General features: G+C 42.3%; 47 protein-coding genes, 1 tRNA gene, 1 other RNA gene and 1 pseudogene (2 of these 50 cut by a window edge). 25 read left to right on the top strand and 25 right to left on the bottom strand.

What is annotated here, in order from left to right; genetic code table 11:
- A pseudogene (locus tag H3T75_RS06330) lies at positions 1 to 1410 on the top strand (hypothetical protein) (it extends 2817 nt beyond the left edge of the window).
- Between the two features lie 26 nt (positions 1411 to 1436).
- On the opposite strand, the gene H3T75_RS06335 reads toward H3T75_RS06330, so the two are convergent.
- The 12 genes from H3T75_RS06335 to H3T75_RS06390 all read right to left on the bottom strand — a co-directional run bounded on the left by H3T75_RS06335 (position 1437) and on the right by H3T75_RS06390 (position 15197).
- The gene (locus tag H3T75_RS06335; protein ID WP_198211322.1) at positions 1437 to 2303 is read right to left on the bottom strand and encodes a permease; all 867 of its coding nucleotides are present in this window, start codon (positions 2301 to 2303) and stop codon (positions 1437 to 1439) included.
- A 303-nt stretch (positions 2304 to 2606) separates the two neighbouring features.
- Positions 2607 to 3107, bottom strand: coding sequence for a hypothetical protein (locus H3T75_RS06340; RefSeq protein WP_198211323.1), 501 nt, complete (start codon positions 3105 to 3107; stop codon positions 2607 to 2609).
- 736 nt (positions 3108 to 3843) lie between these two features.
- Positions 3844 to 4722 (bottom strand): hypothetical protein, encoded by an 879-nt coding sequence (locus H3T75_RS06345; protein ID WP_198211324.1) that lies wholly within the window; start codon positions 4720 to 4722, stop codon positions 3844 to 3846.
- A 532-nt stretch (positions 4723 to 5254) separates the two neighbouring features.
- A complete protein-coding gene (locus H3T75_RS06350; protein WP_198211325.1) occupies positions 5255 to 6493 on the bottom strand; it encodes a sugar transferase in 1239 nt (412 codons plus the stop codon).
- A 9-nt stretch (positions 6494 to 6502) separates the two neighbouring features.
- Positions 6503 to 7324, bottom strand: a complete 822-nt coding sequence (locus tag H3T75_RS06355) for a glycosyltransferase (RefSeq protein ID WP_198211326.1) — start codon at positions 7322 to 7324, stop codon at positions 6503 to 6505.
- Positions 7325 to 7473: 149 nt separating this feature from the next.
- Positions 7474 to 8559, bottom strand: a complete 1086-nt coding sequence (locus H3T75_RS06360; RefSeq protein WP_198211327.1) for a stealth family protein — start codon at positions 8557 to 8559, stop codon at positions 7474 to 7476.
- On the bottom strand, positions 8556 to 9311 hold the full coding sequence (locus H3T75_RS06365) for a glycosyltransferase family 32 protein (protein WP_198211328.1): 756 nt from the start codon (positions 9309 to 9311) through the stop codon (positions 8556 to 8558). The genes H3T75_RS06360 and H3T75_RS06365 overlap by 4 nt, the downstream gene beginning before the upstream one ends.
- Positions 9308 to 10783, bottom strand: coding sequence for a lipopolysaccharide biosynthesis protein (locus H3T75_RS06370; protein ID WP_198211329.1), 1476 nt, complete (start codon positions 10781 to 10783; stop codon positions 9308 to 9310). The genes H3T75_RS06365 and H3T75_RS06370 overlap by 4 nt, the downstream gene beginning before the upstream one ends.
- 26 nt (positions 10784 to 10809) lie before the next feature.
- Entirely contained in the window at positions 10810 to 11619 is an 810-nt protein-coding gene (locus H3T75_RS06375) for a hypothetical protein (RefSeq protein ID WP_198211330.1), read from the bottom strand.
- Positions 11616 to 13343, bottom strand: a complete 1728-nt coding sequence (locus H3T75_RS06380) for a biotin--[acetyl-CoA-carboxylase] ligase (protein ID WP_198211331.1) — start codon at positions 13341 to 13343, stop codon at positions 11616 to 11618. The genes H3T75_RS06375 and H3T75_RS06380 overlap by 4 nt, the downstream gene beginning before the upstream one ends.
- A 162-nt stretch (positions 13344 to 13505) precedes the next feature.
- On the bottom strand, positions 13506 to 14585 hold the full coding sequence (gene apbC, locus H3T75_RS06385) for an iron-sulfur cluster carrier protein ApbC (protein WP_198211332.1): 1080 nt from the start codon (positions 14583 to 14585) through the stop codon (positions 13506 to 13508).
- Between the two features lie 87 nt (positions 14586 to 14672).
- On the bottom strand, positions 14673 to 15197 hold the full coding sequence (locus H3T75_RS06390; RefSeq protein WP_198211333.1) for a hypothetical protein: 525 nt from the start codon (positions 15195 to 15197) through the stop codon (positions 14673 to 14675).
- Positions 15198 to 15867: 670 nt separating this feature from the next.
- On the opposite strand from H3T75_RS06390, the gene H3T75_RS06395 reads away from it, so the two are divergent.
- From H3T75_RS06395 to bfr (H3T75_RS06410), 4 genes are all read left to right on the top strand, one after another.
- On the top strand, positions 15868 to 17268 hold the full coding sequence (locus tag H3T75_RS06395; protein WP_198211334.1) for an OmpP1/FadL family transporter: 1401 nt from the start codon (positions 15868 to 15870) through the stop codon (positions 17266 to 17268).
- Positions 17269 to 17455: 187 nt separating this feature from the next.
- Complete coding sequence (locus H3T75_RS06400) at positions 17456 to 18349, top strand: SDR family oxidoreductase (protein WP_041880285.1); 894 nt, start codon at positions 17456 to 17458, stop codon at positions 18347 to 18349.
- Positions 18350 to 19363: 1014 nt separating this feature from the next.
- Positions 19364 to 19828, top strand: a complete 465-nt coding sequence (gene bfr / locus H3T75_RS06405) for a bacterioferritin (RefSeq protein WP_025331758.1) — start codon at positions 19364 to 19366, stop codon at positions 19826 to 19828.
- A 10-nt stretch (positions 19829 to 19838) separates the two neighbouring features.
- Positions 19839 to 20312, top strand: coding sequence for a bacterioferritin (bfr, locus tag H3T75_RS06410; RefSeq protein WP_041880283.1), 474 nt, complete (start codon positions 19839 to 19841; stop codon positions 20310 to 20312).
- Between the two features lie 70 nt (positions 20313 to 20382).
- Here bfr (H3T75_RS06410) and cysG read toward each other — a convergent pair whose 3' ends face one another.
- Complete coding sequence (gene cysG, locus H3T75_RS06415) at positions 20383 to 21795, bottom strand: siroheme synthase CysG (RefSeq protein ID WP_198211393.1); 1413 nt, start codon at positions 21793 to 21795, stop codon at positions 20383 to 20385.
- A 253-nt stretch (positions 21796 to 22048) separates the two neighbouring features.
- Between cysG and H3T75_RS06420 the strand changes: the two genes are divergently transcribed.
- The 5 genes from H3T75_RS06420 to H3T75_RS06440 all read left to right on the top strand — a co-directional run bounded on the left by H3T75_RS06420 (position 22049) and on the right by H3T75_RS06440 (position 26820).
- The gene (locus tag H3T75_RS06420; RefSeq protein WP_198211394.1) at positions 22049 to 22777 is read left to right on the top strand and encodes a phosphoadenylyl-sulfate reductase; all 729 of its coding nucleotides are present in this window, start codon (positions 22049 to 22051) and stop codon (positions 22775 to 22777) included.
- A 56-nt stretch (positions 22778 to 22833) separates the two neighbouring features.
- Positions 22834 to 23748 carry a sulfate adenylyltransferase subunit CysD gene (gene cysD / locus H3T75_RS06425; protein ID WP_078475255.1) on the top strand — a complete coding sequence of 305 codons (915 nt, stop codon included), beginning with the start codon at positions 22834 to 22836 and terminating at the stop codon, positions 23746 to 23748.
- On the top strand, positions 23748 to 24350 hold the full coding sequence (locus H3T75_RS06430; protein ID WP_198211335.1) for an alpha/beta hydrolase: 603 nt from the start codon (positions 23748 to 23750) through the stop codon (positions 24348 to 24350). The genes cysD and H3T75_RS06430 overlap by 1 nt, the downstream gene beginning before the upstream one ends.
- Before the next feature lie 7 nt (positions 24351 to 24357).
- Positions 24358 to 25653: a sulfate adenylyltransferase subunit 1 gene (locus H3T75_RS06435; RefSeq protein WP_025331752.1), complete on the top strand. Its 1296-nt coding sequence runs from the start codon at positions 24358 to 24360 to the stop codon at positions 25651 to 25653.
- Between the two features lie 504 nt (positions 25654 to 26157).
- Positions 26158 to 26820 (top strand): S24 family peptidase, encoded by a 663-nt coding sequence (locus H3T75_RS06440; RefSeq protein WP_198211336.1) that lies wholly within the window; start codon positions 26158 to 26160, stop codon positions 26818 to 26820.
- A 231-nt stretch (positions 26821 to 27051) separates the two neighbouring features.
- On the opposite strand, the gene tehB is transcribed toward H3T75_RS06440, so the two are convergent.
- Entirely contained in the window at positions 27052 to 27912 is an 861-nt protein-coding gene (gene tehB / locus H3T75_RS06445; RefSeq protein WP_232339936.1) for an SAM-dependent methyltransferase TehB, read from the bottom strand.
- Between the two features lie 682 nt (positions 27913 to 28594).
- On the opposite strand from tehB, the gene H3T75_RS06450 reads away from it, so the two are divergent.
- From H3T75_RS06450 to H3T75_RS06465, 4 genes are all read left to right on the top strand, one after another.
- Entirely contained in the window at positions 28595 to 29572 is a 978-nt protein-coding gene (locus H3T75_RS06450; protein WP_025331749.1) for an L-lactate dehydrogenase, read from the top strand.
- 192 nt (positions 29573 to 29764) lie between these two features.
- Entirely contained in the window at positions 29765 to 31549 is a 1785-nt protein-coding gene (locus H3T75_RS06455) for an assimilatory sulfite reductase (NADPH) flavoprotein subunit (RefSeq protein ID WP_198211337.1), read from the top strand.
- 90 nt (positions 31550 to 31639) lie between these two features.
- A complete protein-coding gene (locus H3T75_RS06460; protein WP_084554585.1) occupies positions 31640 to 32767 on the top strand; it encodes an acyltransferase in 1128 nt (375 codons plus the stop codon).
- 168 nt (positions 32768 to 32935) lie between these two features.
- Complete coding sequence (locus H3T75_RS06465; protein ID WP_198211338.1) at positions 32936 to 34078, top strand: acyltransferase; 1143 nt, start codon at positions 32936 to 32938, stop codon at positions 34076 to 34078.
- 155 nt (positions 34079 to 34233) lie between these two features.
- Here the strand turns inward: H3T75_RS06465 and H3T75_RS06470 are convergent, their stop codons facing one another.
- The 3 genes from H3T75_RS06470 to H3T75_RS06480 form a co-directional block, all read right to left on the bottom strand.
- On the bottom strand, positions 34234 to 35544 hold the full coding sequence (locus H3T75_RS06470) for an MFS transporter (RefSeq protein WP_198211339.1): 1311 nt from the start codon (positions 35542 to 35544) through the stop codon (positions 34234 to 34236).
- Between the two features lie 497 nt (positions 35545 to 36041).
- A complete protein-coding gene (locus H3T75_RS06475; RefSeq protein WP_174830756.1) occupies positions 36042 to 36302 on the bottom strand; it encodes a hypothetical protein in 261 nt (86 codons plus the stop codon).
- A gap of 709 nt (positions 36303 to 37011) precedes the next feature.
- On the bottom strand, positions 37012 to 37749 hold the full coding sequence (locus H3T75_RS06480; protein ID WP_198211340.1) for a LysR family transcriptional regulator: 738 nt from the start codon (positions 37747 to 37749) through the stop codon (positions 37012 to 37014).
- Positions 37750 to 37859: 110 nt separating this feature from the next.
- Between H3T75_RS06480 and H3T75_RS06485 the strand changes: the two genes are divergently transcribed.
- Positions 37860 to 38402 carry a DUF4865 family protein gene (locus H3T75_RS06485; protein WP_198211341.1) on the top strand — a complete coding sequence of 181 codons (543 nt, stop codon included), beginning with the start codon at positions 37860 to 37862 and terminating at the stop codon, positions 38400 to 38402.
- A gap of 162 nt (positions 38403 to 38564) precedes the next feature.
- On the opposite strand, the gene rnpB is transcribed toward H3T75_RS06485, so the two are convergent.
- Positions 38565 to 38925, bottom strand: an RNA gene (gene rnpB, locus H3T75_RS06490) — RNase P RNA component class A.
- A gap of 143 nt (positions 38926 to 39068) precedes the next feature.
- Here rnpB and H3T75_RS06495 point away from each other — a divergent pair.
- The 3 genes from H3T75_RS06495 (at position 39069) to H3T75_RS06505 (ending at position 43949) form a co-directional block, all read left to right on the top strand.
- Positions 39069 to 40910 carry an ABC transporter ATP-binding protein gene (locus tag H3T75_RS06495; protein ID WP_198211396.1) on the top strand — a complete coding sequence of 614 codons (1842 nt, stop codon included), beginning with the start codon at positions 39069 to 39071 and terminating at the stop codon, positions 40908 to 40910.
- A gap of 103 nt (positions 40911 to 41013) precedes the next feature.
- Positions 41014 to 42714, top strand: a complete 1701-nt coding sequence (gene dld, locus H3T75_RS06500) for a D-lactate dehydrogenase (protein WP_198211342.1) — start codon at positions 41014 to 41016, stop codon at positions 42712 to 42714.
- Between the two features lie 245 nt (positions 42715 to 42959).
- Positions 42960 to 43949, top strand: a complete 990-nt coding sequence (locus H3T75_RS06505; RefSeq protein WP_198211343.1) for an aldo/keto reductase — start codon at positions 42960 to 42962, stop codon at positions 43947 to 43949.
- Between the two features lie 35 nt (positions 43950 to 43984).
- Here the strand turns inward: H3T75_RS06505 and H3T75_RS06510 are convergent, their stop codons facing one another.
- The gene (locus H3T75_RS06510) at positions 43985 to 44878 is read right to left on the bottom strand and encodes a LysR family transcriptional regulator (RefSeq protein WP_198211344.1); all 894 of its coding nucleotides are present in this window, start codon (positions 44876 to 44878) and stop codon (positions 43985 to 43987) included.
- A 345-nt stretch (positions 44879 to 45223) separates the two neighbouring features.
- Here H3T75_RS06510 and mgtE point away from each other — a divergent pair, with 345 nt between their 5' ends.
- Positions 45224 to 46657, top strand: a complete 1434-nt coding sequence (mgtE, locus tag H3T75_RS06515; protein ID WP_025331738.1) for a magnesium transporter — start codon at positions 45224 to 45226, stop codon at positions 46655 to 46657.
- Positions 46658 to 46696: 39 nt separating this feature from the next.
- Positions 46697 to 47509, top strand: a complete 813-nt coding sequence (gene prmC, locus H3T75_RS06520; RefSeq protein ID WP_370570083.1) for a peptide chain release factor N(5)-glutamine methyltransferase — start codon at positions 46697 to 46699, stop codon at positions 47507 to 47509.
- A gap of 149 nt (positions 47510 to 47658) precedes the next feature.
- Here prmC and H3T75_RS06525 read toward each other — a convergent pair whose 3' ends face one another.
- The 3 genes from H3T75_RS06525 to H3T75_RS06535 all read right to left on the bottom strand — a co-directional run bounded on the left by H3T75_RS06525 (position 47659) and on the right by H3T75_RS06535 (position 49312).
- Positions 47659 to 48309, bottom strand: a complete 651-nt coding sequence (locus H3T75_RS06525; protein WP_198211346.1) for a site-2 protease family protein — start codon at positions 48307 to 48309, stop codon at positions 47659 to 47661.
- A gap of 65 nt (positions 48310 to 48374) precedes the next feature.
- Positions 48375 to 48995, bottom strand: a complete 621-nt coding sequence (locus H3T75_RS06530) for an L-threonylcarbamoyladenylate synthase (RefSeq protein ID WP_084551647.1) — start codon at positions 48993 to 48995, stop codon at positions 48375 to 48377.
- A 173-nt stretch (positions 48996 to 49168) separates the two neighbouring features.
- Positions 49169 to 49312 (bottom strand): hypothetical protein, encoded by a 144-nt coding sequence (locus H3T75_RS06535; protein ID WP_198211347.1) that lies wholly within the window; start codon positions 49310 to 49312, stop codon positions 49169 to 49171.
- Positions 49313 to 49807: 495 nt separating this feature from the next.
- On the opposite strand from H3T75_RS06535, the gene H3T75_RS06540 reads away from it, so the two are divergent.
- The 5 genes from H3T75_RS06540 to H3T75_RS06560 all read left to right on the top strand — a co-directional run bounded on the left by H3T75_RS06540 (position 49808) and on the right by H3T75_RS06560 (position 54221).
- Entirely contained in the window at positions 49808 to 50944 is a 1137-nt protein-coding gene (locus H3T75_RS06540; protein ID WP_110414725.1) for an RNA ligase RtcB family protein, read from the top strand.
- Positions 50944 to 51552, top strand: a complete 609-nt coding sequence (gene prfH, locus H3T75_RS06545) for a peptide chain release factor H (protein WP_025331732.1) — start codon at positions 50944 to 50946, stop codon at positions 51550 to 51552. Before H3T75_RS06540 ends, prfH begins: the two co-directional genes overlap by 1 nt.
- Before the next feature lie 173 nt (positions 51553 to 51725).
- Positions 51726 to 52361: a hypothetical protein gene (locus H3T75_RS06550; RefSeq protein WP_078475192.1), complete on the top strand. Its 636-nt coding sequence runs from the start codon at positions 51726 to 51728 to the stop codon at positions 52359 to 52361.
- A gap of 506 nt (positions 52362 to 52867) precedes the next feature.
- Positions 52868 to 53518 carry a DUF421 domain-containing protein gene (locus H3T75_RS06555; RefSeq protein ID WP_025331730.1) on the top strand — a complete coding sequence of 217 codons (651 nt, stop codon included), beginning with the start codon at positions 52868 to 52870 and terminating at the stop codon, positions 53516 to 53518.
- Positions 53519 to 53720: 202 nt separating this feature from the next.
- A complete protein-coding gene (locus H3T75_RS06560; protein ID WP_198211348.1) occupies positions 53721 to 54221 on the top strand; it encodes a GNAT family N-acetyltransferase in 501 nt (166 codons plus the stop codon).
- 360 nt (positions 54222 to 54581) lie between these two features.
- Here the strand turns inward: H3T75_RS06560 and H3T75_RS06565 are convergent, their stop codons facing one another.
- The 3 genes from H3T75_RS06565 to mutS form a co-directional block, all read right to left on the bottom strand.
- Positions 54582 to 55274: a DUF2461 domain-containing protein gene (locus H3T75_RS06565; RefSeq protein WP_198211349.1), complete on the bottom strand. Its 693-nt coding sequence runs from the start codon at positions 55272 to 55274 to the stop codon at positions 54582 to 54584.
- 699 nt (positions 55275 to 55973) lie between these two features.
- Positions 55974 to 56050, bottom strand: a tRNA-Met gene (locus tag H3T75_RS06570).
- 70 nt (positions 56051 to 56120) lie between these two features.
- Positions 56121 to 57671, bottom strand: partial view of a DNA mismatch repair protein MutS gene (gene mutS, locus H3T75_RS06575; protein ID WP_198211350.1) — the 3' portion only. 1062 nt of this gene lie beyond the right edge of the window; 1551 of the gene's 2613 nt are visible here — the last part of the coding sequence; its start codon lies beyond the right edge, outside the window; its stop codon occupies positions 56121 to 56123.

Genomic DNA, 57671 nt, shown 5'->3' on the forward strand with positions numbered 1-57671 from the left:
GGTAAACTTGCTTATAACGAAGAAAATATTCTTTGTTATTTCCAGCATATAAAAGAAACGGATGAATCGGTAGATGAATATCTGATTGAATTTATTAATAATAATGAAAAAAAATTAGATTTTAAAGGAGTTTCTAATGACGAATACAAAAATGTAAAAAGTGAATTTTTTGATGTAATAATCATTAATCAAAAAATAACTAATTATAAATACAAAGAAATATTATCGACTTTAGGTGTTGATTATGGGAGATTTGATATTGAAAATATAGATATAAATAAGTTTAAAATTTTAGTCGATAATAAAATAATTTGTTTAAACTTTGATAAATATAAAAAAGTAAGTAGATCTACTCTGGATTTTATTAAATTGAATTATGATAATGAAGCGATTTTATATTTTATCCAAAAAAATCTCATAGATTATCTTGATTTAATAGAAGAAGATAATGAATTATTTGACTATGAAGAAGCATTAAGCCTGATTAATAAACCAGTTGATGACGATAGTGCTATCAGGTTACTGAAATGTACTGATAACCCGGTATCTATTTGTGAGCAAAATTTTTCACCGGCAGTAATGGTATATGTTCTGGAGTATAATTTTGATACTAATGATTTAACTGGGCTGATTAATAATTATCAGAGTTATGAAGCTGATATTCAGAATCTTATTGTCAAACAGGTAAATAATAATATTGATTTTGTTTCAATTGAGAGAAGCCCGCAGGCATTGAAATTTATAAGAGCTCATTGCGATGGAGAAATCGCTTTAAAATATCTACAGACACATATTGCAGACTATCTTAATTTAATATCTGAAGAAACCGAATTGTTTAATTTTGGGGAAGCACTGCAGCTTCTTGAATTAGAACTTAGTGATGATGATGCAATTAACTTGTTGAACTATACTAACAAACCAGTTTCGGTTATTAAATATTCTTTTTCATCTAAGATAATGGCATATGTACTGGAGCATAACTTTAATAAAGATGATTTAGTGAATCTAATCAAAGACTATGATAAACATGATGAAGATATTCAGAGTTTTATCGTAGAACAGTCAATTAAAAATTGTGAATTGATTGTAATAAAACAAAAAACAGATATTGCAGATAATTTTTTGAATAAATTGCTTATTTCTGAAAAGCTAGGAGAGAATAAAAAAATTGATTTATTTATTCAGGCTTTACCCTATAAATATATGCATGTATCAGAGCGAAGGCAGGCATTAAAGAGTATGCAATTAGGCGAATTTAATAAAATATGGAATCGTGGTGCGCCAAAGATTAAATGTTGTGAAGATTATAGTCGTCTGTTGTTAGCACTAAAAGAACAAGGTTTAATACAGGATTTCTGTGTAGATAATAAACAAGAGAAATATTATCGAATTACTAAAAGAAATGGCTGAAAGTATGTTGGTTGAACAATTTCAAACTAGTTAGTTAATTTTATTGCCATAATACCTGTAGCATAGATGCCGATAGCTATAATGCTGATACAAGTACCACAGGAAATGGGTTTAACGGAGTAACCGGTACCCAGATAGTGGGTTTCAAGAACAATGATATTGGCTGCCGGAGGAAGCAGGCAAAATAAGTAAAGTGCGGCAATATTTTCCAGAATAAGGTTCTGCCGGCACAGACAGGCAAGGCCAAGCAGGGCGGAGAGGATGCAGAAATAAGCCGCAGCTTTTTTCAGGAAGGTCTGAATGGTGTTTCTGATGTCGGTCAGTGTAATTCTGCTTTTAGCCAGCCACATACCAAGAATAGCCATGCCAAGAAAGCTCATCAGAAATTTGGCGAGGGAATAAATTATATCCAGCTCGCGGATTTGTTTACCCAGTGGTAACAGTAAGCAGCCAATAATAAGGGCAATGACGGGAGGCATCTGAATCAGTTTTCTGATATTGAACCGGATGCCGGTAAGCAGCCATGCCCCAAGAGAGTTACCGACAATAGAACTGCCGATATAGGCAGATATAAATATTGCTGCAGCCTGATTACCAAAGAGCGAGGCTGCTACGGGAAGACCGAGCCAGCCAATATTCAGATAGCTGAAACACAGGGTGCTTACCGGATTGATCCGGAGAAATTTACCGGTAAGCAGCATTATGCTCATAACGACAATAGTGGTAATTAATACCGCGCCCATATTGCTGAAATTGGTCGCTATATTATAGATAATTACGACAGGGATAATAAATTTTGTCAGTAGCAGAGACAAAACAGGTTTTGTATCCCGGGTTAATTTGCCGGCGATCAGACCACAGAGCAGGTAAATTAAGGGTAAAAACAGGGTCATGCCGGCTCCCTGAGTATTGTATCGGTTTGTGATAGTTCATTGTAGCTTATCTTTTTTCAGATCATTAGTCATCTGCATTTATTCAATAAGATATTTATAAACTTGCAACACGTTTAATTATTTTTTATCGGTGTACTCAGATAAGTATTAGTATTTGAGTTTTATAAAAGAATTAAACATAAGTAGTTTAAATAAATTATTGGTTAAATTAATTTATATCTATCTTATTTAGATTCACAAATGCTAATTCAAGATTATTAAGTATAAGTACTATTGTATTAGTGTTCGCCTATACTTTTTCGATCACTTTAAATAGTGGTCACTATATGTTTGTATGTCTTGAATAACCTTTTTCTGTATTCGCTTATCCCAAGTTTTTAATATAGTGATAAAAGCTTTGCTCTGTTCTAATTCTTCTTGATGAGACTTATTTAAAAGATATATAGCAGCATTTTTTTTCAAGTGTTTTCCATAAATGTCTAAAAAACTATTGATATTATCTGTTAATTCTTCTAATTCCTCTTTCGTCGGAGTACTTTTCCACTGTTTCAATATATCATCCGTTTTTCTTCCATCTAATTGATATTCATCTTTTTTTTCATACTCTTCTAAAGAGATTCCTTGGTAGCCTATAAATTTACTTGGTCCAAATATCCATTGACCAGATTCACTTTTAAAGGCAAACCATTTTGAAAATTGTCCTAAAGTAGCAACTAATTTATTTTTTTTATTTTTTTTATTTAATTCTGACTGAAATTTTTCAATATTTTCAATAGCCTGAAGTTTATTTTTTACTAACAGCATTGATAACTCCTTGTAAAATTTTATCACACTTGCATAAATAAAATAATGTATGTATTAAAAAAATATATCTGTTTACTTAAATTTGAATATATTAAAAATAAATAATTTATTTTTAATATATTCAAAAATTTTTTAGAATATCTACAAATTTTTTTAATGTTTTCTGTGTTCTTCTTTCATTTAATTGATATTAATCTTTCTTCTTTACACGTGTAAGAGGATATCTTGGTGGCCTATGAGTTTACTTGATCCTAATTTAGACTGTCCACGCTCACTTTCATACACGTATCCATGTACAAGATACTCTAAACTTTTAATTAGTCTATTTTGTTTTTTATTTTTACTTTAGGAAATAAATAATTTTTTTAACATGAGTGCCTCCTATAAAAATTAATTTCTAAAAATTTATTCAATTACTTCATGAAATACATGTATTACATGAAGTATATTTTTAAAATGATAAGTTGTCAACAAATTCTAGGATTTTTAAATTAATAATTTCATAGCGAAGTAATACTGTAAATGAATTTCATGGTTAAATAATTATTTACTCGAATAAAATTCATTACCTTGATCTATATTAATATTGTTAAATCAGTAATTTAAGTTGGAATATATTCTCTGTGTCTGAAATAATATCGGGATTAGGCATAGCTGAATTCAGTTTTTGCTTTTTTTGTGCCTCTAATATGCTCTTCTCCCTAAGATAACTAATAGGTTGTACCACTATCAAAAACTAGGTCTTACCAATCTGTTTGCCTAGCAGTTTGCCTTCCCGACTTACCCGCCAGCTATTCAGTATATTGATAATATCGCTCTCCATTTCCTGCCATTGCGGCAGGTAAACACGGTTATAAACAATAAGGATTTTTATATGCCAATAATCATTATAAAACATTTGATTACAAATATTTATATGCTGAGTGAATTGACAGTCAATATAGGTTTTAATATTGCCAGCCTGATCTTTTTTAATCATTCTATCTTTGGTAAGGGTATCCGATTTCCATGGTTCGCCGGTTTCCGGATCAATACCATTATTTGCTCGATATACGGTTAGGTCATATAGCGGTTGTTCCTGCTGGATATAATCAATATTTGAAATTTCTTTTGATACTCTGAAGTCATCCTGAACCGTGAAATTAAAATTCAACGGTTCTGCATCATCATATTCGCCATAGATAATGACATCGGCCCAAGGGAAAGGCTTGCCATACGGGATTAAGGTTTCATTATCGTGGCGATAATCCTCTTCTGTTTTCCGGAAAGAGGTATAGACATCGCCATCGGTAATGCGATACAGAAAGCCAAATGATTCAATTGGTAAATCATAGGTTTTAGGTGGCCGCTGGTATCTGGCTTTGATTTTCGGATCAGCAAAATCGCCCGGATCGCCCATATAGCGTGCCCAGCCATCAATCACTCCTGCAGGAATGCTGATAGAGTAAGTACCGAGTTTGCCAATAGTATCGGCGCGGCCACGGCTATCACGGTTATAGAACAGAGGTGCTTGCTGTGCTGGTTGTTCGCTCACATAATAGTCACAGCCGGCAAACAGCAGCACCTGCCACAGCAGCACCCCGATAAGCACAATCTTTTTATATCCAGACTTCATAAGCAGCCCTTTTTCTTTATTTTATAAAGATAAATTAACATGTTATTTACATTCAGGGAATGGCTGAATGTTGTTTGGTGTTTAAATTTTCTGTTATTTGATAATTGTTAATGACTAAATAAGGTTTGTGAAATAATTATATTGTCAGGGTATGTTATATATGGGGGAATAAATATTTATATATGAATAATATTGCGTTTTGATAATTGGTTTTGCATAGATTTGGTTGCGGCATGTTATGCGCTAATTGCTATAGATTGATGTTGGATTCGGCAATGGATGTGATTATTATTTTTGGATACGTGTATATGGATGCGCAGTGCAGGCAGATTTTGATTGGTATGTAATTAAAGGAATTGAATAGATTATAGAAAATGGCGGAAAACAGAAGTTTAAGCGATGTTATGAGTATTACTGCTTGGCTGTTTTGATGTTCATGGTTTGCTTTTTGTTGGATTTATGGGTTTCTGTTTGTGTATTGCAACGCTACCGGTAAGATTTTACTGGTAGCGTTTTGTATGAGATGGCTGGGTTAGCGTGCGCCGAAGCCGGTGAGCATGGTTTTGAGGGTTTTGAAGAATATGAGTATATCAAGTGAGAAGGAAAAATGTTTGATGTAGTAAAAATCATGTTCGATTTTTATCTGGGTTTGTTCGGTGTCGGCAGCGTAGCCCTGAGTAACCTGCGCCCAGCCGGAAATTCCGGGTTTGACAATGTGGCGGTAGTCATAAAAGGGAATTTCCTGAATAAACTGGTCGACAAATACTTTTTGCTCGGGGCGGGGACCAATCAGGCTCATGTCACCTTTCAGGATGTTCCAGAACTGCGGCAGCTCGTCGATGCGGGTTTTGCGGATGATGTGTCCGATACGGGTGACGCGGGCATCCCCAAGTTGCGCCATGCGGGCACCGTTTTTCTCTGAATCGCTGCACATGCTGCGAAATTTATAAATACAGAATTCTTTGCCGCTGCGTCCTACACGGTTTTGCCGGAACAGGATGTTACCCGGGCTTTCAAGTTTGATGGCAATGGCAGTAATAAGCATTACCGGCAGGGTAACAGGGGCAGATAGCAGGATAAGAACGATGTCGAATACGCGTTTAATTAATACATAGGTTGGTGAAGGCAGTAAAGAACCAAGATCATTTTCATATAGGTGATGAATTTTAACCCGTCCGGTAAGAAATTCTTCTACCTGACGAATATTGTAGACAGGCATGCCATTGAGGGTTTGCCGAGCAAGAAATTTCTGCCAGTGGTTGTCGAGCTCAGGTTCGTGCAGGTCGGCAACAATGCCGTTAATAACAGAGGTCTCAGGCAGGCAGGGGCAGGTTAATTTTATCCAGTTGACATTGGGAAGCTGGTCGGCGTTGCTGGCACGTCCGTAGGGCAGGTATGCGTAGGTTGTTATGAATTTGTTGCGGTAATAGATATAAGAAATACACAGAAACAGGGACAGACAGCCTGCCATGAATAAAAACCATACGGTATAGGGCAGGTTAAAGAATTTGGCCGTCATCCACATGCCGAAAAACCAGAAGAAAGCATGCGGCAGAGCAATCACTGCGGATTTTCTGCCAGGAAAGTTGCTGAATACGGATAAAGATTTGGTTGTCAGAATATGGGCAATACCGGCAAGAATTATGCTGGTGATGAAAGCAGCACGTCCCTGAGCAAAGCCTTTAATAGGCTCCATGATGGCCAGTGGCAGTAGCATTACCAGCAGGGTTCCGAAGAAAAGACGGCTTTTATAGGACAGTAAACTTCGCATAATTGTTTTTTATTTGTTCAGGCGCAAATGTTGGTAGAGGTTGCCCAGCAGGCTGGTGGGCAGCAGACGGCTGCTGCCGCGCAGGGCAAAACAGCTTAGTGCCGGCAGCAATGGCTGGCTTTTGAGGCGGTGTTTAAGACGCAGCAGCTGCCATTCGCTGCGAAGGTAGCGCAGCCCGCGCCGGCGGGCATGCATGTTGTGACCGGCACGGGCATACACGAGGGTTTCCGGCAGGTTTGCTGCCTGATAGCCGGCCGCCAGCAGGCGCAGCCACAGGTTGTAATCTTCCATCCATTGGTGATGCTGATAGCCGCCTACTGCCTGTACCGCACTTTTGCGGTAGGCCACAGCCATGTGATTAATCGGGTTGCGCCATTGAGCATAATGGCGGATGGCAGTGTCTGTAAGAGGTACCTGCCTGACTGTGCCGCTTAGTTCCGGGGTTGTGCTGAATTCGGCTATCTGCCCGCTGAACAGGGCGATATCGGGGTTTTCCAGGATATATGCCCACTGGTATTCAAACCGTCCGGGTGCGCAGATGTCGTCAGTATCCATGCGCATGATCCATTCATGCCGGCAGTGTTCCAGTCCGGCATTAAGGGCATGTCCGAGACCGACGTGTTGCGGCAGGGGGACGATTTTCAGAGGCAGCCGGGTCTGATAGCTGTTCAGTACGCTATGCAGTTCAGTACCTACGGCACCATCCAGTACCATGATGATTTCGTCGGCCTGTATGCTCTGCGTACACAGGCTTTCCAGACAGGCGCTGAGCCAGTCGGGATGTTCCTGTGCATATAAGGAAAGCAGAACGGAAAAAGGGCGCGTTTTCATGGTTGTGGCAGTGATGGATGCCTATGCTAATAGTTTGTCAAGATTTGTTTATTATATCGCAACAATGCAGGCAGGTGCCTCTCAGATGACGACGGGTGCAGGTTTATGCTGTTACATCAAAGATAGTTGCTGTTTTTTTACATTTATATCTATTTATACTGTGATGATGGCTGCTGGCTGTTTTGTTCAAATGAGGCCGGATCGGGCAGGTAGTGCTCGTAAAATGCACTTTGAGCAGCGTGCAGTTGTGCCAGTTCGGTACTGTTGTTGCTGGTGCAGGTATCGTTGAGACAGACAAAACGGATTTCCGGGTGGTGATGCAGATAATGGATAGCGTTATTCAGTTCGGTGATGTTGCTGATGTTGCGCACGAAGCCGTCGTTGTGTTTTTGGGGTACGAATGCACCGCTGGCCAGTTGCCAGTAGCGATTAAGGTAGATGGTGAGGTCGTTACCGGCGCGGAAGCGGTTTGCGGTGCTGGCAAGTATTTCCGGTTCGAAGTGCCGATAAACCTGTTGCAGGGTACTGCGGGTGTAAGGCTGGGGCAGATGCCAGTGAGCAAACCAGAAATAATGGCGGTAAAGGTATTTGAGCAGGAAATTGCTGAATTTTTCACGCAAACTGTAGCTATGAGCAAATAATTGCTGATTTTTCAGTGAGGCCGGCTGATACAGGCGGTTAATCAGGGCAATATTGTTATTCAGTGCATCTACCCAGCTGTTGCGGCCGCGCAGACGGCGAAACAGGCTGCCACGCTTTAGCCAGCCATGACAGAGAAAGTCTACCGGCAGCCCGTGCTGAAACAGCCGCTCACGCGGGACAGGACGCAAAATGACGGTGTCGTCGTTAAGATAAACAAATTGTTCACTCAGGCCTTTAAGGTTAACTAGATTCATTTCGATAGCTGAGGAATTGAATACTGGCAGATTCTGCGGGCGGATAAACAGTTGCCGGTGGCTGACAATTTCTATTTTCGGATGACTGGTTTTCAGCCATGGCGGCTGCTGATCGGCGGTTATCAGGTAAATTTTGTGATACCACGGGCAGTTTTTTTCAATGGAGCGCAGTACATAACGCAGGGTGCCGAAATCCTGATAACGGTTATTACTGGTCGCGTCACTGTGTCCCTGATGCTGTGGCTGATAGTGGTTTTTTGCAGCCAGCCAGTCCGGATCGCTGTTGTCTACCCATGGCAGAACAAAATCAACCGGGGTATTGTCAGTACTGGTGTTCATCGGTTTTTCCGTTTGAGCAGCGCTATCAGTTTCTGACTGTTACGGGCGCCAAGTGTAGTACGCAGAGTATTCAGGATTCTGCGTTTGAGTCGGTTGACGCCTTTACTGTCATTAAGCCATGTACCGTCGTAGTGATGAATGCAGACAGTATTAGCAGTACGGTTCAGTTCATGGGTATAGGCATTTTTGGCCATGAAGTAATCACTTGGATAAACGCAGACATAGCCGGGAATTTCCTGCTGCTGATCGTTAAGGATAATTCCATGCTTTTGGTATATTTGTTTAAATAACTGGTTGATGGTAATAAGCTGCTGCGGGTTGAATTCAAGATTCTGATACTGTTGCCAGATATCCTGCATAAGAATGCTGCCGGCTTCACAGCCCATTACGCCGGCCTGAGGGTTACAGGTAAGCTCGCGGGTATAGGGATTCATGCCCTGTTCGAAACCGGTGAAGCAGTGATGGTGCAGAAACGGGTCGAATGAGGCAATCATCTGTACATCGGTATCCAGATAGATGCCGCCATGCTGATAAAGTGCCTGAATACGGCAGACATCGGCTACAAAGGCATATTTTCCAGCAGCATAGGCTGAACGGGTGTAAGCGTTAGCCTGATAGTCAAAATTGTGTTCGTTCCACAGCTGAATCTGGTAATCGGGCAGAAACTGGCGCCAGCTGGCAATATATTGTTGGGTGACGGCAGGCAGTGGCTGAGGTCCGAACCAGCAATAGTGAATCAGTTTGGGTATCATTGGGCAGGCCGGCGATAAATCAGAATTAACAGGATGCCAAAGGGTATGGTGGTGCTCAGACCGGTAATAAAGCCAAGTTTAATCCAATCGATAAAGGTATGTACACTGATGCTGTTTACCGGATGCCAGCCAATAGTGAGGATGATGGCGATGGTAGCAAAAACTGTCAGCCACAGCAGATAGGCACGGGTGCAGGGCAGGGACAGAATGTGTTTGCTGGTGTAATGCACCATTTCACTGCTGCGGTAAAGAAATGATATCAGTGCTGCAAGCAAAATGCCGGCACTGCCCCATATCTGTATAAAGCATACTGAGCAGGTAATGTTCAGAGCAGCTTCGATCAGTGCCTGTGGTTTGGTGTCTTTGTAGCGACCGGCTGCCATGATCATGGTCATACTCGGAATACGGCTGTTTTCAATAATGCCCACCAGTAAAAACAGGGCAGCCAGCACGGGCTGATGGTAGTTGGCATCGGTCATATTACGGGTATAAAGCTGAATAAAGGGCGTCAGCAACAGGCCGGTGCATGTATAAACCCAGCCCAGAAAGCACATAAAGAGACGATTATAGCGGCAGAAATTCTGACGGGTACGCTGGATATCTGTGGTAAGGCTATGACCGAAAATAGCCTGCATGCCTTGTGACAGTGATTGCAAGGCCATTTTGATGGCGCCGAAAATCAACGCATAAACGGCGTAGATGCTGGCGTCTTTCAGGGACAGGAAAAAAGTAATCAGTACCAGCGGTGAGCTGAATATCAGCAGACCGGTTAGCTGATGGGTTAGGGCATCCCATGTTTGTTGCAGCTTATACGCGTTATGTTTGTCGTAATGCTGGTTCAGATTGTGATAGTGGTGTTTTACATAGTGACGGTACAACAGAAATTTACTCGCCTGTATCAGGGTAGAGATAAACTGAACAGTCAGAATACTATAGCCGTTACGAATCAGCCAGTAGCATACGACGATGTTAACGAAGATGCTGCCTGCCTGAATGGCGGAGATGATATAGGTTTTCTGGTCGGCAGTAAGTAAGGCACGGTAGCTGCCGAAAAAGAAAAAATCCAGAATATTCACGGCACCCATTATCAGTACCATGTAAAAGGTAAGGCTGGCACTGATTTCGGTGTGGGTAAGCCAGGCAAACAGGATAGCCAGTATCAGTAATGCGACGGCAAACAGCCAGCCGGAGATGCGGTAAAAGTGATGGGCGGCTGCGAGAATGCGGTTACGCAGCTGGTTATCCTGTGCAGTCAGCGCCTGATAAAGGGCTACGACGGCAGCTGCACCGATGCCAGCCTCCAGTAAAGTCAGGCAGGCAATAAACTGTTTGATAGAGGCCAGCATACCGTTGGTTGCTGAACCATAGGTTACAACAATTAACGGCGGCAGGATGAATCCGCCCAGTGCAGTTATCAGTTGCAGCAGCAGATTAGCGGATATGTTTTTCAGGATAACTGCACGGGTACTCATGAATATTTAAGCGGATAGGTGCCGGCTTAATGACATTTACCACTACGCTGCATCCGGCCGTAACGACCGGTAATGGCGTTGATGTCCTGCATAGCTGAGTTGTCTACACCACTGAATACAACGCGCATTTTGGCAATGCTGGTAGCGGAACCGCCGGATGACTGGCTGTCACTGTCGCTGCTACCGCCCAATGTGGTGATAAAGGCGTCACTGAATCCCTGCATTTTGGCTCGCGCCATCAGGCCTTCTGCATCTTCACGGCGGTTAAATACGCCAAGGCTGACTTTACCCTGATTAACACCGTAGTCAAATCCCTGTTCCTGCAGACGGGCACGTATACTGCTGTCATTACCGGAAGAGAGGGCAACCATGTAGCGGGTAGGAGCAGCTGTCTGACGGGTTTTGGCCGGAGCGCTGACCTGTTCTATAAAGCGGCTGGTGGTAAACGGCCAGTGAGTAAGCAGGCCTTTGATACGATGAAAATCGTCTTCCGGCAGGGTAACAGTGGCAGTACAGGTATTGGCCGGAGCAGCAGGCTGTTTGTCAGTGTTGTCGGAAGCATTAGTAGTAGCGGCAGTAGTTGTTTTGGGCGCAGCAGTGGTTTCTGTTTTGCTGGCAGCTTTAGCCGCTGTTGTATTGCTGCTGGCAACAGTTTCAGTTTCTGTTGCCTGCCGTACACTGATATCCGGACTGGCTGGTGCAATAGCTTCTGTTTCAGGGCTGGCGGCACTGGCTGCAGCAGGTGCACCAGAATTACTATGTACCAGTTTCCCTGCTATCATGCTGCCAAAAACAATGATATTGAGTGCTACCAAAATTGCAAACAGCCATTTCATGCGTATTCAACCCAGTTTAGTAAACCGTAAATCACTAAATTATCCACAATTTCAATGCGGTTGTCTAAGACAAATGTATTAGGGAGTGCCTGAGCCACTTTATTGGCACCACCGCCGGTAATAATAATGTCGACAGGTTTGCCGGCACCGATTTTCTGTTGCAGGCGCGCATGCATCAGCACAATAGCCCCGCAGACTGCGTCCATAATGCCGCTGGCCATGGCATTCGGAGTGGTGGTGGCAAAAGCGTATGGTTTGCCCAGCGGCCGGTTAAGGTTAGCAGTGCGCCGCGATAATGCCTCTTTCATTAAATAAAAACCCGGCAGGATACTGCCACCAAGATAATGGTTGGTGTCGGTAAGGGCATCTACTGTGACAGCTGTACCACAGCTGACTACAACACAGGCCTGACGGCTGTAGCGCCGGCTGCCGATGAGATTAAACCAGCGGTCGGCACCATGTTCGGCCGGATTGCGGTAATGATTACAGATACCGAGTGCTTCCGGCATGGAAGGCAGCCACTGTACTGGCAGTGGCAGAATACCAGCGATTTGCTGCTGGCGGGCTTCTCCACAGACAGCACAGCCGATAATGCGCTGTACGCCGGCCCCTTGTCTGGTCCAGTCCTGTATCAGGGGCTTCAGGTCGTAGTAGGCTGCTTTGCCATAACCCAGTATGCAGCCGTTTTCTACCCATGCCCATTTGAGTTTGCTGTTGCCGGCATCTAGCAACAGATAGCGTTTTCTGTTATTGGCTTGTACCTGATTCTGTGCAGTCCCCGGGCGCAGGCTGATTTCACCGGTGACGAAACTGCGTTCTCCGTCGGCAGTTTGCAGCAATAAAGCCCCCGATGCTGCAATCCCGTTAACGGTACCTTCGGCAATGGTCTTGCCGTTGGCCAAGAGATGGACTATTTGTCCCTGATCCCGATGCAGCTGGTTGTAATCATTAAGAAACGGATCTAGCCCGGTCTGGTCAAACAGAGGCAGATATTGTGCCAGTTTGGCCAGAACACCCTGAAAAATCTGTGTTACCTGTGCATGTGGCAGAAGAGACAGAATAGCTGCGGCTGTGCCTACCTGATCGGGCAGACTGAAATTGATGCCGATACCGATAACAGCAGTGGTCTGATTCTGTTGCGCTATGGTTTCAATCAGGATGCCGCCAAGTTTGTTTTTATCCAGCATCAGATCATTCGGCCATTTAATTTGTGCCGCTACACCGAGCTCGCGTAAAGTTTGTGCGACAGCCAGCGCTACTACCAGCGCCAGACCGCCAAGTTCTGCCTGAGGCCGCTTAAATGACCAGCTCAGGCTGAACATAAGGCAGTCACCGATGCGGTTTTGCCATGATTTGCCCTGACGTCCGCGCCCGGCAGTCTGCTCATAAGCCAGACAGATTTGCGGCGCTGTATTTACCGGTGCATAGCGCAATTGCTCCAGCAGGACGCTGTTGGTCGATGTGGTCTGCTCCAGCAGCTGCGGATTAAACCCGTACTGACGGGCACTGGTATTGAAGATGTGTTCCGGTATTAATGCCAGAGTTTTAGTTAGCTGCCAGACACCATTACGCTGACGCAGCAGATTCTGGATATGGGCAGGCATATCCTGCCATGCTGCATTGAGCTGCGGTATTTTTTTATTCAGAATGCCTGCTAGTGTCTGGACTTCATGTGCCAGACCATCGGCAAGCAAGGCCAGTAACGGCCAAAACGGTGTGTTCATAAAATGGCATCACCAAGGGTGTCATTGGTTACAACAGGTTAAATTCAATTTGCTGTGTCTGACGGCTGCGCCGGATGCAGACAGGCTGTTAAAACGGCCGTGCAGTCACAACCGTTGTGAATATTATCGCATGGTTCGGTAAATGTATTTGGCTGTGCAGGTTTATTCGACCACAATTTTGGGGAAACGCCGGCTATAGTCTTTACCCTGATCTGCCAGTGCCTGCACCAGCTGCCATGCAGCCTGTTCATACAAGCCGGCTATTTGCGGCTGCTGCTCTGCCAGTATGCCGGCGGTACCGTTATCCATGGCCTCACGTACAGCCATTGTTAACGGTAGCTGACCCAGCAGGGGAACACCGAGTTTATCAGCAAGCTGTTTACCGCCATTCTGTCCGAAAATAGATTCGGTATGGCCGCAGTTAGAGCAGATATGCATCGACATGTTTTCAAGTACGCCAAAAATGGGAATATTGACTTTCTGGAACATATTGACTGCTTTACGCGCATCAATCAGTGCAATATCCTGCGGTGTGGTCACTACAACCGCACCGGTAACCGGAATTTTCTGTGCCAGTGTCAGCTGGATATCGCCTGTACCGGGGGGTAAGTCGATAATCAGATAATCGACATCATCCCACTGGCTCTGAAACAGAAGCTGCTGTAAAGCCTGACTAACCATCGGGCCGCGCCAGATAACTGCCTGATCAGTATCAACCAGAAAACCAACGGACATCACCTGAATTTCACCGGCAGCTATGACCGGAATCAGTTTATCTTGATGCTGACGCGGTTCAAGGCCGGCGACACCGAGCATGGTAGGCTGGCTGGGGCCGTAAATATCAGCATCAAGGACGCCGACACGGGCACCCATGCGGCTCAGGGCAATTGCCAGATTAGCACTGGTAGTCGATTTGCCCACACCGCCTTTACCTGAGGCAACCGCAATAATATTTTTGACGCCGGCAATGGTTTGCACACCGGGCTGTACTTTATGTTTACCTATCGCCAGTTGTACCTGAACAAATAATGGTGTGTCACCGAATTCAGTGGTAATGGCCTGATCAATACGCTGTTGCAGTTCGTCAATCAGATGGGCAACCGGATAGGGAAAAGTAAGATCCAGATGAATGCCGTCACTGGCGACGGTAACATTACTCAGGGCTTTTTCACTGCCCAGTGTACGGTTACTGTTCGGAATGGATATTGTGTTAAGTAAGGCGGTAATGGATTGTGTGTTCATGCAAATTAAGTCCGCAACTGTATTTCCGGCGCATATTTTACCCTATTTGGTCTGCAGCCAGTATTTGCTTAAGACGGTAGTGAATAATCAGGTTGGTGGCTGGGTGTTTTCAGATTCAGCAGAGCTGCCGGAGTCAGCTTTGCTGTGCTGCTGCCGGCTGCGGATCCAGAGTAAACGCAGACACAGAGGGGCAGGATAAAGTAACAGTATGGAAACGATGAGGTAATACAGATTATGCCAGTCTATAACCAGCTGTCCGTGTGCAAGTGACCATAATGCCCATGACCATTGCCACCATGCAGGTAAACTAAACGCCAGTACAATCAGCAGCGCAGCTGTTCTGAGCAATGTCAGCGGCCATATCTGCTGTTGCTGTACTGCGCGGTTTAACTGTAGCAGTGTACGAAAAGCCAGGCTGAGAATGAATACCATACCGCCGTTGGCGATTACCTGTAACCAGCTAAAGGCAATGTCTGGTGATACCGGTAAACTGTTGCGTGGTACTGGCGTCTGTTCCATTGAAATACTGGCAACAATATTCAGTATGAAACTGTAAATCAGATCCAGCCATAACAGTAATAGTGGCCAGGTACGTTTCAAACGTTGAAACATTGTTATGCAGCCGTGGAAATCAATAATACGACAGTGTAACCACTGGCACTGGTCACTGTAAATGGCTGGTAGCCGGATATTTTTGCTAATAAATGCTGAAACTGCTATATAAAAAATAATTAATAATTGCAAAATCGGGCAAATATTGATGGCGGAATAATGATGCGCTAGTGTGAGGCACTGCGAAATGCCCGGTATTCATTTTCAGGTAATCATTAGTTATCTGTTTATCTGTGGTTTGCTTACCAGCCAGAAATAATGGTCAGTCATGTATAAGCAAACTGAACATGATATCGGGCAAATATGTTTCAAATTCATTCTGAATAATACAATTTTGTTGTTATTTAATTTATTATGCATTTAGTTCTCTTGTTTGTCTGACCGGTTTTAATCTGTGCATATCTCTGATATCGGTAATATTATATCTTTGAAAAATAATAATTTTTATTTGCATTTTTTATGCAATTTGAATGAAAATTACTTGTATTCAATTATAAAAAATTTAATCTATTTGAATAATTGTAAAGATTATCTATCAGCATTATTTATCTTTTTAAGTTAGAATAAACACTCAAATTTTGCTAATTTGAAATTTTACTGAATATTTTTATTTATTTTCTGACCTTTAATTAAGGTCTTTTTTTATTTTATGCGTTTGAGAAAAAACACAATGACAAGACATTTGCCAGTTGTGATGAAAATAAGTGCGGTGTTAATCAGTACTGCGGTAGTTGTTTCTCCTGTATATGCTTCAGGATATCATTTGGGATTACAGTCGGTAACAGCTGTTGGAACCGGTAATGCAGCTGCTGCTGAAGCGGCCGATGCGGCAACAATTGTCAATAATCCTGCCGGATTGACGTATCTGGATGGCACCCAGCTTGATACTAATCTGTTTGTGATTAAGCCCGATATTAAATACAGTAATGCCAGTGGGACATTTTCAGACGGTGCGGCTGTACAGGGACCTGAGCATGGCAATATTGCCAATACTGCGCAATTGGTGCCGCAGCTGTATTTTTCCCATCGCCTGAACGACAGATGGGGTATGGGACTTGGGGTATATATTCCGTATGCGGCCAGAACCAATGACAGTTCTGATTCGGTATTGCGCTATAACGTAAATAAAACCAACGTAAAGGCATTGAATATTAATCCGGCTGTTGCCTATAAAATTAATGACAGACATTCACTGGGTGTGGGGCTGATTGCGCAATACCTGCATGCAGAAGTACAGAAATATGCGGATTTTACGCCGGTAGGCAGTGCACAGTCGGGAATACCGCAATCTGTATTACATCAGAAAGCTCCGGGCGCATTTGATGCACGCGCAACAGTCAAGGGTAATGACTGGGGCTATGGTTTTAATGCCGGCTGGTTATGGGACATTAATGATGATGTCCGGGTAGGTGTGAGCTATCGTTCGAAGATTAATCAGCATTTGCACGGTACTGCGCGCTGGAAACCTATGGGCAAATTTGCAGAAAACTATGCTCCGCTGTTTGAGCAGTTTGGCTTTAAGGCTCTGGAAGGTGCACAGGTACAGATTACTACGCCGGAAGTAGTATCTGTACACGGTATGTGGAAGGTCAATCCGCAGTGGAATGTTTTCAGTAATGTGAGCTGGACGCGTTCTTCACGTCTGCATGCTCTGGATATTAAATTTGAGAATGATAAGGCAATTGATCCGGTACATGGTGCTACTTCGAATACCACTCATATTGCCACAAACTGGCGTGATACTTATGCGGTTGGCGTGGGTGCTTCCTATCAGCAGAATTCGCATTTGCAGTGGCGTTTCGGCGTGAATTATGACCAGTCGCCAGTACGCAGTGCTTCTTCGCGTCTGTCTACTATTCCTGATGGTAACCGCTGGCTGTTTGGTGCCGGATTTAAGTATGATGTGGATAAAAAGAATACGGTAGCGGTATCGTATGCTTATCTGCATATTCAGCATACACATATGAATCAGCAGGATGAAGGAACACATGTATCAAGCAATGTGCGCGGTGAAGCCGATTATCGCTCGAATGCGCATATTGCCGGTGTTTCGTATACTTACCGATTCTGAAATCTGTCCGGATGGCTGCTTGATGTCATTGTTTGATTATTGTTTTTTTAAGCCATTGAGATTAATAAACTTTAACTAGAATATTGACATAAATTACAGATACTTTTCTTTGTTGTGTACTAATCTGTCGTATGATGGTTCAGCTGTTCCATTTTGGATAAAGCATTGTTAAACAAGGAGATGTATTATGAAGCATCAAGAAGGTTTACAAGATCCAAGAACCAAGTACTACCATCAGGATTTTTCTAAACAGCATCAGCCTGCACCGGGCTTGCAGAGCAGAATGGATCCGGTGCCGGATTGCGGTGAAAGAAGCTATGAAGGTCATGGTCGTTTGCACGGCCGTAAAATTCTGGTAACTGGTGCCGATTCAGGTATTGGTCGTGCTGCTGCTATCGCTTATGCACGCGAAGGTGCTGATCTGGCCATTAATTATTTGCCTGCTGAAGAAGAGGATGCCAAACAGGTTGCTGCTCTGGCACAGGAAGCCGGCCGTAAGGTGGTGTGCATACCCGGTGATTTGAGTGACGAGCATTTTTGCAAACAGCTGGTTGAAAAAGCACGTACCGAGCTGGGCGGCCTGGATGGCCTGACTTTAGTGGCTGGTAAACAGACTGCGGTAGAGCGTTTCTGTGATATCAGCACCGAACAGTTGAAAAAGACTTTTGAAGTGAATATTTTTTCCCTGTTCTGGGTGATTCAGACTGCTATGCCGCACTTGCCTGCCGGTGCCACTATTGTGACTACCAGCTCTGTACAGGCATATCAGCCTAGCCCGAATCTGGTCGACTATGCCACTACTAAAGCCGGAATTGTGGCTTTTACTCAGGCGTTGGCCAAACAGGTTGCCGCCAAAGGTATCCGGGTTAATTCTGTGGCTCCGGGTCCAATCTGGACTGCACTGGAAATTACCGGTGGTCAGCCTCCTGAAGCTATTCCGAAATTCGGTCAGAGTGAATCAGTACTTGGTCGTGCCGGACAGCCTGCCGAACTAGCATCTACCTATGTTTTCTTAATGTCTGAAGAATCCAGCTATGTGACAGCACAGGTATACGGAGTAACTGGTGGTATTGTGCTGTAAGCCAGTACTTTAAACCGTAATCTGTATTAATCCGTACTGAAATTTTTTTCCGCTCTGATTGTTTATCAGCCGGAGAACTTAAATTCCGGTACGGATTTTTTGTTACTTACAAACGGATTTTCTGCTTTCTTCTGAGCAGCCAGTATTTATTTGACAGGCTGTAGTCATCATTCTCAAAAGCCATCCGGTATGATTCTTGTATTTTGGTCAGAGGTATTACCCTGTATCTGTAAATAACTACTAATTGACTGTATTTGCATTGTATTAAATAATTGTTTCAATATTGAAGTTCTGGACATTGCCTCTCTTTCAGGCAAACTATTTTATTCTCATAATTTTTGATACTAAGCAGTATTTATTTTATTGGTATATTCTGCTCCGATAATAAATGCGAATAATTATGTTTTACACGGATAACTAACTGATAAAATTATGGGTATGTTGCTGTAAAAATAAAAATAAATAGTGAAAATAAGTTAAATTATATAAATATTTTATAAATTAAATGGCTATTACAGGTAGTTTTCAACAGCTTAATAGATGGTGAGAACTATTATTGTTGTAAAGCTATGTTTTTATTTAATATTTTGTTAAATTGAGAATATTTTATCAAATTATTATGAAAATTAGTCTTATTTAGATTAAAAATAGTTATTTAATTTAATGTTATGATAACCCTAAATGGTTGTATTAATGATTAGGCAGAATTTATTGCTTTATTAATACAATTATTTAGAGGGGAGTCGGGTTGCGGGCTAGTAATAGTCTGCAACCCAAGACAGAAAAGATATTATTTTAGAATATTTTTCCCCATATAAATGACTGCGCGATGTCAGTGCATCGCCTAATCTGCTGATGATACCGGCAACGATAAATTAATAAACAAAATTCTATGAATGGCGTTCAGGCTATGACGGCAAATGAGTCAGGGCGGTTTGTTGACGACTGTTTAGTGATTGAGCATGCCTGTCTGGACGGATTAGCAGAAGAGTTTTGAGCAAAAAGGAAACAGACATGGAAGGCAAAAAAGTTGTACTGGATTGTTTAAACCGGTTACTGGCAGGAGAGCTGGCCGCACGTGACCAGTATTTTGCGCATTCACGCATGTATGAAGATATGGGCTATATGAAGCTTTTTCAGCGTATAGACCATGAGATGCAGGAAGAAACCGATCATGCTCACCAGTTTATTCACCGTATTCTGATGCTCAATGGCAAACCGGAAATGGTACCGGATGCGATTAATGTCGGTACTGATGTGATTAGTATGCTTGAAAATGATCTGGCAACAGAGCTTTGTGTACGCCAGAATCTGAAAGATGCAATTAAGCTGTGTGAGCAGGAACAGGACTATGTCACCCGGCAGTTTCTGGTGACACAGCTGAAAGATACTGAAGAAGACCATGCCCACTGGTTGGAGCAACAGTTACGCCAGATTGAAATAATGGGTTTGCCGAATTATCTGCAAAGCCAGCTGTAAGGAGAAAGATATGCAGGGTGATCGTCTGGCCTTACAGGCATTGAATAAAAATCTGGGTCTGTTGCTGGTATCTATCAATCAGTATTTTTTACATGCACGGATATTACGTAACTGGGGTTTTGCCGAACTGGGTGAGGCATTATACAAACATTCGATTCGCGATATGAAAAGTGCGGATGCACTGATTGAACGTATTCTGCTGCTGGAAGGACTGCCAAATTTACAGGAATACGGCAAAATTCTGGTTGGCGAAAATATCATCGAAATTCTGCAATGTGACCAGCAGGCAGAACAGGCAAAACATGTGGCACTGGCTGATGCCATTGCAGTATGTGAAAACCAGCTGGATTTTGTCTCCCGTGATTTGCTTGAACAGCAAAAAGCGGTAAATGAAGAGTATCTGGACTGGCTGGGAACACAGCTAGACCTGATTGAAGAAGTTGGTCTGGCTAATTATGCCCAGACCGCAGCGCAGGCAGACTGATACTTGCCTGAATGAAAAAACAACACGTTTGCAAACGTGTTGTTTTTTCAGCCGGAGAAATGATTAATTTCTATGCAGCAGCTTCACTGGCAACAGATTGGTTATCCGTCTGGTTAAACCATGCCAGTTGCTCCCGTAACTGTACTACTTCACCGATAACCATCAGAGCTGGTGTATCAGCCTGTTGAGCCAGATCGGCCAGCTGATGCAGTCTGCCGGTTAAGACACTCTGGCTGGACATTGTACCATGAGAGATAATCGCAACCGGTGTATCGGCAGCACGTCCGTGGTTAATGAGTTGTCTGCTGATTTCAGCCGCTTTCAGCGTACCCATGTAAATAACCAGTGTCTGCCGGTTACGGGCGAGTGTCTGCCAGCCATAAGGCTGGTCGGCCAGCTGCTGATGGCCGGTAATAAATAATACACTCTGAGCATAATCACGATGGGTTAGCGGAATACCGGCATAGGCAGTTGCCCCCAGACCGGCACTGATACCCGGAATAATCCGAAACGGAATCTCAGCAGCCTGCAATATGGCACATTCCTCTCCGCCACGACCGAATATAAACGGATCACCGCCTTTCAGACGCACAACGCGTTTTCCCTGCTGCGCCCACTGTACCAGTAATTCATTGGTTTGCTGTTGCTGTACCTGATGGTGTCCGCAACGTTTGCCTACACTGATTTTTAATGCATCACGCCTGACCAGATCCAGTACTTCTGCTGAAACCAGTGCATCATATAACACCACATCTGCTGTCTGTATCGCCTGTAAAGCATGCAGGGTCAGCAGGCCGGCATCGCCCGGACCAGCTCCGACCAGAGTAACTTCGCCCTGTGGCAAAGGCTGATGCTGCGTCAGTTGTTGTTGCAGCAGTGTTTCTGCTGCAGATTCATTACCACGGGCAATATACTGGTTAAAACGGCTGTGTTCAAACAGATATTCCCAGAAACGCCTGCGTTCGCTCATGTTGTGCAGCGTGGCTTTGACTCGTTTGCGCCAGCGTCCGGCTATCGCCGCTGCCCGTCCGATAGAAAAGGGCAGTAATAATTCAATTTGCTGACGAATCAGCCGTGCCAGCACAGGTGCATGACCTCCGCTGCTTACCGCTACCTGTATCGGATTGCGGTCAATCAGTGCCGGTACAATAAATGAGCAGCAATCAGGCTGGTCTACGCTGTTGCAGAAAGTAGCTGCTGCTTCGGCTGCCTGAAAAATACGCCGGTTAAGCGCATGATCGCTGGTTGCGGCAATCACCAGAAAAATACCGTTTAATAAATCAGGGCTGAATTCGGTACTTATATGTTCAGCCTGTTGCCGGTCAAACCATTCTTTAAATCTGGCTGTAGTCTGCTGTGCGACGACCAGCAGATGCGCACCAGCCTCTAATAAAGCACCGGCTTTGCGTTCGGCTACGTGGCCGCCACCCACCAGTAATACCTTACGCTGGTGTAGTTGGGTAAAAATCGGGTAGTGATTCATGCTGACTTGTCGTTGTTGTTTATACGCTATCTTATAAGCGCCGGTGCCCGGATGAAAAAGAAGCATTTTTTCTAACCAAAGCGTTGGCAGTTATATCTGTAACAGCAGCATCAGTGACCGGAAGTTTGGTTATAAAGAAAGAAATTTTTATTCTTTCCTCCATGCCGGCTGCACTTGTTACTATTTGTGCTATTCAGACAGTAATCCGGTTAAACAATTACTGTCATTAATAATTTGTGCATTCAGGATAGTGATAACCATGTTGCGTCCCCGTTTGTGGACTCCTCCGCATGATGCGGCTGCCACCGGCCGCCTGCCGGCTCTGACGACCGAGCTGACAACACGCTTGCAGCAGATTGCACAGAAGCATCACCATGTTAAATTTGCTTCCAGTCTGGCGGTTGAAGACATGGTCATTACTGATGTGATTGCCCGCGAACAGCTGCCTATTGAAGTATTTACGCTTAATACTGGTGCATTGAACAGTGAAACACTGAGCTTGCTCGGGGCAGTGCGTCAGCACTGGGGTATTCATATTGCGGAATACCGGCCAGATGAACACGCTGTTAATGCATATATCGCCACTCACGGCAAACTGGCTTTTTATGACAGTGTTGCACTGAGGCGTGAATGCTGTCATATCCGCAAAATCGAACCGCTTGGTCGTGCTCTGAGTCAGGCTGATGCCTGGATAACCGGACAAAGGCGTGAGCAGTCGGCAACACGTACGGCTCTGGCTCTGGCAGAGCAGGATCAGGTGCACGGCATGGCTAAATATAATCCTCTGGCTGAATGGCTGGAAACTGAAATATGGGCATATGCCCGGCAGCAGCAGTTACCGGTTAATGCCCTTTATCAGCAGGGTTATCCCAGTATCGGCTGTGAGCCCTGTACCCGCCCAGTAAAAGCAGGTGAAGACATTCGTGCCGGACGCTGGTGGTGGGAAAGTCAGGACAGTAAAGAATGTGGTTTACATAAATAAGCTGAAATCAACTCAGGGTTGCAGACAGAATGGTCTGTGCCCGTAACGGGAATATCATGAGTATTCAAGACAAACATCTGGACTGGCTGGAAGCTGAATCTATTTATATTATCCGCGAAGTAGTGGCCGAAGCACGCAATCCGGCATTACTGTTTTCCGGCGGCAAGGATTCAGTGGTGCTGCTGTCTCTGGCTGTAAAGGCTTTTCAGATTCCGGGGCACAGCCTGCAACTGCCATTGACACTGGTGCATATAGATACCGGACACAACTATCCGGAAGTTATTGCTTTCCGTGATGAAGTCGTACGCCGCCTTGGTGCACGTCTGGTCGTCGGCAGTGTAGAAGAGTCGATTCGCCGCGGCAGTGTGACTCTGCGCCGGGCTACTGATTCACGGAATGCCGCACAGGCCGTCACTCTGCTGGAAACAATTGAAGCCAATGGTTTTGATGCATTAATGGGCGGCGCCAGACGGGATGAGGAAAAAGCCCGGGCTAAAGAACGGATTTTTTCTTTTCGGGATGAATTTGGTCAGTGGGATCCGAAAAACCAGCGGCCCGAATTATGGGATTTGTACAATACACGTCTGCATCCGGGTGAAAATATGCGGGTTTTTCCGATTTCCAACTGGACAGAGCTGGATATCTGGCAATATATCGCGCGTGAACAGCTTGCTTTGCCGGAGATTTACTATGCACATCAGCGAGAAGTTGTTGAGCGCAACGATATGCTGGTACCGGTAACAGAGCTGACACCGAAAAAAGAAGGTGAAGTCAGTATTGTGCGCAGTGTGCGTTTCCGGACTGTTGGTGATATTTCCTGTACCTGTCCGGTAGCCAGCACAGCCAGTACAGCAGCAGAAATTATTGCTGAAACCGCACAAACTACGATTTCCGAACGTAATGCTACCCGTATGGATGATCAGGTATCGGAAGCGGCGATGGAAGAGCGCAAGAAAGCAGGTTATTTCTGATGACAGAAAAACAAACGGTATTACCGGCCAGAATATTTATTGTGCATGGTTTTCAGAGCAGTCCGCAGGATAACTGGTTCGACTGGCTGGCTGCGCAGATCCGGACAACCGGTGCAGAAGTAACCGTACCGCTTATGCCTCAGCCGGATTATCCGCAGGCAGCGCAATGGCAGCAGGCACTGGATAAGCTTATCGGGCAGCCGGATGAACAGACTTTTCTGATTGGTCATAGTCTTGGCGTTATTACATTGCTGCAATTTCTCAGCCGGCATAAACCTGCACGGCTGGGCGGTCTGATTCTGGTTGCCGGATTTGCCGCACACCTGCCCAGGCTACAAATACTGGATGGTTATATCGATGTCAGTCAGCCGGATTTTGCAGTATTGCAGCAAATCAGTATGCCGGTTCACAGCATTATTTCAACTAATGACCCATATGTTCCCGAAGCAGCCAGTAACGATATTGCCCATGCCTTGCATAGCAGTATTCAGTATATCCCTGATGGCGGCCATCTGATGGCAGAAGACGGCTTCAGAAAACTGGAACCTGCCCGGGACAGCCTGCAACAGATGCTGGCACAGGCGGCAACCTTAAAAAAGTGAGACACCGATGAGTACTGATTCTGTATTGCGTTTTATTACTGCCGGCAGCGTAGATGATGGTAAATCCACGCTGATAGGACGACTGCTGTTTGACAGTCAGTCCTTACTGGCTGATCAGGTTGCTTCGCTGTATCACGGCAAGCACAAACGTACCGCCGACGGCATTCCTGATTTTGCTCAGCTAACTGACGGACTTGCCGCTGAGCGTGAACAGGGTATTACTATAGATGTAGCCTATCGTTATTTTGCCACGCCGGCGCGTAAATTTATTATTGCTGATACGCCGGGACATGAGCAGTACACACGCAATATGGTTACAGGTGCATCTACTGCTGATGCAGCTATTATTCTTATAGATGCCACCCGGCTGGATTACACTGAACATACACCAGCCTTACTGCCGCAAACCCGCCGCCATAGCGCGATTCTGAAACTGCTGGGTACGCCGCATATCATTGTGGCAGTAAACAAACTGGATTTACTCGATTACAGTGAAGAAAAATTTAATGCCATTAAGCGTGCCTATGCTGAACTGGCTATTGCTCTGGATTTACACAATATCAGCTACGTACCCATATCAGCTTTGAATGGTGATAATATAGTGACTGCCAGTGCGCATATGCCATGGTATCAGGGACAGCCTCTGTTGCCTTTGCTGGAAAGCCTGCCCGCTGCCAATCGCAGCAGCCAGTTACTGTCTGCTCCTGCATTATTCCCTGTTCAGCGGGTTGCCCGGCTGGATGGCAGCAGCGCAGATGATTTTCGCGGTTATCAGGGACGTCTGGAACAAGGTACCCTGAAAGTGGGCGACCGTATACGTATTGAACCGGCAGGGCAGACCAGTGCCATAGCGGCCATTTATACGCCTGATGGTCAGGTGGAGCAGGCACAGTCAGGAGCTGTGCTGACTGTGGTACTGGCAGATGATGTTGATGTTTCTCGGGGCGACAGTTTGGTGGCAGCAGATAGTGCATTACAGCCAGTGAAAACCATCAGTGCTTCCGTGTGCTGGTTCGACAGCAAACCCTTAAACTCAGCCCGACGCTACTGGTTCAAGCATACTACTCAGACGGTATACGCCAAAATCAGACAGGTTGATTATCTGCTGGATGTTCAAAGCCTGAACCATCGCGAAGACAGCGACAGCCTGCAGCTAAACGATATTGGCCGTGTACAGCTTAGTATTCAGAAACCCGTGGTAGCAACGACTTATGAGGATAATCCCGCTGCCGGAGCCTTTATTCTGATTGATGAAGCCACCAACCATACTGTTGCAGCCGGTATGATTGTTTCTGTTGCTTAAAACCGCATTCAATAATAGTTTAATCTATTGAAAATAAGCAGACAGAATTAATATTCTGTCTGGTACCAGCCTGATATTCAGGCTTTTATTGTTTTGTCATATATTAACTCGTAGATAATATTTATTAAATTTATTCGTCGTTTCAGATTATTTATCCGGCAAAATTCGGATATATTTAATATCTAATAGGTAAATATCTGATGCTTTGAATGCAAACATACAATGTCGCAATAAGATTTATATCAAACTTTTGTGTAAAAAATATGTAAAAATGACGTTAAACTGAAAATTTTAAAAGTCAAATTGTTAATGTAATATGATATTAATTAAAGTTTATGATGAATTATCATATTAATATTATTGGAAAATTTATATAGGGTAAATAATATTAACTTTTTTTGGATAAATTTCCATATTTTATATATTAAAAATGATTATTCGTATAAACAAAACATAACACGATTTACGTTAACATCATTCTGTATTTGAGTCAGGAGATAACTGATGTTAAGCGATCGGATTAAACAGGCGCGCAAGCATGTGGCTCTGTCACAGCAACAGGTGGCTGATAGAATGGGGGTTTCTAAAACTGCCGTATTTAAATGGGAGAATGGTCATTACGAACCGAAAAATCTGGATATACTGGCCAATATACTGGGTGTCAGTTTATCCTGGTTACGTGAAGGCCGTGGTAGCCCTTTTCCGGCAACAACCACAACATTGGCTGCAGAAGTAAATATTATTGCAGAAAATCAGGATCAAACGCTTGTTCCATTTTATTCTTCAATAGAACAGGCCGGCAGTGTGCAGTCAAACCAACTGCATATTCAGCACGGTAAAGGAATCAGTTTAAGAACTGAGCTTCTGGAGCGTAAAAAAATCAATCCGCAAATGGTGGTGTGCTTTTCGGTAAATGATAATAGTATGGAACCTATTATTCCTTACGGTACTATTTTTGCAGTAGATTTAAACCGCACCAATATTATTGATGGTAATTTATATCTGATTAAACAAAATCACCAGTATCGCATCAGGAAACTATATTCAATGCCCTACGAAGAAATACGTTTGCATGCCTTTAATACAAAGGAATATAGTGATGTCTGTATACCAGCTAATCACATTATTATCATTGGCCGGATATTTTATTACGCTGTAGAGTTGTAATTGGTGTCATTATCATGTTATTTTTTAATTAAGCCGGATACTTTTACTTTTAATTCAGTAAATTGTTTACTAATGCTCTGCTGGTTCCAGGGAAGCAGATCTGACTGTTTCCAAATAAGTGTTACTTAGTCTGAAACTGGCATTATCGCTTTTTAATCTTATATAGTTATTATTGAATTTTCTATTTAATCATTGCATGTTTTCAATTGTACTAAACTACATCCTGAGATATTACTTTTTTTGTGCCAGTAAAGTGGCAAATCGCAGTTTTATTCGATTACCATCACTATCGGTTTTATGCAGTTCACCAACATCTTCATTGTATTTCAGAATATTCCAGTCCTGATAATAATTACGCAATTCATTCTCTTTAAAAGTAAACGAAAACCCGACTGTACAAGGGAAATCGTCAGTGGACATCGCACTGACAATTAAATTATATCCCCCCGGTTTTGTTATCATTTGCATATTGCGAATGATATCGGGAATTCTGTCTGCCTGTAGAAACATCATTACCACTGTTGAAATAATTAAATCGTAATTACCTGTTAAATCAGCCTGATTTATATCATAAACAGATGCATTGATATGGGATAAATGTTCTTTAGCAATAATGCTTTGTAAATTATTGATACTCACCTCTGATTTATCAACCGAATCAACATCAAAACCCAGTAACTGTAAATAGAGTGAGTTACGACCGGAACCACAACCTAAATCCAAAACTTTCCCTGCTGAAATGAGCTGACTAACTGCCAGTACTTCAGAGTGCGTTCTGGTCATTTGATATTTTTTCTGAGTGTAATCTTCCGGCAGACAATAAAAAGCCAGCTGGCATTGCAAATCATCCGATACCTGAGCTATCCGGTGCCATTGCTGCGGTAGAATCAAAGGTGGTTGCTGCTGAGTATTGAAAACATGCTCAGAAATGATGTCTCCCTGTTCGGTTAATATATCGAAATTCACATAACCTTTAATAATATTTAATTTTGCCCAGGTACCTGTTTGCGTATTATGCTGTTCACGAAACTGTTTCGGTAAGGTTTGTGCATTCCAGACTGGCAACGTTTTATAGCAAATTAAATTTTTCATCACATCACTATTAATAAAATAACTTATTGATACCATAGTATATGGCTTTTTTTATTAGTTAAAGAGATGACTCAAAATTAATTTAATTTGCTATTGTTACCTTACAGATAACATAGCATCTTTATCTTTAAAATAACCCGTATTTATATTCCGAATATCAAGAATAAATCTTCCTTTGATCATAAAAATAGATATTTATTCAATTTACCTTTAATGCAAAATTTTATGATGCCTCTAGCCTGGTATTCGCAAGGCCATAATTTATTCTATTTTAGAATGGCGATAACATTAAGAGAAAAAGGCAGATTATAAATACAATAAATGAATATTTGACATAGTTCTTACGAGTAGTAATTCGAAACCACTTTTTATAACTAACTATATCAATAATCAATAAAGTCTATAAATAAAGATCAATATTTTGGTTTTTAGTCAAGTATAAAATAGAATTTGCCAGCGTAAAGATATTATTCAAAATTAAATATAATTATGTTAAATTCACGAAAATATCAATATAACTGGCAAAAAATATACATAAAATTATATTTATAGACCTAATATACCAAAATTTGTAATGAATAATGAATATAAATAAATAAAAAAAATGGTATATGATAATCTGTTACAATTTATGCATAAATTCATATAGTTTTGTATTTATCCATAGAAACGAGGTTGATTTATGTTACAGCCTACTAATGCCAAAAATCACCAGAAAATTGTTCTGGTCGGCGCCGGTGCAGTTGGTTCCACTTTTGCCTATGCTGCTACCCTGCAAGGTATCGGTCAGGAACTGGTTATCGTCGATGTTGCCCGTGATAAAGCACATGGTGATGCTAAAGATATTGCTGATGCATTACTGTTTACTTATCCGAAAAACATTTACGCCGGTGATTACAGTGATGCTGCTGATGCTGATATCGTAGTCATTACTGCCGGTGCTGCTCAAAAACCCGGTGAATCACGTCTGGATTTGGTTAATCGTAATCTGCATATCATTAAAAGCATTGTCACTCATATAGTAGAGTCTGGCTTTAACGGTATCTTTCTGGTGGCTTCGAATCCGGTTGACATTCTGACTTATGCTACATGGAAAATTTCCGGTTTTCCGGCAGAACGGGTAATCGGTTCCGGTACATCTTTGGATTCCGCCCGTTTGTGTAAATATGTAGGGTATTTACTGAATGTCGATCCGCGCACAGTAAGCGGATATATTCTGGGTGAACACGGAGACACCGAGTTTCCGGCCTGGTCTCACCTGAGTGTAGGCGGGCTGACCATAGAAGAATGGATTAAAGGTGACCCGCGCTTTACCGAAGCAGATCTGGATATTATTGCTGATCGTGTGGTCAATGCCGCTTACGATATTATTCGCCTTAAAGGTGCTACTTACTATGGTGTCGGTGCTGCTCTGGCACGTATCTGCCGCGCATTATTGGATGATGAAAATACCATTTTACCTGTTTCTGCTTATTTGAACGGTCAGTATGGTGTTAATGATATGTATATTGGTACACCGGCAGTGTTAGACCGGCATGGTATACGTCAGGTAATTGAAATTCCGCTGAATGAAAAAGAGCAGGGTTTAATGCGTGCTTCAGCCAGCCATCTGGATGAAGTGATGCGTAAATCTTTTCCGGAAATCGGTATTAAACGCTAATCCGGACAGTCTGGAGGCAAGCCAGACCATCCGATTCAAGGCAATCCGAAGGGTTGCCTTTTTATATATTCTTACTGCTTCTATCTAAATAAGCGTCATTTCTTTCTCAAAAAACTTTGTGCTTGCTAGTATGGCTGACTATCTATTGCAGTCTGAAAATTACATTAATCATAACTTTATCGAGCACAAGCTATGAGCATACCTATTTCCCCTGAATTGCTGCAATCGCTTGCCAGCCTTTCACCAACACAACTTGCCTGGCTGTCCGGCTATGCATGGGCAAACAGTCAGCAGCAAAATACGGTTTTTCCGGCAGCGTTGCCGGTATCCGGTGTTGCAGAACCGGTTGCAGCACGCAAAGTACTGGTTTTATCCGCTTCACAAACTGGTAACGCACGTCGTGTGGCAGAAAGCCTGCAACTGAAACTTGAAGCTGCCGGTATTAATGCAGCTTTAATCGCCAGCGGCGACTATAAAATCAAGCAGCTCTCCAATGAAGATATTCTTTTGCTGGTAACGTCAACACAGGGCGAAGGCGAACCCCCGGAAGAAGCTTTACCACTATATAAATATCTGTTTGGTAAAAAAGCACCGGCTCTTAATCAGCTTCACTTTGCGGTACTCGGACTGGGAGACAGCAGTTATCCGCAATTTTGTCAGTGTGCTAAGGATTTTGATAATCAACTAGCTCATCTGGGTGCGCAGCGCCTGGCTGAACGGACAGACTGTGATGTCGACTATCAGGGCAGTGCCGCAGCATGGCAGGATAAAATTATTGCTCTTATCAGTGAGCTGAATAACACTAATAGCGCAAGCATAAGTAATGAGGTTCAGCAAAGTGTAGTCGCTGCACAAACTGCGGTATTTACCAAAGCAGCACCATTCAGTGCCACCTTAAGTTTGCGCCAGCGGATCACCACACCTGAAGCCAACAAAGATGTCGAACACATCGAAATCGATTTAACCGGTTCTGGTATCCGTTATCAGCCCGGGGATGCTCTGGGCGTGTTTTATCAGAATGCAGCCACACTGGTAGAAGAAATTCTGCAGCATACACAGGTAGACAGCGATGCACTGGTTCGACTGGCTGATGGACGTGAAATAAGTATCGGAGAAGCTTTACAGAATGAGCTGGATATCACTCAGAATACACCTGCTCTGGTGCAAAACTATGCCCGGCAGATACAAAATGCCGAACTGGATGAAATCGTAGCTGACAGTACAGTCTTGAAACAGTTTATTGCCACTACTCCGCCAGTCAGTGTGCTGGCAGCCTATCCGCATTTAATTGATGCACAGGCATTACATGATTTATTTCGTCCGCTTACACCGCGCCTGTATTCAATTGCTTCAAGTCAGGATGAAGTTGGCGAGGAAGTTCATCTGACTGTGGGTGTGGTGCGTTTTATTCAGCGTGAGCGACAATATACGGGAGGTGCGTCCGGTTTTCTCGGTGAACGTTTGCCAGAAGGGGAGGCAGTACGCGTATTTATTGAAGAAAATCACCGTTTCCGCTTACCTGAAGATGGTAATACCCCCATTATCATGATTGGTGCCGGTACAGGTATTGCACCGTTTCGCGCATTCATGCAACAGCGTGATGCCAATGGTGACGCAGGTGAAAACTGGCTGTTTTTCGGTAATCAGAAATTTACTGATGATTTTCTTTATCAGGCCGAGTGGCTGCAATACCGTAAAAGCGGTTTACTGACACGTTACGATTTTGCCTGGAGCCGTCAGGAAAACGAAAAGGTTTATGTACAGCATAAATTGCGGGAGCGTGCACAGGATATCTGGGAATGGTTACAGCGCGGAGCGCGTATTTATGTTTGCGGCGATGCCGGCAAAATGGCTCGTGACGTTGAGCAGGCACTGCTGGATATTGTTACTGAGCAGGGTAAACTCAGCTCTGAAGATGCTGATGAATATCTGAGTGAGCTGCGTCAGCAGCAACGCTATCAGCGTGACGTATACTAACAGCAGGCCTGATTCTTAAAACCGGATTCACAGATACTGTAAAAAAACATTAATATCAGGTTATGTTTACTACTGATTGTTAATATTTTTATGCTTTTTTCATACCAAATGTTTGGCTGGATGCTGGGATTATTAATACTGTGCTGGGCAGTATTTCGAACCAAGCTGTTTGCATTTATGGATAATCCCGGTAGCCGGCGGATAGAGCGACTGGATGGTCTGCGCTTTATATTAGCTTTCAGTGTAGCCATGCATCATTATGTTTACAGCTATTATTATTTGCACGGCCAGCCATGGACACCGGCCGTATTTGTCCATAATCTGCTCAATCTGCGTCTTGGTGCATTCGCTGTTACTTTGTTTTTCATGCTTTCAGGTTATCTGTTTGCGCATTCTGGACCCGTTTCGTGGATACAGTTTTATCAGAAGCGTCTGCTGCGCATTGCACCGGTATTTTGTTTGTCTTCTGCCTGCTGTATATTACTTGCACTGTATTTACAAAGGCATACACTGGTTACACGTGATATGCTGCTTAATCTGTATTACTGGTTTGATGCCGGTATTACAGGCATTAAACCAGGATTATTCGGTATGCAGGACGCCCGATTGATTAATGCAGGTGTATATTGGACGTTATACTGGGAATGGGCATTTTATTTTTCCTTGCCACTGATATGTATTCTGCGCCCGAAAACCGGTTTACTGCCTCTGGCAATAATCGTAATATTTATTGCCGTTTATCTGATTGCCCCATTTAATCAGCAAAAAGCTTATTTTATTGCCTGTTTTGCCATAGGCGCACTGGCCAGAATATTGTCAGAAACTGTACAGATATCTAAAAAATTCTGTGATATCGGTATCGTGCTGTTACTGGTACTGATTTTTTGTATTACTAATGGTAACTATGACATTAATTTTTTACCACTGTTTGCAATGCTGTTTGGTCTGATTGCGCTCGGTGGCGATATATTCGGGCTGTTACGGCTAAAAGCTTTTATACGGCTCGGTGATGCCAGCTACAGTATTTATTTATTACATGGTATTGGCTGGTTCTGTATGAATAAAATTATTCAAATAAATGAAATTCATCTGGAGAAAACAGGCTATACCTTGCTTGCTACCGTGGTATTTATTACCTTAATGCTGATATGTACATTAAGCTATCTTTTTATTGAGCAACCCTTTATGAAATTAAGTCAGCAAAAGCGGTATACCTAAAATAAAGTAGTATTTTGTTTTGAATTTATTTAGTCAAAAAGCATTTATTATTCATATATATAAAGAACATTAGAAATAAAAAGTTTAATTTTGAACAAATTTTATATGTTAAAATTGGTTTATTATAAAAAATATTTAAAAAACAAATCTTAATTTGAAGAATTATAAATGCTAATTCAATATAAATTCATTTTATGGATGTTTGGGCTGATATTGCTTATAGGACTATTATTTGGTTCAAGACTTTTTAGTTTTATGGATGAGAACAGTCAAGTTAACAGAGTAAAGCATTTAGACGGATTAAGATTCTTTTTAGCATTTATAGTTGCACTATTTCACTATCTTCTTTGTTATTTCTATTTTCATGGACAGGCGTGGTCAGATGAAATAAATCGTCCTAACTATCCAATTGTTATGAATATGGGTGGTCTTGGGGTGGCCATATTTTTTATGATTTCCGGTTTTCTGTTTGCCTGTACACAGCCTACTTCATGGATAATGTTTTATCAGAAGCGTTTTTTTCGCATTGCACCTGTTTTTTATCTTTCATCTATATGCTGCATTATTTTTGCTTTTTTTATCCAGAAAGATAATATTAATACTGATCAATTGTTCAATACTTTTTATTATTGGTTTGATGCAGGTATTACCGGTAATAAACCGCCTTTATTTGGTTTGGAAAATTCTAATTTGATCAATGCCGGGGTCACATGGACATTATTCTGGGAGTGGGGATTTTATTTTTCGTTACCCGTTATTTGTATATTACGCAATAAAATAGGTTTATTAAAATTAAGTTTAACAATATTAGTTATCTGTACATATTTTATTTCTCAATATAATCAAAATTATGCAGTATATATTGCATATTTTGCTATTGGAGCTTTGGCAAGAAAATTACCTGAAAAAATTCAAATACCCAAATACATTTGTGATATTGGAATAATATTAACAGTCGTATTTATGCTTGCAGTTGCAGATAGAATTTACAATATTGTTTATTTGCCGGTAATGGCTTTGCTATTTATCTTCATCACTATGGGTGGTGATCTTTTTGGCTTATTAAAACTGAGAGGATTCGTACGTCTGGGAGATGCCAGCTATAGTATTTATCTACTTCATGGTTTAGCCTGGTATGGCATGAATAAATATATTGCCGTACAAAATCTTGTTTTGAATCGCACACAATACACATTAGTCTCTACAGCAGTATTGTTGATTTTACTGACTATCTGTACCCTGACATTTCAGTATATTGAAAAACCATTTATTGCTTTAGGCCGGCGTAAATTTTCGTGGCTGAAAGAATAAACGTTCAAACAAATTTTTCTAGGGTGCGACAACTGGTTGTATCACTTTCAGATACAGATAATTCAGGATTTAAATACAACAATAATTTCTGCCCGGAACAATTCAGTGATCCGGGCAGTATGGTTTATGCGATATATTGCTTGCTTTGCAAATAGTTATTTATCCGGCTGATCCTGCGTATCAGTATTCTGCAAAGTTTCATGAATATGCTGTTCTGCACTTTGGGCATCGTACGGTGTGTCAGTAGCATCATTGTTGCGCGGGTCAAGCTCGGCGGTCATCGGACCAACATTGCCGGATACCGGCACATAAACACTGCGTTCTGAAACAGGGACAGCCGGCTGCATATACGCATATACTGCCAGAATGGTTGCGATAATCGCATATACACTATAGAAGCCGAAATGATTGAACAGCTGCATAACTGAACCCAGAATCAGTGGTGCCACCAGTGAGCCCAAACCATAAACAAACAGCAGACAGCGATTTACTTCCACTGTATTCATATTGGCAGGTAAAACATCATTGGCGCGTGCCAGCCCCAGTGCATACATCGGAAAGCCGCTACAACCGATAGCCAGTGCAATCACGCACTGAGCCCAGATATTACCCGGCAACACCAATAACAACAGCATGCCACTGATTGCTGCTACCGCAGCCACACAGGCACAGCCGAAAATAGTACGCGGGCGCCCGAATTTATTTGACAGCCAGGCAATAAATAATTGGATGGTAAACCCTCCAATCATTGCAGAACCCAGAAACAGAGATACTTCAGGCAGACTGTAGCCCAGTTTCAGCATAAATACCGAGCCCATGGTGAAAAAGCCATTAATAAAAATCCCTGCCATAAAACAGGCTATCCATGCCAGTGGGACGATAGAAAAGACATGCGGCAGGCTGATACGTTCACGTTTAGGAATTTCCGGTTGCTGCATACGGGTCAGCCCTACCGGTAACGTGGCGGCAATCACCAGAATAGCAGCCAGTGTAAAAATGTTATTACTGGTCATATTCAGACTTAGCAGCAGAACGCTGGTTGCTGACGACATGTAATATACTACTTCGTACAGAGCCAGAATCTTGGCGCGGTTCTGAGGAACGCTGCGTGCTGTAAACCAGCTTTCCACTACCATTAATAAGCTATAGTGACAAAAACCCAGTACTGCACGCAAAATCCCCCACATCCACAACTGTTCTACCATCAGATGGGCGAGAGCGGCAATAGCAAACAATGCACCAAATACGCTGAAGCTGCGGATATGTCCTACGCGTGAAATAATCCGGTGAGAAACAATAGCAGAAATCGTACCACCAATAAAAAAGGCAGCATTCAGCACACCGATGGTAATATTGCTGACTCCCATTTGGGTCAGCTTTACCCCGGCAGAATTCAGAAAAAGCCCGTAACCGGAAAACAGAAAAAAAATAGAACCATATAAAGACAAAAACTGGCGCGTGTGCATGCTGATACCGATAATTAAACAATAGCCAAGCCTGACATAAAACTACTGTTAATGTAAAGTCTGTTACTGAGCGGACAAATAATTAAATTATATCTACATTGATTATTCAGGCTATGCAAAATACTCCTTCTGAGTTGATGCAGCCTGAGATTTAACAGTATTTAGTAGTGATTATCCGGCATAAAATTTTCTCTGGTGATGTAAAAGAAACAACCAAAATTTTCACTTCATCTGAATAAATTTTATTCAAATAAAGAGATTAAACACAATTAGCAGTACAAATTGCAGGTATAAAACTGTCTGTATATTTTAAATCTATTTATATATCAGGCTTAGGATTGAGAATATTCAATCTGCCCCATCTGGTATTGTTTATCCCATGATTCCCTTTGGGATTAATTATTAAACGTGATAGTAACTAGCATTAATCCTAAAAGACCAGTTATCCGATCTTATTCATTATAGTTATTCATATTTAAATTATTTAATAATCAGTGCTAAGACAAATCTTCAAGACGCGGAGAAATGATAAGCAGATAAATGATAAAGCGTAAAGATTGGTCGTCCAGATCATGCTCCTGTTTGTACAAAACATCATTGAACACATAGGAACATGATTTTACCTTGCCACTGGATCCAGCTGGCCATGACGTTTTATGTACGGATTCACATACTTTATTACGCTCGAAGTCGCTAAGCACAAAATCAGGATCAAATGCCTGACTAACAAGCTGAATAGATTGCTGACATTTATTCATATCGGCTGATTTATTATTCGAGGATTGGTCACAGTTAAGTTTAAGTTGTGTTATCAACTCATCCCAGCTGTTTCTATGCATTGTGAGGTTGATATGAGGTGCAAGGTCATATTCAGATAGAGTCTCCTCGCTTTTTTTAATAGGTTTCAGATTATATCGATATTGTATATTTAAAGTATTGAATTTTTCTATAAAATCAGATGCTTTAACTTGATAGATGGGTGGGTAGTACACAGATAGTGCTAATGTTGAGTAAGAGATTAGCTGACAGATAATGAAAATAGTAGCTATAAAGATTTTTTGCATTTGGCTATCTCTGGGTTTAAAAAGTAAGAATTCAATAGTTATCCGGCATTAGGCGTTACTGGAGAATATAAGAATGTAAATATCTGTTTTATTTTATAGATATTATGTTATTTCTATAAAAAATAGAATGATATAAATCAAAATTTAAGAATTTTGACTGGTGATATTATCAATCCAATCGGGATAAATATCAGGCCATAACCTTGTACCTGTTTAGATAATTTCTGCGCCTATTTAGTGGTAATTTTATCGGTAAGGCACTATTCAGATGTGCGGACATGCAGGCTGTAGCAGTAAAAATCCATACAGACGTATTCAGTTCACAGCAGATGGTTTATTAACTGACTTAACCGGTGAATAAGGTCCGGGTAGTGATAGTAAACTTAATATGATATTAAATTTTTTAAACTGATTGATGCTGATAACAAAAATAGTCAATCAGATACTGGTGAGTATCAAGTGGTGTAAGTTTATCCTGCGCAAAGAATACGGGCAATAGTGCTACTGCCTGCCCCTTTTCAACAAGATTTAACAGCTGGCTGAGCGAATCAATGGTAATAATATTAGTCAGCTGCGGATATATGGCTAAAGTTTTGGCACGTAAGGGACAATCTGCATCGTTGTTAATCAAGACAGGTAAATGCAGATGAGTAGTAACTTCGGAACTTTTTAAAAAGGTAACAGGTAAATATCCGGTTTCTGTTAAATCATAATCTTTATGCTTAAATTTTTTAAAAGTAATGACTTTATCATAATTGTGCTGATTAATTTCATTTTCTATTTCACAGGTTTTTTTAATAACAATATCTGTTGATTCTATTTGATATTCAGTCTTTTCAATAACAATAAACTGAAACAGAAGTTCTGAAATTAATAATAAAGGTTTAACAGATTTAAATGATAATTTTATTTGTGCAAATTTTTCCAGTGTTGAATTGCTAAAAGCATAAAACTGATGGCCTTGTGCTGTTGGTTTCATTCCATCAAAACTACGGATAAAAAGCGTTGCCCGTAATTCATGTTCCATCTTTTTCAGATGTGCGGTCAGATTAGATTGTGAATAGCCTAAAATTTTTGCTGCTTTATTAAGACTTTTAACGTCATAAACTGTTTTAAAAATCAATAATCCTTTGAAATTCATATGTTGTAAAGACCTATCATTTTTTCTGATAACTCAATCGCAGATTAGAATTATTCAAAATTTAATTAAATTTATAAACTGAATTACATTGTTTAAAGCGGGAATTTAGCATGCAGGCTATGCAATATAAAATTAGTTTACCAGCCGATTATGATATGAATATTATCAAAGATCGTATTCAAAATAATGGTTTTAAAACAGATGGCTTTGAAGATTTATTATTTAAGGCTTATATAATTTCTGATAAAAAGAGTGGCAACACAGGCAATGGATATTGTCCTCTTTATCTTTGGAAACAAACCAAAGGAATGAATAAATTTATTTTCGAAGGCTATTTTGACAATATTATTAATTCTTTTGGCTGGCAAAAAATCAATATTGGTATTACAGCAGAAGTGGAATTGACAAATGATTTCTCACAAAGCCGGTATGTATCAGAAGAAAATTTTTCTATAGCAGAACAAGTACGGTTAAGAGATTTTTCTTTTCAAAGTGCTGAGTATAAAAATAAAACTGGTAAAGTGATTATTTATAATCCGGATAAATGGCGTTATGCCGCATTTACTTTTTTTAAAGACCAACCAGCCATAAATAATCAGAATCTGTATCAGATTCTCCATCTTTCGCTTGATGCAGGGGATGGTCAAAAATAAATTAATCAGATTGTTCAATGAATGATAACAATAGATAACTAACTTGTTTTTACTTTATGTTTTTCTTTGATATCCGGTGCCATGGGAATGCCGAATAATCAATGAGTGCTAAAGAGCCGGAAAAACGGCTACAACTGTGTGAATAACCATTATGCTGAGGGGCACATCAGACAACCGATAAGCCGGGTTCTGTCTCGGACAGTCATTCATCTGGGCGGCACATTACTGTGCCGCTCTAGCAACCTACCCGAATGCTCGGCGAGCAGCGTCAGTGCATTCTGTTTGGTCTTGCTCCGAATGGGGTTTAGCCTGCTACACGTTGTTACCAACGGCACGGTGCGCTCTTACCGCACCATTTCACCCTTACCTGTGCTGTGGTTTCCCACAGCCATCGGCGGTTATGCTTTCTGTTCCACTTTCCGTCGCCTCACGACGCCCGGCTGTTAGCCGGCATTCTGCTCTGTGGAGCCCGGACTTTCCTCCATGCATGTATATTATGCACAGCGACTGTCTGGTATGCTGATGTGCCTGCAGGATTCTAACACAAACCGCTGATAGCTGATTTATATTTCAGATTATGTATAATGATTTGTCTTATTATTTTTCTGGCTGCCGTATTTGCAGGTACAGCCGCTATGGCTCACCTATGCAGAAAGCCCGCGCAATATGTTACTGAACCGATTTTTCAGCTGGTTTGAAAACCGCATTGATACTTATCCGGATATGCTTCCGCAACCGCCGAAAAAAGGTGTGTTACCGTTTATCTGGAGTTGTCTGGAAGGAGCACGCCTCTGGCTGCTGTTGATGGTTGTCATGACCATAGGTACCGGTATTCTGGAGGCTCTGGTATTTCGCTTCCTTGGTACGGTAATCGACTGGCTTGGCGCTTATTCACCAGACAGGTTATGGCCGGAAAAAGGACATGAACTGCTGCTGATGGCTGCTGTGCTGATATTCAGTATTATTTGGTCATTTTTTTCTTCCAATGTACAGTTTCAGACTCTTCAGGGCGCCTTTCCGATGCGCCTGCGCTGGAATTTCCACCGCCTGATGCTCGGGCAGAGTATGGGTTTTTATCAGGATGAATTTGCCGGAAGGGTTTCTGCCAAGGTAATGCAAACCGCGCTTGCAGTACGTGATACGGTAATGTCTGTGGCTAATATGCTGGTTTATGTACTGGTTTATTTTGTTACCAGCGGGGTAATACTTGCCGGTATGGACAGCTGGTTATTGCTGCCTTTTATTCTGTGGATAGTGCTGTTTGTCATGGTACTCAGATTTCTGATTCCTAGGCTGTCTAAAACTGCTCAGAGGCAGGCAGATGCCCGCAGTCTGATGACCGGTCGTATTACTGATGCCTATACCAATATTGCTACGGTGAAGCTGTTTTCACACAGTGCGCGTGAAGCTGCCTATGCTAAAGCATCAATGCAGGAATTTCTAGTAACCGTGAATGCGCAGATGCGTCTGGCAACTCTGCTGGATAGTCTGAGCACCATGATTAATACTTTACTGGTAGTCGGTTCTGCCGGTCTGGGTATCTGGCTGTGGATGCAGGGGCAGGTGGGTGTCGGTGCTATTGCCACAGCGACAGCCATGGCCTCACGGATTAATGGTCTTTCACGCTGGGTAATGTGGGAAAGTGCGCGTCTGTTTGAAAATATCGGTACGGTTGAAGATGGTATGAAGATACTATCCCGTCCGCATGCTATTGTTGATAAACCTAAGGCACTGCCGTTAACAGTTAATCAGGGTGCGATTGATTTTGAGCATGTAAATTTTTCTTACAGTGAGGATAAACCGCTGCTGCGCGATTTTAACCTGCATATCCGCGCGGGAGAAAAAGTGGGTCTGGTCGGACGCAGCGGCGCTGGTAAAACGACACTGACCAATCTGCTGCTGCGTTTTTATGATGTACAGGGCGGGCGTATTCTGATTGACGGGCAGGATATCCGCGATGTAACACAGGACAGTCTGCGTGCAGCACTGGGGCTGGTGACACAGGATACTTCTCTGCTGCACCGTTCGGTACGTGACAATATAGTTTACGGGCGTCCGGATGCCTCTGATGAAGAAATGATACGGGCAGCACAGCAGGCAGCAGCGGATGGTTTCATCCCGTCACTGGAAGACTCTAAAGCAAGACATGGATATGATGCACATGTGGGTGAGCGCGGTGTGAAGCTGTCTGGCGGACAGCGCCAGCGGATTGCCATAGCCCGTGTAATTCTGAAAGATGCGCCGATTCTGCTGCTGGATGAAGCCACTAGTGCTCTGGATTCTGAAGTAGAGGCCGCCATTCAGGAAAATCTCACCCGGTTAATGCAGGGCAAAACGGTTGTGGCAATTGCTCACCGGCTGTCAACGATTGCTGCAATGGATCGGCTGATTGTGATGGATAAAGGGCAGATAGTTGAGCAGGGCACACATAGTGAGCTGCTGGCAAAAAATGGTGTTTATGCTATGCTGTGGCAACGGCAGAGCGGTGGTTTTTTGCCTGAAGCCTGATATACATCAGATATGTTAAAAATCTTTCCGTTAATATATAACTGTTCTAAAATGGTTTGTATTAATTAGGAATAAGTCACTACATAATAAAGGGAGAAGCAGTATGGGTATTAATACACATACCGACCTCGTTCACACATTACAGGGAATTGTCGGGCATGAATATACTCTGACTGATCCCGCACGTACTCTGCCTTACCGTCAGGGTATTCGTTTCGGAGTTGGTGATGCGCTGGCTGTTGTGATACCGGGTACACTGGTGGAGCAGTGGCGGGTATTAAAAGCCTGTGTTGAAGCTGATGTGATAGTTATCACTCAGTCTGCCAATACCGGTCTGACAGGTGGTTCGACACCGGATGGTAATGATTATGATCGCCCGATTGTTATTGTCAGCACACGCCGGCTGGATGGTATTCAGGTGATTGAAAATGGCGAACAGGTAGTCTGTCTGCCCGGGAGCACACTGTTCCATCTGGAAAAAGAGCTGAAACAATATCAGCGTGGTCCGCATTCGGTTATCGGTTCATCCTGTATTGGTGCCTCCGTGATGGGCGGAGTATGTAACAATTCAGGCGGTGCGCTGATTCAGCGCGGTCCGGCTTATACACAGATGGCAGTGTTTGCTCAACTGGATGAAAACGGTCAGTTGCATCTGGTAAATCATCTTGGTATCGAACTGGGCGATGAACCGGAAACTATTTTACAGAATCTGCAAAATCATAAATACAGCGATCAAGATATCAAACATGATGCCGGTATGGGACATGACCACGAATACCGCAACCATGTACGCGAAATAGATGCAGATACGCCGGCACGTTTTAATGCCGATCCGGCACGGCATTATGAAGCTTCCGGCAGCGCCGGACGTCTAATGGTCTTTGCTGTTCGTCTGGATACTTTCCCGCTGGAGAAAAAATCTGCGGTTTTCTATATCGGCAGTAATGATACCCACGAGCTGGATGATATTCGCCGCCATATTCTCAGCAAGTTTAAAAATCTGCCGGTTTCCGGTGAGTACATGCACCGTGAGGCTTTTGATATTGCTGCGGCATATGGTAAAGATACTTTTGTTGCCATTCAAAAATTCGGTACTGATGCCATGCCGCGTCTGTTTGCCTTTAAGAATTTTGTTGATCGTATCATGGCGAAAATTCCGTTTTTTCCGAAGAATTTTTCTGACCATTTTGCGGTATTTATGTGTAAATTTCTGCCGCAGCATTTACCTCAGTCCATTCGTGATTACCGCGACCGTTACGAACACCATCTGATTCTGAAAATGGCTGATGACGGTATTGAGGAAGCAGAAGCATTTCTGAATACTTTTTTCCAGCAGAAAACCGGTAGTTATTTCCGCTGTAATGAAAAAGAGGCCGAAGCAGCAATGCTGCATCGTTTTGCCGCAGCCGGCGCAGCGACTACCTATCGTAATGTGCATAGCGATACGGTAGAAAATATTGTTGCACTGGATGTGGCTTTACGGCGTAATGACAGCGAATGGTTTGAAACCCTGCCTGACAGTATTAATCAGCATTTCATCCATAAAATGTATTATGGCCACTTTTTCTGTCATGTTTTCCATCAGGATTATATTGCCCGTAAAGGCACCGATTGCAACAAAGTTGAAGATGAGATGCTGGTATTACTTGATCAGCGTGGAGCCCAGTATCCGGCTGAGCACAATGTTGGTCATTTGTATCATGCCAAACCGGCTTTAAAGCAATTCTACCGGAAGCTGGATCCTACCAATAGCTTTAATCCGGGTATCGGTAAAACTTCAAAGAAAAAATACTGGGCTGATTAAGCTGACAAATAAATCAGTATTTTCTGAAAATTATTGCTGATAAAGGTATTTGGAAAAGATAGTATTTACGTCTGAAATATACCGCTGAGCGCCTGCTGATTTGTCAGGCGCTTTTTTTGACTGATGAAAAGGCAGGTTGATTATTTATGAATAGTATTAATTAACCTTAGTAATTCAGACCTCTTAATCCTGTAGCCTGCAAAGACTATGCTGTTTCTGCAATTAATCACAAAAGGAATAGTACGATGCAACAACGTTATTTAGGCAGTAGCCGTCTGGCCGTTTCTGCTTTGGGGCTGGGATGTATGGGGCTGAGTTTCGGATATGGTGCGGCAACAGAAACCGGAAAAGCCATTGAGCTGATTCGTTCTGCTGTGGCACAGGGTGTGACTTTTTTTGATACGGCAGAAGTCTATGGTCCTTATCTGAACGAAGAATTAGTCGGTGAGGCTTTGAAACCTTACCGGCAACAGGTAGTGATTGCCACTAAGTTTGGTTTTACGTTTGGTGATGATAATAAACAGCAGATTTTAAACAGCCGTCCGGAGCATATTCGTCAGGCAGTCGAAGGTTCATTGCGGCGGCTGCAAACAGATGTGATTGATTTATTGTATCAGCATCGGGTCGACCCTGATGTACCGATTGAAGATGTTGCCGGTACGGTTAAGGATTTGATTGCTGAGGGAAAGGTAAAACATTTTGGTTTGTCTGAAGCCGGTGCTGCTACCATTCGCCGAGCTCATGCAGTACAGCCTCTGACTGCGTTGCAAAGTGAGTATTCAATGTGGTGGCGGGAGCCGGAAAAAGAAATTTTGCCATTGCTGCAGGAGCTGGGAATTGGTCTGGTACCGTTCAGCCCGCTGGGTAAAGGCTTTTTAACCGGTACCATTAATTCATCTACTGTATTTACCGCCGATGATTTCCGCCGGCGTGTACCGCGCTTTACTCCTGAAGCACTGGCAGCAAATGAAAACCTGAACACTCTGATCAATAAACTGGCTCAGGCTCATCAGGTTACTCCGGCTCAGATTGCGCTGGCATGGCTGCTGGCACAAAAACCATGGATTGTTCCGATTCCGGGCACTACCAGACCAGACAGACTTCAGGAAAATCTGGCTGCGGCCGACATTCAGCTAACTGCCAGTGATGTTGCTGAAATTAATCAGGCTCTGGAGCGTGTTTCTATTGTGGGTGAGCGTTATCCTGCTGACCTGCAGGCACGTGTAGGGCGTTAATCAGGAAAGAATAAGGGAGACTCATATGGTTTCCCTTATTCAACTAGTCGTAAAGCATCAATCATCATAGCAAAGGCACGGGGGTGCTGTTTGCGGCTGGGATAATAGAGGTAATAGCCCGGAAAAGCAGGGCACCATTCTTTCAGTACTTGTACCAGCTGACCGGAAGCCACCAGTGCTGTGACCATATCCTCGGGCACGTAGCCAATACCAAAACCCGATAACACGGCGTCTATGCGCTCAGGTAACTGATTGAAAGTGAGTTGCCCGTTTACTTTAATGCGCAGTGGTTTGCCGTCTTTTTCAAACTCCCACTGGTAAAGTGCGTTGGCACTGGGTAAGCGTACATTGATACACTGATGATGCTGTAAATCATATGGGGTGGCCGGTATATCGTGAGTCTTGAAATAATCTGCTGATGCCACAACGGCCAGACGTATTTCAGAGCTCAGTTTAATGGCTACCATGTCTTGTTCAAGGCTCTCTCCAAGGCGTACTCCGGCATCAAAACCATCCTGCACGATATCTACAAAATGGTTATCGATAAATAACTCAACATTAATTTTCGGATGTTCTTTTAGAAATGGTTTCAGTTTTGGCCAGAGTACCGTATTTGCCGCATGTTCACTAACAGACAGCCGAATATTGCCGCTGGCCGTACCATTTTGTTCAACCAGATTCTGTAATGTAAATTCAAGCTCATTTAATCGTGGTTCCAGATAAGCAATAATCTGTTCACCTATATCAGTAGGCGCCACACTGCGTGTTGTCCGGGTCAGTAAACGTGTTTGCAGTTTTTGCTCCAGAACTTTAATCGCGTGGCTGAGCGCAGACTGTGTCATTCCCAGTTGACGGGCTGCTCTGGTAAAACTTCGCTCTTTGGCTATTGTCAGTAAATACTGAAATTCATTGAAATTTTCTCTGAGCATATTGCTATTCCCCCTGCTGAATTTAATCATAATTTGCAGCAGTAATGTAATTTATACATTAAAACAATGTGGTGTTATCAGCAACCTTATTCTGTGACAGAGAATATATAAACCTTACCGTGAAATACACTGATTATGCAGCTTAGCAATGTAGTTTGTGGTGATAAACGCAAAGAAGGAGAGGCGCGAACAGGTAAAATCCGTGTACAATATTATTAAAGACAGCCTGCTCAAGCAGGCTTTAATTTATCATAACAGGCAAAATGCTGTTTTATCAGGATATACTGCTGGCATTGCAGCGGTAACATTCCGGTTTGGATGTGCAACACACAGGATAACAATACAATGGATAGCCATAGCAATCTCAGCGAACTGGAACGCCTGCATCTGGATACCGATCACATATGTGAGCTGGTTGCTATTCTTTTGCCGGTTGCCGAGCATATCCATTCGCATACTCAGTCATACCTGCAAACACCGGAGCAGGAACAGGCACTGACTGAACTGATTGCTGCTCTGCATGAGCTGCATCCTGCCGATATGGCTACCCTGCTGGAGTCGCTGCCGCTACAGGAACGTATGCTGGTGTGGAAGCTGGCTACACCTACTGAAGATGGTGAGGTATTACTGGAGGTTTCTGATCCAGTACGTGAAACCCTGATTGAAAGCATGGCACAGCAGGAACTGCTGGCCGCTGTGGATAATCTGGATGCAGACGAACTGGCCGAGCTGGCTCCGGATTTGCCCAAAGAAGTTGTTTATGAAGCCATCAGCAGCCGTGATGAAGAAGAGCGGGCACAAATTACTGCGGCAATGTCATTTGAAGACAATCAGGTTGGCGCACTGATGGATTTTGAGCTGGTAAGTATTCGGGCTGATGTAACCTGTGAGGTGGTATTGCGTTATTTACGCCGTTTTGAACGTTTGCCCGACCATACCGATAAAATCTTTGTAGTCGATAATTACGATGTTCTGCAAGGCGTTTTACCCATACGCAGTCTGCTGGTTGCCGATCCGGATTTACTGGTCTCGACAGTTATGGCCGATGATGTGGTTACCTTCCGTCCTGAAGACGATGCTGAAGAAGCAGCAGCGGCATTTGAGCGCTATGATCTGGTCACTGCACCAGTAGTAGATAGTAACCGCAAACTGATCGGACGTATTACCGTTGATGAAATGGTGGATGTGATTCGTGAAGAATCAGAAACCGATATGCTGAATATGGCCGGTTTACGTGAAGAGGAAGACCTGTTTGCGCCGGTAGTGGATTCAGTAAAAAACCGCTGGATATGGCTGGCAGTCAATTTGTGTACGGCTTTTGTTGCCAGCCGTGTAATTGGTATGTTTGAAAACTCAATTGAAAAAATTGTTGCGCTGGCAACACTGATGCCGATTGTGGCCGGTATTGGCGGTAATTCCGGTAATCAGACCATTACCATGATTGTGCGCGCCATGACCTCCGGACAAATCAGTAACAGTCAGGCATGGCGGTTACTGCGCAAAGAAGAGGGTGTTGCTCTTGTAAATGGTATTATCTGGGGTTCTGTGATGGGGCTTGTTTCCTATTTCCTGTATCACAGCGTAGGTATTGGTCTGGTTATGGTGGCTGCAATGACACTGAATCTGTTACTGGCTGCCACGGTCGGCGTACTGATACCGGTAATTATGCAAAAATCCGGCCGCGATCCGGCACTTGGCAGCAGTGTGCTGATTACTGCTGTTACAGATTCCGGCGGCTTTTTTATTTTTCTCGGTCTGGCCACCCTGTTTTTGTTATAAACCTGTCTTAAAGAATAGATAATGAATACAGATACGCCAATCACTCTTGATAACTGGTTACACAACTGCGGTTTGCCGCGACTGGAAGCACGAATGCTGCTTCAGCAGGTACTGGATATCAGTCATGGCTATATTATCGCCCATGGTCAGCAGCTAATCAGCAGCAGTGATCAGACCAGACTGAATCAACTGGCACAACGGCGGCTGGCTGGTGAGCCATTGGCCTATCTGCTCGGATGGCGTGAATTTTACAGTAGGCGTTTTCAAGTTACAGAAGCTGTACTGATTCCGCGGCCGGAAACGGAACATCTCGTAGAAGCGGTTTTAGCACATTTACCTGAGCACGGAGTTGTGTGGGATTTAGGTACAGGCAGCGGAGCCATTGCGATTACCGTAGCCTGTGAACGTCCTGATGCACAGGTATGGGCAGCTGATATCAGTGCAGAAGCACTGGCAGTTGCGCGTACCAATGCTGCTGCCCTGCAGGCAGACGTATCTTTCGGACAAGGTTCATGGTATCAGGCTCAGCCGCAGCCGGCAGTTAACAGTGTGGACGTAATTGTATCCAATCCTCCTTATATTGCCGTACATGATCAACACTTGCAGCGGGGGGATTTGCGCTTTGAACCGCAGCATGCGCTCACCGATAATCACAACGGTCTGACTGCATTTCAAACCATTATTACCGGCGCTGCACATTTTCTGCGTCCTGATGGCTGGTTATTACTGGAACATGGCTTTGATCAGGGAGAAGCAGTCCGCACAATGTTAGCGCAGAATAATTTCAGTCAGATTCACACACAGCCTGATCTGGCTGGTCTGGAAAGAGTAACACTGGGACAGAGAAAATAATTTTCAGGTAAATCAATGAGCCAATCATTTATTCACCAGAATTAATTTTAAATTGATGTAATCAGTATAATTCGGCAAGAATATAAAAATATTCTTGCCGAATTAAATATTTCAATTGAATTTTCTAATAATGAAAACTACATCTGATCTCAGAAGAGATTAATTATTAAAAACATCAGTGACGTAATCATTTCAAGAAATGGTCGCAAAATAAACGAGAATATGCCGCTTACAATCAGAAGCAGAATAATCCATGTTCCATATGGTTCCAGCTTACGATACTCCATCGAAGCTTTTGGTGACAGAAAACTGTCAATAAAGCGTGCACCCGGTTGCGGAGGAATCGGCAGAAGACTGAAAAAACAGAACATGACATTAACACGGACACCTATGATTCCCATCATCGCCAGTGGTTCCTGAAAATATTCCGGCACCCACCGACTGATAATCACAACAATGGTCCAGCACAGACACATGAGCAGGTTAGCCAGGGGGCTGGCAATGGCTACCAGACGCTCTCCCTGACGTCTGTTTTTAAAATTTCGCGGGTCAATTGGTACTGGTTTGGCCCAGCCAACCATAAGATGGCCAGGCAAAAGAATCATGGTTGCCAGCGGGATAATAATTGTTCCGACAATATCAATGTATTTAGCCGGATTCAAACTCAGCCGACCCATCGTTTCAGCTGTACGGTCACCGCAAAAGCGTGCCATATAACCACAAACTGCTTCCGGGAGGGTAATCCCAAGTAGAATCGGCAAGATTGCCAGAAGTAAGTAAGCCAGATCAAATTTCAGCAAAGTAAAATCCTTAAAATACAAATAGAAAATTCTAAATCAAAACAGTTATGATACCAGTGAAAATTTTACAAACCAAATAGTGCAGTATCCCCTTTACCCTGCCGTATCAGCGTAATATCCTCGGTCATATCAATGACGGTTGTAGGCTCAGTACCGCACCAGCCACCGTCTATCACCAGATCCACTTCATGTTCGAGCTGATCCCGGATATCATAAGGGTCAGTTAACGGTTCATCATCATGAGGCAGCATCAGTGTGCATGACAGCATGGGTTCATTCAGATTCTGCAATAAAGCCAGAGCTATACGATTGTCTGGAACACGTAAACCGATGGTTTTGCGTTTAGGGTGAAGAGTACGTGCTGGTACTTCTTTGGTGGCCTGCAAAATAAATGTATAACTTCCGGGCGTTGCTGCTTTGAGCAGCCGGAACTGGCTATTATCTACACGCGCATAAACACCCAGCTGGCTGAGATCATGACACATCAGGGTTAGATGATGTTTCTGATCAATGCCGCGTATACGTAAAATTCGCTCCATTGCCTGTTTATTGCCCGGCAGGCAGCCCAGTGCATAACAGGAATCCGTCGGATAAACAATCACTCCGCCACCACGAACAATATCTGCTGCTTGATTAATCAGTCGTTCCTGAGGATCAGTGGGATGGATAGCAAAAAACTGTGCCATAAAAATTCCTCATTTTGTATTTATCAATCTAACCAGTTATTGTAAACATAAGCCTGCCACACCAACAGAGAATATTATGTCCGACTAACTATTTATTTAGAAGTATTACCAGCAGTAAACATCCAGCACATATTCAGACAGGTATCAGCACAAATAGAAAATTGCTGAAAAACTCAGCATTCAGCCTGAAATTCTCTACCAGTGCCGGTAAACTGTCTTATCAGAGCACATGATTTCTGTACGGCATCAATATATTGCGGCGTTACCGTTCCATTCCTGCCTGAGTTACTGCGACCATAAATATCGTTAATCCCCATCACTATGCTTCTACTGCCGTTCCGCTGACGGGCAGCAGTTCTGGAAATTTTAACTCGGTGCAGATTTTTAAATTAATGCAGGAAACGTGGTTACCGATTAATATCAGAGTGTGAATTATTATTAATGATTAATTTTTATTATTTTCAATTGAAAATAATTGTGTCAAAAGTACCGGATTAGTGTATTAGTGGTGAAATAACTACAGAACACTAATTATAATCAGCTCATTGACATAAAAATCGCTGATTATTTTGACTACCTGTAAAACCTGATTTACAGTACGCCACTCTGTCAAATTATCAACATTGCAACGGAAAGGAATAATTATGTTTGTACTACCTATCCCTTGCAGGTCAATCCAGGGCTGATTACATCCTGATCCTTGGCTGCGGCCTGCCAATTTATTACTCAGCATGCAAATCCTGTTCATTTATGATGAACATGGCTGACTATTGCTTGCTTATTACCAAATAAAATAATTGGAATGGATCAGAATGGGCAATTCTATTCAGCAGCTGGCGGACAATATTACCCTGATAACATCACCAGAACTCTGGTTAGAGGGCGAAGCCATCCGGCAGCTAGAGACAACTGCAAAACTTCCCGATATTAAATACGTTGCCGGTATGCCGGATTTACATCCCGGCCGCGGTTATCCGGTAGGTGCAGCTTTTTTTACTACCCAATATCTTTATCCGGCACTGATTGGCGGGGATATTGGCTGCGGAATGGCATTATGGCAAACCACAGTCAAAATCCGGGCAATGAATCAGGCTAAGCTGATTAAGCGTCTGGATAATATTGACCAGCCGCTATCAATCACAGAATGTACAGCGTTATGGCCAGAAATTCTGCCATTAAATAATCATACATATGCTTCAGGAACCATTGGCAGCGGTAACCATTTTGCAGAACTGCAAATGCTGGAGACAGTTTATGCACCGGAAATTATCCGGGAGGCCGGACTGGATAAACAGCACCTGCAACTGATGGTACATAGCGGTTCACGCGGGCTGGGCGGCATGATTCTGGATAAACATACCCGCCAGTACGGGCATCAAGGATTAATCGCCGATAGTCCTGCCGGTAAAGAATATCTGATGCAACACAATCTGGCTCTGGATTATGCACAGCAGAACCGCGAGCTGATTGGCAGACGTATTCTGGCTAACCTGCGTGAGCAGGGGCAAAAACTGCTGGATATCAGCCATAACTTTATAGAACCGGTAACAATCAATAAGGAGTATGGCTGGTTGCACCGGAAAGGTGCTGCGCCGGCCAACAGGGGATTAGTGATTATTCCCGGTTCACGTGGTGATTTCAGCTATCTGGTACAACCACTGGAGACCGTTTCCTCACTATATTCACTGGCACACGGTGCAGGGCGTAAATGGCAGCGCTCTGCCTGTAAGGGCAGGCTGGCAGAACGCTATACAGCAGAACAGTTAAACCGTACAGCACATGGCAGCAGAGTAATCTGCTGTGATCGTGAACTGTTATATGAAGAAGCCCCTCAGGCATATAAATCAATTGAAAGTGTAATCGCAGCCATGGTTCAGGCTCAGCTAATCAGACCGGTAGCACGCCTTAAACCAGTGATTACTTATAAAGTTCAGGCGGAGAAGAAATAATGCAACTTTTGCAATTATCTGCTGCTTACGGACCAGCTGAATGTTGTCTTGCCGTTGTCAAAGCATTAGCACGTTTACAATATGAAGCTAAACAGAAACAGGTTGAAGTACAAGTTCTGGAACAGGAACCGGCTAAACACGGACTGCATTCGGTACTGGTAAGTTTAGAGGGTACTCAGGCCAGCGCACTGGCTGATATGTGGCAGGGTACTATTCAATGGATTTGTATCAGCCCTTATCGTCCGCAGCACAAACGAAAAAACTGGTTTATCGGAGCAAGTTGTTTTAATCCAGTTGTTCAGCAGTACTCTGATGAAATTGTGTTTGAAACCATGCGTTCATCCGGAGCAGGCGGACAGCACGTTAATAAAACAGAATCAGCTGTCAGAGCAACACATACAGCCAGCGGTATTAGTGTTAAAGTGCAATCAGAGCGCAGCCAGCATGCTAATAAAAAACTAGCTGTACTGTTGCTCCAGCATAAGCTGTTACAGCAGGAACAGCAATTGCAGGCAAGAAATAAGGCGGTTCATCATAAACACCATCATCAGATAGTCCGTGGCAATCCGGTACGAATATTTACCGGCATGGATTTCAAAGCTTTGTAGTGGTAAGCAGGCAACCAGATATCTTCATAGTTGCCTGTTTTATTTTCAACATTAATCTACCGAGTATCCGTTTAGAATAAATTTACAAAAAAAGTGAATATTGACATATATCATATAAATAAATCTGGTTTTTGATAAAATAAATTAATTTACATAATTAATTAAATGTCATAATGAAAAAATATATATTAGAACCTTATGTTGCTTTCGATCCTGATACGGCAACATATTTATTTACCAAGAATATTAAATTAGAAGAAAATCAATCACCGGCGCCTCAAATATCCCGGGAGATATTTAAAATATATTTTCCTAAAAAAATTTTTTTTAGCGGCGTAATTATTTATATCATCGATATTGCATGTTTTTATTTGCAAAAATTTTTTTTAGAGGAAAATGCAATACCTAGAACAGTTATAGAATCTATTCAGATACTCGTGATTATATTTTTACTGATATCTATAGCACAAATTGTCGGAATAATTCGTGAAATCAGAAGATTAAAAAAATTATACCAAGAAATTAACTGGCCTGCTGAATATCATTATGTGTTTTTTGAAGAAGGAATCTTAATCAAATCTGTTGACATGGAAGGTATTTTTTATTGGGATGATTTTATGAGTATTATTTTAACGTCGAATACATTAGCGTTTAATTTATGCCCGGCCGGAACCCAAAAAGGCAATATATTTATCAAACACTATCCGCGTTTACATAATTTCTATCTTTTTACTGATATAGATGAGCAAATAAAAACATTAATTACTTCAATAAGTCAAAGATATAAAAAATTAGTTGTATTTAGATAGCATTTGTTACATTAACAGATAATGAAAACTTTTCCGTAAATTCTTAGCTGCTTTAATGCGATGATAGCTATTGGTAATCTTATCAGTGCCGTTATATAACCTGATGCGGGTAACTAAATCTGGTTTTCTCCGCATCAGAATTCAAATTTTTAAAACCTTCGTCTGAAAATATCTGGCAAGAACGATAAAAATATAACTAAAATAATCCAGCCAAAAACAATATTGCCTTATCAAGACCAAATTTCAACCAAAAGCATTCTTAATTAATTACATAATTTTAAACAAATTAAACATTGAAATTTACCTTAAAATTACAATATAAACCATTGATAATAAATATATATTTTATTATTGTGTTTCTAATATTATAAATATTAATTACTTTAGGATATTGAGCGATATTCAGAATAATATCTTTTATTGATTTCATGATACATTTATTAAAATCAATAATTTATGTTTATTTATCTGAAGCTGCGGTTATTATTGTTTAAAAGGAACCGTTAATGAATCCCATCTATCTCAATATCATTTTCAAAATGCTGGTCGCATTTTGTATTCTGTTAGTGTACATCAACTTATCCGGTAAAGGGTCTCTGGCGCCCATTTCTGCTATTGATCAGGTAGGTAACGTGGTTTTAGGGGCAATTATTGGCGGTCCGCTATATAATCCGTCCATAAGTATTACCCTACTTATGAGTGCTTCCATTTTTTGGGCAGGATTACTGTTACTGGTACGTTACACCACATTTAAGCGCAATATTGCTAAAGATTTTGTTGACGGTACCTCTATACGCTTAATGGAAAATGGAATCGTGCTTTCACAGAATTTTCGTAAAGCAAAACTGTCTATCCGTGATTTTATTATGTTACTGCATCAGCGTGGCTACAACAGTCTGGAAGCGCTCAGTGATGTCTGGTTTGAATATAATGGTCAGATGACCGTAGTAAAAAAAGGTGATCCCTCCATGGCCGTTGTTGTAGTAGAAAATGGAGTAGTGAATTACCCAAGTTTAAAATCTCTGGGGCATGACGAAAAATGGCTGGAAAATGAGCTGAACCGGTTAGGAGAAAAACTGGATGATGTTTTTCTGGCAGAAGTGCATGATAATAAGCTTTGGGTTTATCCAGATGTGCAAAAAAGTAGCGGAAACTAGTTTGATTAAACTTAGTTTGTAAATTTTATGCCATTTATCATGTGGCATCGTATTGAGATAAAAAATTTTTCTGATTCTTAGCTGGCTGTTACCGGCAGCAATACCCAGTATTTTGCAGTGATAATGAATTTCTCAGCAAATATGCGATAACATATCAATGTTGGTGATAATGAAGTGCAAAGTCTTGCTGGAACAAATCATAATGAAAATAGAAAACAAGTTGGGTAATGCTGCATCTGAAATCGAAGTAAAACCATACTCTCCACTCTATGCTACTGAAATATGCGATTTGTTTCATTCGACTATTCATGCTATTGATACCGATATTTATAGCAAAGCAGAGCAAGAAGCATGGTGCCCAACACCACCAGATTATCAGATGTGGTTAAAACGTTTAGATAACACTCAGCCTTGGATGGCTATCTTTGGCTCACGCCTTGCGGGGTTTATTGAACTTAAAAATGATGGTTACATAGACTGTTTTTACGTGCACCCTGACTTTCAAAAACGTGGCATAGCCAGAAAACTCTATGACCATGTGCTTGGCTTGGCACACCAGAAAAAGCTTTCACAATTAAGTGTAGATGCTTCAAGAGTGGCCATGCCAATTTTCAAAAAATGGGGTTTTATAATAAAGCGGGCTAACAAAATATCCAGAGAAAATCAGGTACTGATAAATTACCATATGTATAAACCACTTTGATTTTTATTGAGACCTCTGTTAAGTAGAAAACTTTATAAAGATAGCAGAAAATGAAATACACATCTGGTTTACCTATAATGAAGAAATAAATCCCGAATTTGCTTTGACCAACTATGTCTAATTTTTGAATCATCAGGAATTGGAGCAGTGGCAAAAATTATACTTTAACAAGTATAAACACCAATATTGGGTAACCCGAATGTTAGTGCGTGATGTTCTGAGCAGAGATCTACAAGGTATTCTTGCCGAAAATATAGAATTCATAACTAATAATTATAAGAAGCCCTATAGCTATATTGTCTCAGAAATTAAAAGCTATAACGGGAAATAATAAAAATCATTTTATATTGATGAGAATATTTATAACTTGGAAATATTTTTAATGAATTCTACATCCATTAAAAAATCATAAAGTGGTAATAACTGTTTAAAGCCTTGGGTCAGTTTATTTGGTAAATCCCTGTCAAATATATCTTCGATATGATGACTGGTTGCCATTACAGCAATACTTTTCCGGTTGTACCATGTTGCAATCTTTTTATCCTGCTCTTTAATTAAAGGACGTTTATAACTATCACCAACAAGCTCAAACGGTTTCTTCACACACCTCATCACTTTTAAAAACACTTCTGGTTTATTCAGTATTTCTTCACGGAAAATATCCATGGTTTGTTTGGGTGCACGATAATAACCAAGCCCATATCGATAAGTATCGGGACTAATTTCAAAAAAATAGGCAGGTGCCTCTTTCCAGTCGCGGCTTGGACGTTTAAATGTCAGCCATAATCGGCTGCGATAAAGAGATTTATCTTTTGAGAAACGGGTATCACGATGAATACGTGATATCGTTTTACCAATAGCCGGGCGAGTTTCAAATTCTTTGTCGATTTTCAACATTTCAGGGGTTAACTGTTCAACCAGTGCCCGAAATGGCTGTATCAATTCATGGTCATAAATTGAACGATGCTTATCAAACCACGGCTTACTATTATTAATCCGGATATCTTGTAAAAAATTGAGTCCAGCCTGCGTAAATCCGTTGAATTTATACATTAATCACCCTTTAAATATTCCAGAAAACGCACGGGATTTTCGGATTACTTACTTCATTTTTATCTTACCTAAGTAATTAAAGTTAATCCAGTATTCAGGCAGAGTAAATAAACTGGTTGAAAATTAATTTTTAATGTAATTTCTGATTACCGAGCTCATCAGAACATAACATTGCTGTTTATATTCCAGTGTTTCCGTGTCGAGTCTCATATAATTAATCTAAAGTTTTACGGATATCTGATATTAATCATGGAAGCTTTGAACCGATAACCAATATTACTGAGACTTTGAAAGATTTAATAAATATATATACCGTGCAGTGATGCATGTGAAAATAATATTGTTAACTTTACAGGTTAATATGTGATTGATATGCCTAATTAAGATATTTTTCGATATCTGAAAATATTCTCAGTACAGAAAGATTTTGCATATCTTTTCTGCCTTTATATGTTCAAAGCCATTAAACCTGCATTTTTGATATTGTCGCTTTACATTTATTAGTCAGATATTGAATCTGGTTGTATCAATCAGCTTGTTATGAAATGGATAATTAAGATAAATCGCAACGACTAATAAAAATAAATAAGTAAAATCGGCAATCGAAAACCAGAAATATCTATTTTTAAAATAATGAAATGATGTTCAGAGAATGGATAAAACAAAATGTCCTGTTTTAAACAGGACATTTTAGAAATCTGGATGCGGGGGCAGGATTCGAACCTACGACCTTCGGGTTATGAGCCCGACGAGCTACCGTGCTGCTCCACCCCGCGTCTGGTAAGGGAGCTATTATACGGATAATCAGCCTTATGTCAACTAAAAAACCGATTTTCTATGCATTTTTTATGATGACTGATGATTTTGCCAGCAGTTCACCAGATCATAAATAGCTGCCAGTGCTGCTTTAGGTGTCAGTTCATCAGGCTTTAGTGCATTTAGCTGAGCGCATAAATCAGCAGGAATTGCCGATATAGCAACATGATTAATATCGGTATCCATCATGGTTTCTTCTTCGCTGTCTGCTGCCTGAGCCTGAAACATATCCAGTTGCGGCTGTTCGGAAGCTGCATGCTGTTCAAGTATTTGTAAATGGCGGTAGGCGGCATTTAGTGCCCGCGCCGGCAGGCCGGCCAGTTTCGCTACTGCTATCCCATAACTTTTACTTGCCGGGCCGGATTCAATATGATGCAGAAAAACAATATCCTGTCCTTGTTCCAAAGCCGCAAGATGCATATTGAATGCGTGTGCATGCTGCTCAGGTAAGCGGGTTAACTCAAAATAATGGGTAGCAAAAAGAGTATAACTGCGATTTCTTTGCAGTAAATGTTCTGCAATGGCCTGCGCCAGAGCCAGACCATCAAAGGTGGATGTGCCACGGCCAACTTCATCCATTAATACCAGCGATTGTTCCGTTGCATGATGCAGAATATAAGCCGTTTCCGACATTTCTACCATAAAGGTAGAGCGGTTACCTGCCAGATCATCCGAAGCACCAATACGGGTAAATATCTGGTCAAATTCTCCCAGTGTACAGCTGTCTGCAGGTACCGGAGCACCGATATGCGCCAGTAACACAATTAAGGCTACTTGTCGCATATAAGTAGATTTACCCCCCATATTCGGACCGGTTAAGAGCATCAGGCGCCGTTTTTCATCAAGACGCGTATCATTGGCGGTAAACTGTTTAACTTGCGCAGCCACTACCGGATGACAGCCATTTTTAATTTGTAAACATGGATAGTTTACCAATTCCGGAAAACAGTAATGTTCGGTGCATGCATATCTGGCCAGTGTATTTAATACATCCAGACTGGCTGCCGCACGGGCACAACGCTGTAATACCGGCAGTTCACTTTGTAATTGCAGCAACAGCTTGTCATATATCTGTTTTTCCCGTTCCAGTGCATTTTGCTGTGCACTTAATACTTTTTCTTCGAAATCCTTTAATTCAGGCGTGATATAACGTTCTGCATTTTTCAGAGTCTGGCGTCGCTGATAGTCTGCCGGAGCCTGTTCGGACTGTACTTTGCTCAATTCAATATAAAAACCATGCACACGATTGAATTCAACTTTCAAACTGGATAAACCTGTGCGTTCCCGTTCCCGGTTTTCCAATTGCAGCAAAAACTCATCCGCATGATTCTGTAAACGGCGTAATTCATCCAGTTCCGCATCAAAGCCATCATTAATCACCCCACCGTCGCGCAACCATATCGACGGTTCAGGCATAATCGCCATATTTAACTGTTCGGCAATAGGTGCGGCAGGTGGAAACTGTTCCAGCAGAGTTAGTATCAGGCTGCTACTCTGGCCGGATTCTTCTAAACGAAATTCTGCCAGAATGGTCAAACTATCCCGTAAAGCAGATAAATCACGAGGACGGGCACTGCCAAT

It is taken from the genome of Snodgrassella sp. W8135 (assembly GCF_016101225.1).
Taxonomy (GTDB): Bacteria; Pseudomonadota; Gammaproteobacteria; order Burkholderiales; family Neisseriaceae; genus Snodgrassella; species Snodgrassella alvi.

Excerpts from the sequence above, each read along its gene's own strand:
- H3T75_RS06535 (WP_198211347.1), bottom strand. The coding sequence starts at position 49,312 with ATGGGGATTAACGATATTTATGGTCGCAGTAACTCAGGCAGGAATGGA.
- H3T75_RS06345 (WP_198211324.1), bottom strand. The coding sequence starts at position 4,722 with ATGAAGTCTGGATATAAAAAGATTGTGCTTATCGGGGTGCTGCTGTGG.
- H3T75_RS06495 (WP_198211396.1), top strand. The coding sequence starts at position 39,069 with ATGTTACTGAACCGATTTTTCAGCTGGTTTGAAAACCGCATTGATACT.
- H3T75_RS06465 (WP_198211338.1), top strand. The coding sequence starts at position 32,936 with ATGCTAATTCAATATAAATTCATTTTATGGATGTTTGGGCTGATATTG.
- H3T75_RS06335 (WP_198211322.1), bottom strand. The coding sequence starts at position 2,303 with ATGACCCTGTTTTTACCCTTAATTTACCTGCTCTGTGGTCTGATCGCC.
- H3T75_RS06540 (WP_110414725.1), top strand. The coding sequence starts at position 49,808 with ATGGGCAATTCTATTCAGCAGCTGGCGGACAATATTACCCTGATAACA.
- H3T75_RS06360 (WP_198211327.1), bottom strand. The coding sequence starts at position 8,559 with ATGAACACCAGTACTGACAATACCCCGGTTGATTTTGTTCTGCCATGG.
- H3T75_RS06470 (WP_198211339.1), bottom strand. The coding sequence starts at position 35,544 with ATGCACACGCGCCAGTTTTTGTCTTTATATGGTTCTATTTTTTTTCTG.
- tehB (WP_232339936.1), bottom strand. The coding sequence starts at position 27,912 with ATGAAAAATTTAATTTGCTATAAAACGTTGCCAGTCTGGAATGCACAA.
- H3T75_RS06530 (WP_084551647.1), bottom strand. The coding sequence starts at position 48,995 with ATGGCACAGTTTTTTGCTATCCATCCCACTGATCCTCAGGAACGACTG.
- H3T75_RS06390 (WP_198211333.1), bottom strand. The coding sequence starts at position 15,197 with ATGTTTCAACGTTTGAAACGTACCTGGCCACTATTACTGTTATGGCTG.
- H3T75_RS06475 (WP_174830756.1), bottom strand. The coding sequence starts at position 36,302 with ATGAATAAATGTCAGCAATCTATTCAGCTTGTTAGTCAGGCATTTGAT.
- H3T75_RS06400 (WP_041880285.1), top strand. The coding sequence starts at position 17,456 with ATGAAGCATCAAGAAGGTTTACAAGATCCAAGAACCAAGTACTACCAT.
- H3T75_RS06565 (WP_198211349.1), bottom strand. The coding sequence starts at position 55,274 with ATGTATAAATTCAACGGATTTACGCAGGCTGGACTCAATTTTTTACAA.
- H3T75_RS06350 (WP_198211325.1), bottom strand. The coding sequence starts at position 6,493 with ATGCGAAGTTTACTGTCCTATAAAAGCCGTCTTTTCTTCGGAACCCTG.
- apbC (WP_198211332.1), bottom strand. The coding sequence starts at position 14,585 with ATGAACACACAATCCATTACCGCCTTACTTAACACAATATCCATTCCG.
- H3T75_RS06510 (WP_198211344.1), bottom strand. The coding sequence starts at position 44,878 with ATGCTCAGAGAAAATTTCAATGAATTTCAGTATTTACTGACAATAGCC.
- H3T75_RS06460 (WP_084554585.1), top strand. The coding sequence starts at position 31,640 with ATGCTTTTTTCATACCAAATGTTTGGCTGGATGCTGGGATTATTAATA.
- H3T75_RS06380 (WP_198211331.1), bottom strand. The coding sequence starts at position 13,343 with ATGAACACACCGTTTTGGCCGTTACTGGCCTTGCTTGCCGATGGTCTG.
- H3T75_RS06375 (WP_198211330.1), bottom strand. The coding sequence starts at position 11,619 with ATGAAATGGCTGTTTGCAATTTTGGTAGCACTCAATATCATTGTTTTT.
- H3T75_RS06340 (WP_198211323.1), bottom strand. The coding sequence starts at position 3,107 with ATGCTGTTAGTAAAAAATAAACTTCAGGCTATTGAAAATATTGAAAAA.
- H3T75_RS06550 (WP_078475192.1), top strand. The coding sequence starts at position 51,726 with ATGAAAAAATATATATTAGAACCTTATGTTGCTTTCGATCCTGATACG.
- H3T75_RS06370 (WP_198211329.1), bottom strand. The coding sequence starts at position 10,783 with ATGAGTACCCGTGCAGTTATCCTGAAAAACATATCCGCTAATCTGCTG.
- H3T75_RS06395 (WP_198211334.1), top strand. The coding sequence starts at position 15,868 with ATGACAAGACATTTGCCAGTTGTGATGAAAATAAGTGCGGTGTTAATC.
- H3T75_RS06440 (WP_198211336.1), top strand. The coding sequence starts at position 26,158 with ATGTTAAGCGATCGGATTAAACAGGCGCGCAAGCATGTGGCTCTGTCA.
- cysG (WP_198211393.1), bottom strand. The coding sequence starts at position 21,795 with ATGAATCACTACCCGATTTTTACCCAACTACACCAGCGTAAGGTATTA.
- H3T75_RS06485 (WP_198211341.1), top strand. The coding sequence starts at position 37,860 with ATGCAGGCTATGCAATATAAAATTAGTTTACCAGCCGATTATGATATG.
- H3T75_RS06505 (WP_198211343.1), top strand. The coding sequence starts at position 42,960 with ATGCAACAACGTTATTTAGGCAGTAGCCGTCTGGCCGTTTCTGCTTTG.
- H3T75_RS06450 (WP_025331749.1), top strand. The coding sequence starts at position 28,595 with ATGTTACAGCCTACTAATGCCAAAAATCACCAGAAAATTGTTCTGGTC.
- dld (WP_198211342.1), top strand. The coding sequence starts at position 41,014 with ATGGGTATTAATACACATACCGACCTCGTTCACACATTACAGGGAATT.
- mgtE (WP_025331738.1), top strand. The coding sequence starts at position 45,224 with ATGGATAGCCATAGCAATCTCAGCGAACTGGAACGCCTGCATCTGGAT.
- H3T75_RS06430 (WP_198211335.1), top strand. The coding sequence starts at position 23,748 with ATGACAGAAAAACAAACGGTATTACCGGCCAGAATATTTATTGTGCAT.
- H3T75_RS06355 (WP_198211326.1), bottom strand. The coding sequence starts at position 7,324 with ATGAAAACGCGCCCTTTTTCCGTTCTGCTTTCCTTATATGCACAGGAA.
- H3T75_RS06555 (WP_025331730.1), top strand. The coding sequence starts at position 52,868 with ATGAATCCCATCTATCTCAATATCATTTTCAAAATGCTGGTCGCATTT.
- H3T75_RS06455 (WP_198211337.1), top strand. The coding sequence starts at position 29,765 with ATGAGCATACCTATTTCCCCTGAATTGCTGCAATCGCTTGCCAGCCTT.
- H3T75_RS06480 (WP_198211340.1), bottom strand. The coding sequence starts at position 37,749 with ATGAATTTCAAAGGATTATTGATTTTTAAAACAGTTTATGACGTTAAA.
- bfr (WP_041880283.1), top strand. The coding sequence starts at position 19,839 with ATGCAGGGTGATCGTCTGGCCTTACAGGCATTGAATAAAAATCTGGGT.
- bfr (WP_025331758.1), top strand. The coding sequence starts at position 19,364 with ATGGAAGGCAAAAAAGTTGTACTGGATTGTTTAAACCGGTTACTGGCA.
- H3T75_RS06365 (WP_198211328.1), bottom strand. The coding sequence starts at position 9,311 with ATGATACCCAAACTGATTCACTATTGCTGGTTCGGACCTCAGCCACTG.
- H3T75_RS06560 (WP_198211348.1), top strand. The coding sequence starts at position 53,721 with ATGAAAATAGAAAACAAGTTGGGTAATGCTGCATCTGAAATCGAAGTA.
- prfH (WP_025331732.1), top strand. The coding sequence starts at position 50,944 with ATGCAACTTTTGCAATTATCTGCTGCTTACGGACCAGCTGAATGTTGT.
- cysD (WP_078475255.1), top strand. The coding sequence starts at position 22,834 with ATGAGTATTCAAGACAAACATCTGGACTGGCTGGAAGCTGAATCTATT.
- H3T75_RS06435 (WP_025331752.1), top strand. The coding sequence starts at position 24,358 with ATGAGTACTGATTCTGTATTGCGTTTTATTACTGCCGGCAGCGTAGAT.